This is a genomic window from Oryzomicrobium sp., from assembly GCF_021287045.1.
Taxonomy (GTDB): domain Bacteria; phylum Pseudomonadota; class Gammaproteobacteria; order Burkholderiales; family Rhodocyclaceae; genus Oryzomicrobium.
This window is the reverse complement of sequence record NZ_JAJTBG010000008.1, coordinates 55,956-113,626: the sequence shown is the minus strand read 5'-3', so window position 1 is coordinate 113,626 and position 57,671 is coordinate 55,956. Positions and strand designations below refer to the sequence as shown.

Annotated in this window: 48 protein-coding genes and 3 pseudogenes (2 of these 51 cut by a window edge); 20 read left to right on the top strand and 31 right to left on the bottom strand. The window is 62.3% G+C overall.

Going from position 1 to position 57,671, the window contains the following annotated elements:
• Together LWW89_RS10650 and LWW89_RS10645 are read left to right on the top strand one after the other, a co-directional pair.
• On the top strand, window positions 1-1,364 hold the 3' portion of the coding sequence (locus tag LWW89_RS10650) for a transglycosylase domain-containing protein (RefSeq protein ID WP_293263964.1). Its footprint begins 958 nt before the window's first position; the window shows 1,364 of its 2,322 coding nt (coding positions 959-2,322); its start codon lies off the left edge, out of view; the stop codon is at window positions 1,362-1,364.
• A gap of 329 nt (window positions 1,365-1,693) precedes the next feature.
• Window positions 1,694-2,737 carry a hypothetical protein gene (locus LWW89_RS10645; protein ID WP_293263963.1) on the top strand — a complete coding sequence of 348 codons (1,044 nt, stop codon included), beginning with the start codon at window positions 1,694-1,696 and terminating at the stop codon, window positions 2,735-2,737.
• Window positions 2,738-3,125: 388 nt separating this feature from the next.
• Here the strand turns inward: LWW89_RS10645 and LWW89_RS10640 are convergent, their stop codons facing one another.
• From LWW89_RS10640 to LWW89_RS10605, 10 genes and pseudogenes are all read right to left on the bottom strand, one after another.
• Window positions 3,126-4,082, bottom strand: a complete 957-nt coding sequence (locus LWW89_RS10640) for a TnsD family Tn7-like transposition protein (protein ID WP_293263962.1) — start codon at window positions 4,080-4,082, stop codon at window positions 3,126-3,128.
• 21 nt (window positions 4,083-4,103) lie between these two features.
• Window positions 4,104-4,544: pseudogene (locus tag LWW89_RS17565) on the bottom strand (TniQ family protein); the annotation flags it as partial.
• 77 nt (window positions 4,545-4,621) lie between these two features.
• A complete protein-coding gene (locus LWW89_RS10635; protein ID WP_293263961.1) occupies window positions 4,622-5,845 on the bottom strand; it encodes a hypothetical protein in 1,224 nt (407 codons plus the stop codon).
• A gap of 66 nt (window positions 5,846-5,911) precedes the next feature.
• Window positions 5,912-6,394: pseudogene (locus LWW89_RS17560) on the bottom strand (TniQ family protein); the annotation flags it as partial.
• A 25-nt stretch (window positions 6,395-6,419) separates the two neighbouring features.
• Window positions 6,420-7,922 carry an ATP-binding protein gene (locus tag LWW89_RS10630; RefSeq protein WP_293263960.1) on the bottom strand — a complete coding sequence of 501 codons (1,503 nt, stop codon included), beginning with the start codon at window positions 7,920-7,922 and terminating at the stop codon, window positions 6,420-6,422.
• 3 nt (window positions 7,923-7,925) lie between these two features.
• Complete coding sequence (locus LWW89_RS10625; protein ID WP_293263959.1) at window positions 7,926-10,298, bottom strand: hypothetical protein; 2,373 nt, start codon at window positions 10,296-10,298, stop codon at window positions 7,926-7,928.
• Window positions 10,295-11,341: a TnsA endonuclease N-terminal domain-containing protein gene (locus LWW89_RS10620; protein WP_293263958.1), complete on the bottom strand. Its 1,047-nt coding sequence runs from the start codon at window positions 11,339-11,341 to the stop codon at window positions 10,295-10,297. Before LWW89_RS10620 ends, LWW89_RS10625 begins: the two co-directional genes overlap by 4 nt.
• 223 nt (window positions 11,342-11,564) lie before the next feature.
• Window positions 11,565-11,978: a transcriptional regulator gene (locus LWW89_RS10615; protein ID WP_293264153.1), complete on the bottom strand. Its 414-nt coding sequence runs from the start codon at window positions 11,976-11,978 to the stop codon at window positions 11,565-11,567.
• 136 nt (window positions 11,979-12,114) lie between these two features.
• Window positions 12,115-13,515 (bottom strand): heavy metal sensor histidine kinase, encoded by a 1,401-nt coding sequence (locus LWW89_RS10610; protein ID WP_293263957.1) that lies wholly within the window; start codon window positions 13,513-13,515, stop codon window positions 12,115-12,117.
• Window positions 13,512-14,189, bottom strand: coding sequence for a heavy metal response regulator transcription factor (locus LWW89_RS10605; RefSeq protein WP_293263956.1), 678 nt, complete (start codon window positions 14,187-14,189; stop codon window positions 13,512-13,514). Before LWW89_RS10605 ends, LWW89_RS10610 begins: the two co-directional genes overlap by 4 nt.
• Before the next feature lie 149 nt (window positions 14,190-14,338).
• On the opposite strand from LWW89_RS10605, the pseudogene LWW89_RS17555 reads away from it, so the two are divergent.
• From LWW89_RS17555 to LWW89_RS10560, 10 genes and pseudogenes are all read left to right on the top strand, one after another.
• Window positions 14,339-14,803, top strand: a pseudogene (locus LWW89_RS17555) (cytochrome c); the annotation flags it as partial.
• Window positions 14,804-15,077: 274 nt separating this feature from the next.
• Window positions 15,078-15,413, top strand: coding sequence for a copper-binding protein (locus LWW89_RS10600; protein WP_054620182.1), 336 nt, complete (start codon window positions 15,078-15,080; stop codon window positions 15,411-15,413).
• A 35-nt stretch (window positions 15,414-15,448) separates the two neighbouring features.
• A complete protein-coding gene (locus tag LWW89_RS10595; RefSeq protein ID WP_293263955.1) occupies window positions 15,449-16,717 on the top strand; it encodes a TolC family protein in 1,269 nt (422 codons plus the stop codon).
• Window positions 16,714-18,321 (top strand): efflux RND transporter periplasmic adaptor subunit, encoded by a 1,608-nt coding sequence (locus tag LWW89_RS10590; protein WP_293263954.1) that lies wholly within the window; start codon window positions 16,714-16,716, stop codon window positions 18,319-18,321. Before LWW89_RS10595 ends, LWW89_RS10590 begins: the two co-directional genes overlap by 4 nt.
• A 12-nt stretch (window positions 18,322-18,333) precedes the next feature.
• Window positions 18,334-21,459: an efflux RND transporter permease subunit gene (locus LWW89_RS10585; protein WP_293263953.1), complete on the top strand. Its 3,126-nt coding sequence runs from the start codon at window positions 18,334-18,336 to the stop codon at window positions 21,457-21,459.
• Complete coding sequence (locus tag LWW89_RS10580; protein ID WP_293263952.1) at window positions 21,456-21,863, top strand: cytochrome c; 408 nt, start codon at window positions 21,456-21,458, stop codon at window positions 21,861-21,863. Before LWW89_RS10585 ends, LWW89_RS10580 begins: the two co-directional genes overlap by 4 nt.
• 9 nt (window positions 21,864-21,872) lie before the next feature.
• Entirely contained in the window at window positions 21,873-24,200 is a 2,328-nt protein-coding gene (locus LWW89_RS10575; protein WP_293263951.1) for a heavy metal translocating P-type ATPase, read from the top strand.
• A 148-nt stretch (window positions 24,201-24,348) separates the two neighbouring features.
• Window positions 24,349-24,609 carry a hypothetical protein gene (locus tag LWW89_RS10570; RefSeq protein WP_293263950.1) on the top strand — a complete coding sequence of 87 codons (261 nt, stop codon included), beginning with the start codon at window positions 24,349-24,351 and terminating at the stop codon, window positions 24,607-24,609.
• Window positions 24,610-24,690: 81 nt separating this feature from the next.
• Entirely contained in the window at window positions 24,691-24,942 is a 252-nt protein-coding gene (locus LWW89_RS10565; protein ID WP_293263949.1) for a DUF2933 domain-containing protein, read from the top strand.
• Window positions 24,932-25,588, top strand: coding sequence for an isoprenylcysteine carboxylmethyltransferase family protein (locus tag LWW89_RS10560; RefSeq protein ID WP_293263948.1), 657 nt, complete (start codon window positions 24,932-24,934; stop codon window positions 25,586-25,588). Before LWW89_RS10565 ends, LWW89_RS10560 begins: the two co-directional genes overlap by 11 nt.
• A gap of 66 nt (window positions 25,589-25,654) precedes the next feature.
• Here LWW89_RS10560 and LWW89_RS10555 read toward each other — a convergent pair whose 3' ends face one another.
• The 4 genes from LWW89_RS10555 to LWW89_RS10540 all read right to left on the bottom strand — a co-directional run bounded on the left by LWW89_RS10555 (window position 25,655) and on the right by LWW89_RS10540 (window position 29,649).
• Window positions 25,655-26,047, bottom strand: a complete 393-nt coding sequence (locus LWW89_RS10555; RefSeq protein ID WP_293263947.1) for a CzcE family metal-binding protein — start codon at window positions 26,045-26,047, stop codon at window positions 25,655-25,657.
• A gap of 328 nt (window positions 26,048-26,375) precedes the next feature.
• Entirely contained in the window at window positions 26,376-27,548 is a 1,173-nt protein-coding gene (locus tag LWW89_RS10550; RefSeq protein ID WP_293263946.1) for a chromate transporter, read from the bottom strand.
• A gap of 33 nt (window positions 27,549-27,581) precedes the next feature.
• Window positions 27,582-28,523 carry a chromate resistance protein ChrB domain-containing protein gene (locus LWW89_RS10545; protein WP_293263945.1) on the bottom strand — a complete coding sequence of 314 codons (942 nt, stop codon included), beginning with the start codon at window positions 28,521-28,523 and terminating at the stop codon, window positions 27,582-27,584.
• Window positions 28,524-28,590: 67 nt separating this feature from the next.
• A complete protein-coding gene (locus tag LWW89_RS10540) occupies window positions 28,591-29,649 on the bottom strand; it encodes a DMT family transporter (RefSeq protein WP_293263944.1) in 1,059 nt (352 codons plus the stop codon).
• A 164-nt stretch (window positions 29,650-29,813) separates the two neighbouring features.
• Here LWW89_RS10540 and LWW89_RS10535 point away from each other — a divergent pair, with 164 nt between their 5' ends.
• Together LWW89_RS10535 and LWW89_RS10530 are read left to right on the top strand one after the other, a co-directional pair.
• Entirely contained in the window at window positions 29,814-30,359 is a 546-nt protein-coding gene (locus LWW89_RS10535) for a S8 family serine peptidase (protein WP_293263943.1), read from the top strand.
• The gene (locus LWW89_RS10530; protein WP_293263942.1) at window positions 30,356-30,820 is read left to right on the top strand and encodes a hypothetical protein; all 465 of its coding nucleotides are present in this window, start codon (window positions 30,356-30,358) and stop codon (window positions 30,818-30,820) included. Before LWW89_RS10535 ends, LWW89_RS10530 begins: the two co-directional genes overlap by 4 nt.
• 384 nt (window positions 30,821-31,204) lie before the next feature.
• Here the strand turns inward: LWW89_RS10530 and LWW89_RS10525 are convergent, their stop codons facing one another.
• The 4 genes from LWW89_RS10525 to LWW89_RS10510 all read right to left on the bottom strand — a co-directional run bounded on the left by LWW89_RS10525 (window position 31,205) and on the right by LWW89_RS10510 (window position 37,834).
• Window positions 31,205-33,706 (bottom strand): S8 family peptidase, encoded by a 2,502-nt coding sequence (locus LWW89_RS10525; RefSeq protein WP_293263941.1) that lies wholly within the window; start codon window positions 33,704-33,706, stop codon window positions 31,205-31,207.
• A gap of 13 nt (window positions 33,707-33,719) precedes the next feature.
• Window positions 33,720-34,739: an ATP-binding protein gene (locus LWW89_RS10520; protein WP_293263940.1), complete on the bottom strand. Its 1,020-nt coding sequence runs from the start codon at window positions 34,737-34,739 to the stop codon at window positions 33,720-33,722.
• A 423-nt stretch (window positions 34,740-35,162) separates the two neighbouring features.
• Entirely contained in the window at window positions 35,163-36,365 is a 1,203-nt protein-coding gene (locus LWW89_RS10515; RefSeq protein WP_293263939.1) for an ammonium transporter, read from the bottom strand.
• Between the two features lie 233 nt (window positions 36,366-36,598).
• Window positions 36,599-37,834, bottom strand: coding sequence for a murein transglycosylase A (locus LWW89_RS10510; protein WP_293263938.1), 1,236 nt, complete (start codon window positions 37,832-37,834; stop codon window positions 36,599-36,601).
• Between the two features lie 80 nt (window positions 37,835-37,914).
• Here LWW89_RS10510 and LWW89_RS10505 point away from each other — a divergent pair, with 80 nt between their 5' ends.
• Both LWW89_RS10505 and LWW89_RS10500 read left to right on the top strand, forming a co-directional pair.
• A complete protein-coding gene (locus LWW89_RS10505; protein ID WP_293263937.1) occupies window positions 37,915-38,937 on the top strand; it encodes an ATP-binding protein in 1,023 nt (340 codons plus the stop codon).
• Entirely contained in the window at window positions 38,934-39,941 is a 1,008-nt protein-coding gene (locus tag LWW89_RS10500; protein ID WP_365781437.1) for a Nudix family hydrolase, read from the top strand. Before LWW89_RS10505 ends, LWW89_RS10500 begins: the two co-directional genes overlap by 4 nt.
• 161 nt (window positions 39,942-40,102) lie before the next feature.
• On the opposite strand, the gene LWW89_RS10495 is transcribed toward LWW89_RS10500, so the two are convergent.
• The 13 genes from LWW89_RS10495 to glnA form a co-directional block, all read right to left on the bottom strand.
• A complete protein-coding gene (locus tag LWW89_RS10495; RefSeq protein WP_293263936.1) occupies window positions 40,103-40,651 on the bottom strand; it encodes a GNAT family N-acetyltransferase in 549 nt (182 codons plus the stop codon).
• Window positions 40,652-40,684: 33 nt separating this feature from the next.
• Window positions 40,685-41,377 carry an MgtC/SapB family protein gene (locus LWW89_RS10490; protein ID WP_293263935.1) on the bottom strand — a complete coding sequence of 231 codons (693 nt, stop codon included), beginning with the start codon at window positions 41,375-41,377 and terminating at the stop codon, window positions 40,685-40,687.
• A 164-nt stretch (window positions 41,378-41,541) separates the two neighbouring features.
• The gene (locus LWW89_RS10485) at window positions 41,542-41,742 is read right to left on the bottom strand and encodes a DNA gyrase inhibitor YacG (protein ID WP_293263934.1); all 201 of its coding nucleotides are present in this window, start codon (window positions 41,740-41,742) and stop codon (window positions 41,542-41,544) included.
• A gap of 10 nt (window positions 41,743-41,752) precedes the next feature.
• Window positions 41,753-43,384: a methyl-accepting chemotaxis protein gene (locus tag LWW89_RS10480; protein ID WP_293263933.1), complete on the bottom strand. Its 1,632-nt coding sequence runs from the start codon at window positions 43,382-43,384 to the stop codon at window positions 41,753-41,755.
• Between the two features lie 356 nt (window positions 43,385-43,740).
• Entirely contained in the window at window positions 43,741-44,496 is a 756-nt protein-coding gene (zapD, locus tag LWW89_RS10475; RefSeq protein ID WP_293263932.1) for a cell division protein ZapD, read from the bottom strand.
• A gap of 141 nt (window positions 44,497-44,637) precedes the next feature.
• Window positions 44,638-45,297: a dephospho-CoA kinase gene (coaE, locus tag LWW89_RS10470; protein WP_293263931.1), complete on the bottom strand. Its 660-nt coding sequence runs from the start codon at window positions 45,295-45,297 to the stop codon at window positions 44,638-44,640.
• A gap of 4 nt (window positions 45,298-45,301) precedes the next feature.
• On the bottom strand, window positions 45,302-46,135 hold the full coding sequence (locus tag LWW89_RS10465; protein WP_293263930.1) for an SPOR domain-containing protein: 834 nt from the start codon (window positions 46,133-46,135) through the stop codon (window positions 45,302-45,304).
• A gap of 24 nt (window positions 46,136-46,159) precedes the next feature.
• Window positions 46,160-47,533, bottom strand: coding sequence for a TrpB-like pyridoxal phosphate-dependent enzyme (locus LWW89_RS10460; RefSeq protein WP_293263929.1), 1,374 nt, complete (start codon window positions 47,531-47,533; stop codon window positions 46,160-46,162).
• A gap of 69 nt (window positions 47,534-47,602) precedes the next feature.
• On the bottom strand, window positions 47,603-49,288 hold the full coding sequence (locus tag LWW89_RS10455; protein ID WP_293263928.1) for a biotin--[acetyl-CoA-carboxylase] ligase: 1,686 nt from the start codon (window positions 49,286-49,288) through the stop codon (window positions 47,603-47,605).
• A gap of 89 nt (window positions 49,289-49,377) precedes the next feature.
• Window positions 49,378-50,808, bottom strand: a complete 1,431-nt coding sequence (gene ntrC / locus LWW89_RS10450; protein ID WP_293263927.1) for a nitrogen regulation protein NR(I) — start codon at window positions 50,806-50,808, stop codon at window positions 49,378-49,380.
• Window positions 50,809-50,883: 75 nt separating this feature from the next.
• Window positions 50,884-51,924 (bottom strand): nitrogen regulation protein NR(II), encoded by a 1,041-nt coding sequence (gene glnL, locus LWW89_RS10445; protein ID WP_293264149.1) that lies wholly within the window; start codon window positions 51,922-51,924, stop codon window positions 50,884-50,886.
• Window positions 51,925-52,057: 133 nt separating this feature from the next.
• On the bottom strand, window positions 52,058-52,525 hold the full coding sequence (locus tag LWW89_RS10440) for a DUF4124 domain-containing protein (RefSeq protein WP_293263926.1): 468 nt from the start codon (window positions 52,523-52,525) through the stop codon (window positions 52,058-52,060).
• 173 nt (window positions 52,526-52,698) lie between these two features.
• Window positions 52,699-54,111: a type I glutamate--ammonia ligase gene (gene glnA, locus LWW89_RS10435; protein ID WP_293263925.1), complete on the bottom strand. Its 1,413-nt coding sequence runs from the start codon at window positions 54,109-54,111 to the stop codon at window positions 52,699-52,701.
• Between the two features lie 486 nt (window positions 54,112-54,597).
• Between glnA and LWW89_RS10430 the strand changes: the two genes are divergently transcribed.
• The 4 genes in view from LWW89_RS10430 to clsB are tightly spaced (at most 28 nt apart) and all read left to right on the top strand, a layout consistent with a single transcriptional unit that may run on beyond the window.
• Window positions 54,598-55,050, top strand: coding sequence for a rhodanese-like domain-containing protein (locus tag LWW89_RS10430; RefSeq protein WP_293263924.1), 453 nt, complete (start codon window positions 54,598-54,600; stop codon window positions 55,048-55,050).
• 28 nt (window positions 55,051-55,078) lie between these two features.
• Window positions 55,079-56,188 (top strand): quinolinate synthase NadA, encoded by a 1,110-nt coding sequence (gene nadA, locus LWW89_RS10425; protein WP_293263923.1) that lies wholly within the window; start codon window positions 55,079-55,081, stop codon window positions 56,186-56,188.
• A 22-nt stretch (window positions 56,189-56,210) separates the two neighbouring features.
• Entirely contained in the window at window positions 56,211-57,032 is an 822-nt protein-coding gene (locus LWW89_RS10420; protein WP_293263922.1) for an endonuclease/exonuclease/phosphatase family protein, read from the top strand.
• Window positions 57,033-57,037: 5 nt separating this feature from the next.
• Window positions 57,038-57,671: the 5' portion of a cardiolipin synthase ClsB gene (clsB, locus tag LWW89_RS10415; RefSeq protein ID WP_293263921.1), read on the top strand. The gene runs 554 nt beyond the window's last position; only the first 634 of its 1,188 coding nucleotides appear in the window; its start codon is at window positions 57,038-57,040; its stop codon lies beyond the right edge, outside the window.

Sequence of the window (57,671 nt, the reverse complement as noted above, 5' to 3'; positions counted from 1 at the left end):
CCGGGGAGGCCCTGCGCCGCCACCTCAACGCCCTGCGCCGGCAGAACGTGGAAGACGGCGCCGTGGTGGTGCTGGACAACACCAGCGGCGAGGTGCTGGCCTGGATCGGTTCCAGCGGCGACCTGTCCGGCGCCGCCGAGGTGGACGGGGTCACTGCCCTGCGCCAGGCCGGCTCCACCCTCAAGCCCTTCCTCTATGCCCTGGCCTTCGAAACCCGCAGCCTGACCCCGGCGTCCCTGATCGAGGACGCCCCCCTCACCCTGGACACGGGCAACGGCCTGTACGCGCCCCAGAACTACGAACCCCGCTACCAGGGCTGGGTCTCGGCCCGCCACGCCCTGGCCGGCTCCCTCAACGTGCCCGCCGTGCGCACCCTGGTGCGCCTCGGCCCCGAGCCCTTCCGCCGCCGCCTGCTGGCCGCCGGCTTCGCCAGCCTGCGCCAGGACGGGGACTGGTACGGCTACAGCCTGGCCCTGGGGTCGGCCGACGTCTCCCTGCTGATGCTCGCCAACGCCTACCGCAGCCTGGCCAACGGCGGCCAGTGGACGCCGTTGCGCGCCGTCCCCGGCCGGGGCGCCGGGCCCATCCCCTGCCGGCGGGAAGGCTGCGCCGAGGTGTTCACCGGCACTGCCCACGGCGCCTTCACCCCGGCCGCCAGTTTCCTCGTCGGCGATATCTTGTCCGACCGCAACGCCCGGGCCGGCACCTTCGGCCTGGAATCCTGGCTGGCCACGCCCTACTGGAGCGCGGTCAAGACCGGCACCAGCAAGGACATGCGGGACAACTGGTGCGCCGGTTACTCCCGCCGCTACACCGTGGCGGTGTGGGTGGGCAACGCCAGCGGCAGCCCCATGCACGACGTTTCCGGCATCAGCGGCGCCGCGCCGGTATGGCGCGAGATCATGGACTGGCTGCATAGGGGCGATCCCGCCCGGGGCCGGGCCGCCCGGCCCAGCCGCCCGCCCGAGCCCCCCGCCGGACTGCGCCGCCAGCGCATCCGCTTCGTCCCGGCGCGGGAGCCGTCCCGGGACGAATGGTTCATCGCCGGCACGGAACAATCCATCATCCGCCAGGCCGGCGGCCAGGCCCTGGCCCGCATCGCCTACCCGGCCGACGGCACGGTAATGGCCCTCGATCCGGACATCCCCCCCAGCCGTCAGCGCATCGAATTCCGCCTCAGCGCCAGCGCCGACCCGTCCTGGCAATGGACCCTCGACGGCAAACCCTTCGCCCGCGCCACGGCGGCGACCCACTGGCTCCCCCAACCGGGCCGCCACCGCCTGAGTCTGATCGATGCCCGGGGCGGGGCCATCGATGAGGTGGTTTTTGAGGTGCGCTCGTTGAAGGGGAGGGGACGCCGTTGAGGGCCACAAGAACGAAGCCCGGCCAGGGCCGGGCTTCATATCGTTTTTGGGAGCGGGAGGGTGCGCCGTCGCCGGTGATCGCGAGGAATACAGTCTGTCAGGGCTTTATATGCTATGAGTTTTTAGCACTTGTTTCTCGGTGTGTGTCGTCCACTGTTCAGTAAAAATAAGTGATCCATAAATATTTCTAGAAAAGCTGCGGGTATTAAATGAGGCTCGTGCTACGAGTGCTCATACGTAAACGCGGTAATCCTTGGTAAGTTGTGGACGAGTTAACATGGCTCCTAATGTGGCTATGTTTTTGCTAAAGTGAAATGGAGAGGTAAATTTTGAAAGCGCCGGGAAAAATACTTATTGCCCAACCCTACATGTATTTTGATGCCAATGGGGAGCGGCAGCTTCCAGCGCCAGAGGAAGTATTGGAAAGAGCAAAAAATGGTGAGTCTACTGTTTTGATACTCGATTCAAATTTGTGTATTAAGCTTTCAAATTACACAAGGGGGGCTGTTGATCAGCGGAATGATTTTCTGGTTCGCCAGTTTCTTTTGTCTGCAGAGTATGCGCATGTCGATATTGCTCCTTTTTTTGGCTGTATTGAGCTTTCGTCTTCGCCTCGCCAAAAGGATCTGGATCAGGAAAGATTGCGTAGTTTTGCCGAAAATGTGCATGCCGCGATCCATCAGCGTGAAGCTGGAATCGTGGAAGGGGGTAAGCCAATTGTCGTGCGCGGTATTTCGGAGTTTTCTGATTCAATAGATGCACTGTTGCCTATGCTTAATGCAAATTATGCCTGTTTCTTGAAAATTTCATCGTTATTGTCGAAGAGCCGAAAGAGAGATCATGCATTGCGCAACGTTATGGAGTACCTGGAATGGGTTGAGGCTCATCGGCTTCACATCTCATTGGCGACCCAGGCTGCATTAGCTTTGTTTGGCGGCGCTCTTGAAGCGCAGACCCTGCTGCGCGAGGATAAAAGTCGATCAAAGTCCTCAATTGCCTGGGGGGCTGCATGGGACATAACATTTGCGTGGCTGACTCAAAACTACTTTACTCATCGTTTGATAAACGGGCTAAAGCAATATCCAATTTTTGCCACAGATGATGCTGCTGCTGCGTTTGTGGCGGGGAAGTGTACTCATTTCCTTTGTCTATCTAACAATGGGCATCCCTTCCTTTCCTTCAACCAAGCCTCAACGGATTTTCCCCACTTTTCGAAGCAACAGGCTGCATTGCAGGATATTTGTGCCATGGCTTTTTTGAAGCAAAAAGAAAGAATTCTTGATGAATTTGGAGTGCCGGTAGATATCCGGCAGGTTATGCAGGAATTAGAGTCGGAGATTAAATATTTGGAGATGGAATTAGACCGTGGTTGATTGTGTCTGAAAATCCATGGCTCGCACGAAGAGATTTTGGTGGGAAATATTAGTGGCGGTGATTTGGAGTTTTATTGATTTGGAATTAAAAGGTGCGCTTGTCTGTTTTCACTGAGCGCCTAAGATTTCATGAGTACAAAGCCCGGCAATCGCCGGGCTTTGGTCATCTACTGTCCGTTAGAATTTATTGCTGCCTGTTCTCGCTCAATAAATTCTTGAAATCACATAATATCATGTGGTTGCAGTCAGTGTTTCAGATTGTGAGTTCAATTCCCTAAGTTTTTAGACCTTGGGCGAGGATGTAATTGATTAATTTTTCAGGCTTTCAAGAGACTATTGTTTGGTTCGTAGCTACAGGGTGTCGGACGGAGCTTTGATTTCAAGATACTCAAAGTGTGGGAATGGTCTTCGTGAGCCATGCGCGATCATGGCGTTCCAACCACATCAATCCATTCCCCCGTACAGATTTCAATGCCGTGATAGATACCCCTCGCATCGTATTGAACAATTCTAGGGCATGGGCTCTATGGCGATCACGCAGGCACTCAAATCGCCGTACTCTCCAGACATCCCGTAAAGCTTTATTTGATGCTGCAAATGCTCGGATAAGGCTCTTCTTCAAACCTGTTCTCTCCGCGATTTGCCCGTAATCGTCGCCGGCAATCAGCATACTTCTGAGCTGTTCCTTTGTCTGGTCGCTCAGCATTCGAGGCCGGTGGTTGTATGGCACACCGATCGACTCCAGCCACCGACATGCTTGGCATAGGGGTATCCCTGTTGCTTTGGCCGCACGGCTCACCGACCATTTTTCGAACTCAACTAGACGCCGCAAAGCCTCACGGCAATTGCCAACTACGGTATCAGCTCCGTTGGAAATTTTTTCCTGCGCAGCAGTTCGATATGTGTCAATGAAATGTTCTACCGAGTCAAATAGGAACGCGATCAGAACAGCATGTTTTACTGGGTGGTGCAGCCCGGGGAAACGTCTGGTCAACAAACCAATGACCCCCGCGTCATTTTGGTCAGCATCGGCCAGAAAGTTGAAAGCCGGTATGGTTGCGAGCTCGCGGTAACCCGCTGTTAGATGCCGCATCATCACCAACGTGCGGAGCGATCCATCAAAGGCGGCCCATCCGCGATCTTGCGCGGCTTGCCGATATGCGATTCTTAGGCGTTCATCATCAAAGGCGACTGAGATCTGGGCTATGCTCGCACTTATCGAAGCGATACGTGCCAGCTTTTCGATCGAAGCAGCCCTGAGTCTTGGCAGGTGTTCCCACTCGCCACTGGAATGATCCTCCGGCAGAGTCCAATCTCGAAGTTGGCGTGGCTGCGAGTGGCCCACCAGGTGTCGGAGCGGGGTGTCGTGGCGCCGGCAAATCCAGACGGATGGCCACTGATGCTCCATAAGCCACCGAGAAAATCCCAATTCATCCAAGTCGTGTTGTATACACTTGGGACATGCTTTTAGCGGATGAGACGCACCGACACGACTGGCCATCAATCCAAGCAGGTGCTTTGGCTCCGTCATTCGCAGATCGCAAAGAGCTTCTAACGCTCGCTGGTAGCGTGGCGAGGAAATGAATGGCGCATAATATCCCAGCAGCGTTCGTTCCAATGCCAACGCTTCCGGAGTGCCTAGGCAGCTGCGAGTCCTCTTGCAAAGCTCCGACAGATTCTTTGGGAAATCATGCTTTAGTGAGGGACGATGAGTTCCGAATAGCTGGGCGTATGAATGTCCTGTCATCGCGTTCCCGCTTAGCCGGTGGTACCGCGCACACCAAGAATACAAAGTCTCACCTTCCATCAACGAGGGAAGGTTGATTGGTAGATCATCGAATAGGCCAGTGTTGGCGTTCAGGAATTCCGCCATAGTCGGTGTCGTCATGCCATTCCGGCGAATACTGGCGATGTATAAGAGATCCTTACCCCTGTTTTTTGATAGCCACGTCCTACCTTTTGATACGTTTTCCCAGGACAAGGGCCTAGCCAATCACGAGTTATTCCATTGGCCGCCAGTTGTGTCGTAAAAGGGGCGATGGGAACAATGGCTGATGCAATGAGATAGTTATAAACATCAGTCACCCGGTGATGTTCGAGCCCGGTGGCCTCAGTGATAACGGTCCGGGCAACGGCTTCCCCATGATGTCGAGCCATCGCCCACATGACTCGACGTGCATAGAAGTGCCACTGGGATTCCTGCAATGTCTTGCATGCTGCGCGGGTTTGTGGAAAGGAGATGGCATCTGGCCAAGTGACTGGCCGCATCTCCGTGTTTTTGACCAGTGATGCAAACGAAACTCGAGTTGGTCGCCCGGCCTCGTTAAAGAGGCGAGTGGCTGTCTTTTTAATTTCTTCTGCCCAGTCAGCATCCCTCGAATGCACCTTAGCTGACGACCTTCCTCTTTTTTGAGCAGACTTAGAGCTATGCCTGTCGATGGCCTTCTTTAGTATCTCTATGCCATTTTTTGATCCAGCAACGGTAATTCGTTTCATAGCTCCGTAGTGTTGGCGCCACAAATCCTTGATAGACAAGTCTTCGGCTATTGCAGTCATCGCTAATCGTTCGACAAGGGTATTCAGTCCGTCCGTATTGCGATTCACTGGGATTGCAGAGTGCAAGCCGGTAGAGGGGGGCTGAATGAATGTGGTGCCAGCAACTTGGGGCTGGATCGACGTCAGCTTTGCCAGAAATGTTTCTGCGTCCTGAAATAGGTAGTTTGAGAGCAATAGGAGCCGACTCAGAGGGATTTCAATGGCCACTCCTGTTACTCCGAGAAAGCTAAGCAATCGCTTGGTCTTCCCATTTGCGTACGCGCGGTCCAGTTGCGCCAGGAGCGTCGGCGTGTAGTGCGATTCCATGGCAGTTTGAAGACTACGCCGGTCGACTTGTTCCTTGCCGCGGCGGAACCCCATCTCGAGCGCTCTTTCGCGCAGAAGCCTGGGCAGGGTATTGACGACCAGTCCTTGCGGTATGTGGGCCAACACGAAGCTCGCAAACCTCGCGATGTCCTTTTCCGTACTGGATGCGACGTAATCAGACTCCCCTGGCTCGGCAAGCTCGAAACGGTATCCGCAATAGCAGCCCTGCCAGGGGGAGAGCGTCATATCTTTCGGCGATTCGATCGGGCAGCCGCATTCTGGGCAGTGATCTAGCAATATTTGACCGTGCTTCCAACAGGCGCTCACGGCCGGAATTTGGTGTGATCGATGGAGGTAGGCTGTATCGAATTGACTTACATCTTCTTTCACACATTGAAGGCAAATTCGGGTTGATCCCGATTCACCTGCGCTCCGTCGACCGTAATCTATTGAATTCCTATTTGTCGTGCCCGAAGCGAAGAGTCTGCTAATGGGGAGTAAAGTGCCTTCGCAGAGTAGTTTCTCTAGATTGACATGCGGGTCACCGGGAAGCCTTTGTGCCAGTGCTTCGATTCGCGGAATGGACAGGTTGGACATCGCAAACGGCGATGTACTGAACAGCTCTGAGTAAGTTTCCCGACTAGTGGCATTCCCTCGCTCGATGTGGAATCTTGTGATGCGTGACGCCAAGGATTCATCGGGCAGTGATGCGGGGAAAAACGGCAGAATTGGTCTTTTGCTACGGAGTATCGTGGCCGCAGAAGCGGATTGGTTACCGACGTAGGCTGGACGCATGTGGGCTCCCTTCTATGAGGGTGATTCAGGCAACATTTCGGAATGTGTCAAAACCATTGATCAGGAATTTCTTTAGTCCGTCATTGCGAAGGTCGTCGTCGCCGCACTCGGCTTTCGCCATGGCTTGTTTTTTGTTGGTCTTGGCTCGTTTTGCAACAACCTGTTTTGCGATACCCTGCTCTCGGGCATGGGGGTTCCTCGTTCGCCGAACTGGATTCAGGGACTCTGATTCAGGTTCGGTAGGCTGAAACGACTTGCCACCGTAGTACTCGACAGTTGTCTCTGGGGATACACTCTTCGGCCTGGCCGGCACCAATCCCCATTTGCGGGCATAGTGCTCACAGCGAACGTCCTCAAAATCCAGCAGACGCATCGGATCTCGATTGGCGAACCCTTCGATGAGATCGCGATCCTTTTGAGAGAAATCAGCGCCTTCATAAGCCTGCTCGAGATGTTCCAGGGTGAGGGCTCGATCATTCAAGTCAAGAGCAAGCCGTTGCGCGGAATGGCATATCCTGCATGCGTAATCACGGAAGCCGCCGCTATATTTGAAGAGGATTTCGCCCCCTTCATCGCTGAAAGTCATCGGCTCGGGAAGCACGTAGTAACGCCACACGCCCGGCGCAATGCATTTGTGCCAATCAAATTCATTCAGCCCGATGGGTTCGAAGTCAAACGATCCGGCCGAACTCGTGCGCCGAACATCCTGAGAATAGCGATCCAATGCCCCGAGACCGTAGGGATTGCCCATCAGGACTATCGGTATCCCGAAGTTCAGTAGACGGAGAAAGAACAGTGCAGCTAGGCCGCCATGCGCCATTCTGGAGAAATTGCGCTGTTGAAGTTCGTCAATCACCAGGACTCCGACTGCATGGATTCTGAGAATGATGCCGACGTGGACGGCGAGTTTCTCGTTACTCAGGCGGATTAGAGATGGTTGCGTCGAATAGCTGGTCCCGATTGCTTCATCGATTGCGCAGAGAATATTGAGCAAGAGCCCACCAAGTGTGCCGTCATGTGACATGGGGACATACAACCATACGAGTTGTACTAAGTGCGACCAGCCTGCATCCTTATTTTCCGGGTGCACGAAGCACTGCGGCAGCAGTCGAAGCGAATTCTTAATTTCGTAGCTTTTCCCCGTTCCCGTCTCTCCGGATACACGGATGCATTGGGCGTAGGCGTCAAACGATGGAAGCTCGGATAGCTGTTTTCCGCGACATCCGGCCACTGCTATCGTCTCCTTCCGCACGCTCAATTCCCGTGGGTCTCTCGATAAATAACCCCGACGAATCATGCGGAATAGCCTGGTTGTTAATTCCAAGGTGGCCGTTGTCGGCTCGAACAGTCGTTCTTGCATAAGATCGAGCAAGACGTGACGCTCGCTGTTGCTTAGGGTCGCCACATCGATTCCATCGAGCGGTGAATACCGGATGCGCGGCAAGATATCGTCAACCTGGAGCGCAGCTGTCAAGGGGGACAAGAACGGATGGTTCTCATCGGTGAACTGTCCGAGTCCTATCGCCATGGTTCAGTGCCCCGTATCCTGAAACTTTGTCAGTCGCTCACTCAGCGCATTTTTTAGTTTTGATGCTGAACTGATCGAAACGACGTTGCTCGCAGCCTGCCCGACGGCATTGGGCTGACTCTCCCGCCATTCCGTGGCTGGTGCAGCAGCCAGGGTTGCCGCTCGTCTTGTAGCCTCGTCGAGTTGTGCCCATTTTTCCTGTCGCTGGTTTTCGCGCACACGCTCCCGCGAAGCTTTGGCTCCTGGTCGAGGGGCTTCTGCTTCGGTTGTCTGCCGTCTTGCCCGGGCGTCCTCGATCTCGGCTAACCTGATCATTCTTTGGTCAGACATCGCCTGGTCGTCCTCGGACTTTGTTTCGACTCGATTCAATCGATTTGCTTCGTTGCTTGCGATTAAGTCCGCGACGTAATACTCACGCGCCACGATCACGTCGCGAGAGATATTGGGAATCGTATGAATTCCCTGAGCATCAACAAGAAGAATCTCAGAAAGATCGTTTGGGTCGACTCTCACTTCTACGTGCCGGGGCTCATTGGGTGCGAAGTTGTGATACAGACACGACTGCTCGATGTAATCACTACTGAAGAGCGCATCGTTGAGCAGTTCAACACGATTGCCGGAACCTGGTCGATGAAGAACCAGTCCGTTCCGCTGGACGCTCGCTGTGTAAGTAGGCAGGAGATTAGAGCGCAGATACAGTGCATTGACCGGCCGCTTACTGACGTATCCTTCCCTCTCCGCCCATCGATAGATTTCAATCCGGGTTGGATTGAAAGCTTGCCCTGCCAGCGCACGCTTCATTTCGGTTGGAACCAGATGCGGTACCCGCTGTTTGGTATTGGCCCAATGCATCCATTGCCACAACAAACGTTCGTAACCGAACAAAGACAGAAGTGCCTTGCGGATTGGTAGCGTCTCGCCGCGTTTCGGCCTCCGACCGTAGGTTGTTCCGGGCAGCTTGTGATCGATTCCAGCGTGTCGGGCGTGATGGCCGCCTTCTGAAGGTGAGTTTCTGTCGGCGCGTCCACTTTCGATGAACTCGATCGAGACGCGAACTTTCTTCGCACATGCTTCTATGCCTCCTATTGCGCGAAGTTCGCCGTTGTCGGATAGCAGGCGAGTGAAAAGAAAGCTCGGGAAATCGTCTGGGGGAATGTCGGTTAAACCAAGCCGATTGAGGATCTTCTCCTTGCTGAGTGCCGCACGCAGGATAGTCAGGTTGGCGTCTGCCGTGCAGGGGCCTCCAATGACGTTATGTGCGCCGCACCAAAGGCCGAACAAGGCTTCTCGAACGAAGAGACCACGAGGTACGCCGATCGGACGGGTGCTATCGAAGCAAGCCACCAGGTTCACGTCGATCGGTGAGGCATCGATCGATCCGACCTGTCCGACTGCATGGATACCGTCGCGTGCCGAACCCACTAGCGGGCGGAAGTTTTTTGCCCACTCACCTTCCCCCATCATCCGGACTAAAGTCGTCTCACGGTCCGAGCTATCCGGTCCATGGTAGAAAAACTCGCGTTCGGTGGGGCGTTGGTGTGCCGGTAGTAGGAGCGGAAGCTGACGGCCATTCTCATGCTTGTAACCATCGCTGTAGAAGGTCGAACTGAAAGCAATGAATTGTTCTTTTTTTGATACCCCTGGCCGGGCGAATATGAAGTAGCCATCACGAATGTTTTGGCGGTCCTGCTCATCGCAGATTCTTCCCGCCAACTTGCTCTCTCCGACTCTTTTTGCCTGGTTGGGGGCGCCCAGGCGGACGCCGTTCTTTCCGTAGCGTGACTTACCCTTGCCCCCACTGTTGGGAGTATTGGGAAGCAAGGCGTCCTTATTCTGGCCAAAAGCGTAGTAGCGATGTAACGCGTCGTAAATTTGGTTAGCACCGACCTGGGCTTCTCGTGCTCGAGCAGGAACGTGCGCATCCAATTCGGCAAGACTCGGCACTGTCCCCGCCTCTGCCATTGCGACCAGCGGCTCAATCAGGTGCCATTTCACCTCCCGCTTTTGGATCTCTGGGGTGAGGAGCTCTTCGCCTGCTGTTACCCATCGTTTTCTCGGGCAAGAGGCCAGCAGCTCCGCATCGGATTTTCCCCACCACGGCGGGATTGTGGGTCCCTCGGACTCGTGCACCTTCCGTTCATCTAGCAGGCCGTACAAAGTATCCAGACGTATGTATTGGAATCCCTTTGCGTAGTAGTTTGGCTGCTTCTTTCCAATCTCCCGCGGCGGAGGTGGCTCCGGAATTTTGATGATTACGAGAGGAAGATCCGGGCTGTCCTTGGCCCCCAATTTGTCTACAACACGATACAGGCCGCGGGAAATATGGGGGGAGTCCTGTAGTACCCTAAAAATGAAGCCTACGCTGACGGACTTCATTTTGAGCTCCCTTCGAATAGTGAGCGCCGCAGATGTTCGCGTAGCGTCCGACCACTCCTACGTGCAGGGTAGGAGGTCAACAGCGGGGTAGAAAGATCGATGTCGATCGCCTGAGTCCAGGCGCAGTGACGAAAAACCGTCCAACCTTCTTCCAGAGATAGCTGTTGGCTCTCTGAGGCAAGAGCAACAGCATCAGAAACTGACAGATTCGGAGCTGATGCGAATTCCCGAGAAAATCCGTGAACGCATGCAGCGAGGTGTGGGGCATCGGTTAGAGTGGCGCGCTCCATGCACCATTCCAGTTGTCCCGCCATCAAAATCGGGACAAAGCGCGAACTGATGATGAGGTAGCGGATTCCATTGCGTTCGGCATAGCGCCTCTCAAGCTCCAAGCGTTCGAGTGTTCGCCACTTGACCGCTTGATTCGGATCCTCAATCGGCTTGCAAGAGATTGCAATCAGATCAAATCCGCTGTTGTCTCGGATGGTGACGAGAAAGTCGATTGTGGCGACGTAGGGGATATCGGAGCCAGGGAAGTGACCGTGTTCGATTCCTGCTTCCGTCGCAATGTCGAGGAGGCCGCTACAGTACCCGAGCTGGAGCCCTTCTGTTCCTGGAGCGCCATATAAAGGGTGAGGATGAGCAATTGGCCAAAGGGGGTACTGCTCCCGGAGATCATGAATTCCCAACCACAGGAGTAAGAGCGCGATCTGATACTCGCCACGGGAAAAGAAATATCCGGGGCGATGTAGCGGGTGCAGGTGTGCTGCAACTTGATTGGATTCACGAGACGAATTCTTGCGACGGAGGGTCAGCCATGGCTGATAGTCAGCACCGTGCCCCATGCCGTATCCATGCTGGATACGCTTAATGAGCTTGTCCCACGTCATTACACATCGGCGCTTTTTCAACGTGCTGCTTGGCGAGTCGGTGCTGAGCCAGTGCTGCAGCCCTTCCTTGTCAGATAGACTTTGGGGGGCAGCGCTTCGATGCTTATCAACCAATTTGCTGATATCCCACTCGACCTGCTCAGCAAGTTCCATTTGCACGCCTCCGAGTGTCCAGTTCGTCTGTTCATGTTGCGACGAACGTCCAGTTTCGGACGTGGCTACGTCCTTAAAACGGCTTAACACCTAGCGTAAACAAGCCTGAGAACGAAACAGCGTTGATGCTCTCAGTTAGTGCAGAGTCGCTCCGAGAGCGACCATGATGTAGCTTTGCTACTATCAAAAAAAAACGGGACAGGCTCGCAATGCCTGTCCCGTTTTAATTTTTCCCTTTTCGGCTTTTGTCGCTCGCTCGCCGACGAAGGCGCCCTATGGGAACGGGCTCAACGGTGATCGCCTGTGTGAAATTCAGGGCGGCTCGAATCAATTCGATCTGCGCCGGATGCAGCCGATCAATCTGCTGCCTCAATTCATTCACCATCCAGAAGACGCTTTCCGGGGCGTCAGCGGGAATCACGATGCGACGTTGAGACGCGTCGTGCGCCTCACGGAGCCGATTCTTCCAGGACTCATCCAGATCGAGTGCGCGTACTACGCGTTCAAGAAAAACTTCGGGCGGGGGCCCCTTGATCCCGATTTCCAAAGCCGAGATGTAGGTTTGTTCATAGCCGAGCAGTTCTGCAACTTCGGACTGGCGCAATCTTTTCATCGTGCGCAGTTCTCGTAGTGTCATTGCAAATGGACTCATCAACCTACCTTGGTCGTAGCAACATATGACTGTAGGTAGAGTAGAAAATTTATTGACAATGTCAAACGTGCAGGCTGGTGCATATGAACCACAAGACGAGCTAGGTCGTGGCTGGACACGGTCATAGCTTCGTGTGAGATGAGAACGTTAGATCAAACCTGGTGAGGCCATTCACTGACACCACTGTGGCATTCCCGCCGTGGGCGTGCATGATCGACTGCGTTATTGCTAACCCGAGACCTGTTCCATCCCCTGTGCGTTGCCTTGCCGCATCTCCCCGATAGAAGCGATCGAACAAGCGGGTGAGTTGCTCAGAAGGAATGGTGGGTCCGGTGTTCTCAACAGATAGTGTCACTCCATCCATCCTCTGTCCGATGCGAACTACCACCTTCCCTCGCTCGGGGGTATGGCGGATTGCATTGGATAGCAGGTTGCTAATTGCCCTTCTGAGCATCAACGGATCACCGACGATGCCTCCACCTCCTTCGAGGGAAAGTTCGATGTCCTTTTCTTCAGCAAGGATGCTGTAGAACTCCAACAGAGCTTGGACCTCGACCGCTAAATCTACTTCCTTGCGGTTGGGTGCAATCAAGTCGTTATCGGATTTCGCGAGGAAAAGCATGTCCGCGATCATGCGTGAAAGGCGCTCTAACTCTTCCGAATTGGATGCAAGAACATCCTGATATTTGCTGAGCGTTCTGGCCTTACTCAACGTCACCTGGGTCTGCGTAAGCAGGTTGCTGACAGGGGTGCGGAGCTCGTGGGCAAGATCGGATGAAAAGTCTGAGAGCCGGCGGAAAGAGCTTTCCAATCGGGCCAGCATGGCATTCAGGGTTTCTGCCACCTCTGCCAGTTCGAGTGGAAAGTCATTTGCCGCAAGCCGCTGATTCAGGCGGTCGGCGGTAATGGCAGCCGCACTACGCCGGATATCCTGAAGGGGGGCCAATCCTCTCCATGCGGCCAACCAACCCAAAAAGCCGGTAAGCAATGCAGCCAACCCCATGACGGTCCAAAGCGTAGTTCGGAATGACTCCATGAAGTGCTCATGCATGCGCAGCGAGGTGGCTACTACAGCGATGATGGGGGGGGCATCCGCAATGCTGGTCTGGATATCCGCCGAAATGCCCCGGTATGACATGTTCGCCTCATCCACCCACAGGTAGGGTTGTTGGCGTGCACGTTGCTCAGGGGTCAAGAGTGCATCAGGTAGCATGGTGCTACCGGTTAGATAGAGCGGCTTCTTCTCCCCTAGGTAGAGAGCCACCTCAAGACCGGAGTGCCCATTCAGCGCGTCATTGAGCTTGTGTGGAAGCTCGTTGAGCTCTTCCTGGGTTTGGATGCCACTTAGCGCATGTTTGAGAAACTCTAATTTCCCAGTAAGAACCTCCGTATCCATCTCCTCGAAGTGTTTCTCCACCAGGGTGCCAATGAGCAATCCTAGAAGCAGGAGAACGATCGTTGAGACGGTGGCAAAGAGCAGCGTCAGGCGAAAGGTGAGAGATTTTGGCGCGAGGAAGATCACTCGACGCTCTCCAGAACGTAGCCCATGCCGCGCACTGTCCGGATCAGTTTCAGAGGGAAATCGTCATCCACCTTGGCCCGGAGGCGCCGTACAGCAACCTCGATCACGTTGGTGTCGCTGTCGAAATTCATGTCCCACACCTGGGAGGCGATCAGAGATCGACTTAGTACTTCCCCCTGACGGCGCAGCAGCAATTCAAGGAGTGCAAATTCCTTGGCCGTCAGATCGATCTTCTGCCCACCGCGGACCACGCGTCGGCGTATCAAATCCAATTCCAGATCGGCGGCTTTGAGTATTTCCGCCTCCCTGTTCTTACTCCCACGCCGGAGCAGGGTTCGAACCCGGGCCAGCAGTTCAGAGAAGGCAAAAGGCTTCACCAAGTAGTCATCAGCACCTAGCTCCAGACCCTTGACCCGGTCGGCGACCTCATCGCGGGCAGTCAGGAACAATACCGGCATTTCCTTGTTTGCACGGCGGGCCCCTTGCAAGACCTGCCATCCGTCAATCCCAGGCAGCATGACGTCAAGAATGATTAAGTCATACGTCCCCGTCAGCGCCAGGTGCAAACCATCAAGACCGTCGCGTGCCAAGTCCACGATAAACCCGGCCTCCACCAGACCTTGGCGGAGATAGTCACCGGTCTTCAACTCGTCTTCGACCACTAGCACTTTCATAGCCGCACTGCCTTCACTGAACCCAAAGCCTCATTGTCCGTTTTCATATCCGCGCTAGGGACTAGATTACGTAAATGTAATCCTGTGGTCAGTTCTCCGTTAATCCCCCTACGGACAATACGCAGGCTTAGGTGGCATGAGGGGTTGCGATGCGGCAGGTGATCGTGGGGATAGTGCTGGGGCTGGGATTGGTATTGGCAGCAGTTATCGGCGTCGTATGGAGTGGGAGGCTCAACGTGTCAGCTGACGAACCGCACTCATATCCTGTGCTTCGTTTTATTACCTGGGCCCGTGAGCGCTCCATCGCAAAGCATGCTGCCGACATCGGCCTGCCTGAGGATTTGTCGGACCATGAGCGCATACGGCGTGGTGCCGGTAACTATGATGCGATGTGTGTGGAGTGTCACCTTCGACCGGGGATGGCATCCAGTGAAATCCGCCGGGGTTTATCCCCCCGGCCTCCGGAGTTGGGCTCGCTTGCTCAGGTCGCAACTGGTGATTCCGGAGTTCGGCGCCAGTTTTGGATCATCAAACACGGCATCGTGGGATCGGCGATGCCCGCCTGGTCTAAGGGAGGTATTGGTGATGAGTCGATCTGGGATCTCGTGGCGTTCCTCAACGCCTTGCCCACACTCAGCCCCTTCCAGTATCGGCAGCTGGTCTCTGCCAGTGATGGGCACACCCACTCAGGTGCAGATGTGCATCAGCATGCCCCCCTCGCCCCAGAGGATCATGGCCGCCATGAACACCCCCACCCCGACGCTCATCACGCGCATTAGGGCCAATCCAAGGAACGCGAAGATTACAGAAATGTAATCCGTGCGTCAGCCTGTTGTTTGGATGCCACCTCCAGAATTCGTGGACCCTTTTCTCCTCCTGGAGTTGTCCATGAAGCGCCTCTTCGCTACCTCCCTTTTCGCATTGGCGTCGGTCGCCGCATTTAACCCCGCGCTTGCAGCTGAGCATGGCGATCACGGGATGATGCATTCCCAAGGTACGGGACAAACCCTGGCTGACGCCACGGTGAAGAAGGTCGACCAGGCCGCAGGAAAGATTACTTTGTCTCATGGCCCGCTACCCAACGGTATGCCGGCGATGACCATGTCGTTCCGTCTGAAAGATCCATCCTGGGCCAATAAGGTGAAAGAAGGGCAAAAAGTCCGCTTCGCCTCAGCTCAGATCGATGGCGCCATGACAGTTACTCGGCTGGAACCTGCTAACTGATGTTCTCGCTTTGCCCGGCGATTCAAGGAAGAAAAATGAAAACCACTGTTCGTCCCCTGGCTCTGGCTGTACTGGTGAGTTTCTGGTGGACTGCCGCCCAGGCAGAAACCCAGCCGCCGGGGGCTAGTGTTGATAGCCTGTTGGCCATCGCGAAGGAACAGAACCCTGAATACGCCGGGTTCCGCTATGAGGCGGAGGCTGCGACAGAGCGGGTGGTGCCGGCAGGGGCCCTGCCGGATCCCAAGCTGAGGACCGAGCTTCGGGATATCACCCGGATGGGGGAGCAAAATGCCACGCTTGCGCCGACCCGGGTTGGCAGTACCCGGTACCTCCTGATGCAGGATGTCCCCTGGTTCGGTAAGCGCGATCTGAAGCGGGAAATTGCCGAGCTTGAGGCACAAGGAGCCCAAGGGCGTGCGCTCGGTAGCTGGACGGAAATATCGACTAAGGTCAAAACGCTATACGCCCAGTTGTACTACCTCAGCCGCAACGAGCGACTGACTCGGGAAATCTTGGATTTGATGGTTCGTCTGGAGAAAGTAGCCCAGGTTCGTTATGCCGGAGGACTTGCGGCCCAGCAGGATGTCGTCCGGGCTCAGGTCGAACAGACGGGCATGCGCAACGAACTGGTAGCGCTGGCTAGTGAACGCCGCCAGCTTCAAGCTCGCCTCAACGCCCTACTTGGCCGTCCAGCCATCGCTCCGCTGGCCGAGCCGGAGGCCCTGCGCAAGCTTCCCGCACCAGCCAAGCTCGAATACGCCGCCCTGGAAGATCGGGTACGGGGGAGAAATCCTTTGCTCTACGCCGCGAATTCACAGGTTCAGGCGGCCGAAAAAACCCGAGAGTTAACCTACAAGAACCGCTACCCGGACTTCACCTTGGGGGTGTCTCCCATCCAATATCAGAACGCGGTCAAGGAATGGGAGGTCATGGTCGAACTCAACATCCCCCTGCAGCAATCCTCCCGACGTGCCCAGGAGCGAGAGGCAGAAGCCATGCTGACCGCGGCCAAGCTGAAACGGGACGCCACTGCCAACCAGGTGCTGGCCGACTTGGTTGAAAACCTATCGGGTATCGACGCAGCCCGCCAAACGGAAACCCTGGTCAACGACAGCCTGTTGCCGCAAGCCCAGCTGACCTATCAAGCCGCACTTGCCGGCTACGAGACAGGGAAAGTCGATTTCGCCACGCTCCTCGACGCACAGCGTCAGATTCGCGTGGCGAAACAGAATCAGATCAAGGCCCAGGCTGACGGCCAAGTCCGCCTGGCAGAAATCGAGCGTCTTTTGGGAGAGGGGTTATGAAGCAAGGGGGCAAGCTGGCCGCCGGCGTGCTTACTGTTGCCGTATTGGCTGCTGCGACAGGCTATTGGGTTGGTGCACGCAACATGACTGGCCACGAAATCACCGCCGTCGGCCAAGCCGGGGGGGCTGCCGGAGAATCCAAATCACGCAAGGTCCTCTATTACCGCAATCCCATGGGGCTGCCAGATACCTCGCCTGTGCCGAAAAAAGACCCCATGGGGATGGACTACATCCCGGTCTATGAAGGTGAGCAGGATGAGGAACCCTCCGGTGCCAACCAGATACGGATCAGTACGGAGAAGATCCAGAAGCTAGGCGTGCGCACTGAACCGGCGACATTGCGCACCCTGGAACGCTTGATCCGGGCGGCCGGACGCATCGAGCCGGATGAGCGGCGTCTTTATGCCATAACCCCAAAATTCGAAGGTTATGTCGAGCGCCTCCATGTCAGCACGACGGGGCAGCCCGTCGCCAAAGGCCAGCCCCTGTTCGAGGTCTACAGCCCTGAGCTCGTCTCTGCACAACGGGAATACGCCATTGCCGCACAAGGTGTCCAGGCACTGAAGGAGGCAAGTGCGGAGACGCAGGCTGGGATGAAACAGCTGGCGGAATCGAGCTTGCTGCGCCTTCACAACTGGGATGTCTCGGAAGAGCAGATCAAGGCCCTGACCAAATCCGGCGAGGTTCGACGGACGCTTACTTTTCGTGCGCCAGTCAGCGGAATCGTGACGGAAAAGAAAGCTGTGCAAGGCATGCGTTTCATGCCGGGCGAGGCTCTCTATCAGGTCGCCGATCTGTCGTCGGTCTGGGTCGTAGCCGACGTGTTCGAGCAGGATATCGGACAAATCACGCAAGGTGCAAAAGCGAAGGTCCGGATTAATTCCTATCCGGACAAAACCTTCGAAGGCTCCATTACCTACGTTTATCCCACTCTCAAGGCGGAAACCCGCACAGTACCGGTACGGATCGAGTTGCCCAACCCGGGCATCTTGCTCAAGCCCGGCATGTTCGCGCAGGTTGAATTGCCGGCTGCTGGCAACTCAGCCAAAACAGCGGTGGTGACAGTCCCACTCTCTGCCGTGATCGACAGTGGTGTGCGCCAGATCGTCCTGGTTGAAGCCAAGGAAGGGCGTTTTGAACCACGCGAGGTCAAGCTTGGCAATCGTGGTAACGATTTTGTCGAGGTTCGCGAAGGCGTGAAGGAAGGGGAACGCGTTGTCGTTGCCGCCAACTTCCTGATCGATGCAGAAAGCAACCTGAAGGCGGCGGTCGGCAACTTCAGTCACGCGGGCCATGGCGATGCAGGCAAATCCCAAGGTGCTTCATCAACGGGCCATCACGCTACGGGCACCGTCGAAGAGATCGATATGAAGGCTGGAACGGCCAGTGTTAGCCACGGTCCGGTCGAGTCGCTCAAGTGGCCAGCCATGACCATGGAGTTCAAAGTGGCCAATGACGCTCTGCTCCAAACGCTACGTCCTGGCGCAAACATCACCTTCGAGTTTGTCGAGCGAGGGCCAGGCGAATGGGTCATCACCTCAGCCAAGCCGGCAGGCAGCAATACGGTTGGAGCTGCTCCCGCCTCTGCCCATCGCGGCCACTGACGGGAATCCGCCATGCTCGCCAAAATCATCGACTGGTCCGGGCGGAACCGTTTCCTGGTTCTACTCGCGGCGCTCTTCATCGTCATCGCAGGCATTGTTGCCGTCCTGCGCACGCCCCTGGATGCCTTGCCTGATCTATCGGACGTCCAGGTCATCGTCTACACGGAGTATCCAGGCCAGGCGCCACAGGTGGTAGAGGACCAGGTCACCTATCCCCTGACGACAGCCATGCTGTCGGTACCGAAGTCCAAGGTGGTGCGGGGCTTCTCCTTCTTTGGCGCCTCCTTTGTCTACATCATTTTCGAGGACGGCACCGATATCTACTGGGCCCGATCCCGGGTGCTCGAGTACCTGAATTTCGCCTCAGGCCGCATGCCCAAGGGAGTCACACCACAGATTGGTCCCGATGCTACGGGGGTAGGCTGGGTCTACCAGTACGCCCTGCTGGCTAAGGACAAGAATCTGGCTGAATTGCGTACCCTGCAAGACTGGTACGTCCGCTACCAACTCACCAAAGCGCACGGTGTGGCCGAGGTGGCCTCCATTGGCGGCTTTGTACAGACCTACCAGGTCACCGTGGATCCGGTGAAATTACGCGCCTATGGCATTCCCCTGGCCAAGGTGACCCAGGTCATTCGCGACTCGAATCGTGACGTCGGCGGACGTGTCGTTGAAATGGCCGAGACCGAGTACATGGTCCGTGGCAAAGGCTACCTGCGCGGTGCCAGTGACATTGAGAACCTTGTCGTCAAAAGCGATAAGGGCACCCCCGTCTTGATTCGGGATATCGCTCGGGTTGAACTGGCCCCGGACGAGCGGCGCGGCCTGACCGAACTCAACGGTGAAGGCGAAGTAGTGTCTGGGATCGCCATGGCGCGCTACGGCCAGAATGCTCTGGAGGTGATCCACAACCTCAAGGAGAAAATCGGTGAAATCTCCTCTGGGTTGCCCGACGGCGTCAGCATCCAGACGGTCTACGACCGCTCCGACCTTATCCATCGCGCCATCGAGACCCTGAAGCACACTCTGCTTGAGGAAAGCCTGATCGTCGCACTGGTATGCATAGTTTTCCTGTTGCACGTCCGCAGTGCCCTGGTGGCCATCCTGATGCTCCCGGTGGGCGTGCTGATTGCCTTCATCGCCATGCGCCTGCTGGGCATGAATTCCAACCTGATGAGCCTGGGGGGGATCGCCATCGCTATCGGTGCCATGGTCGATGCGGCCATCGTCATGATCGAGAACGCGCACAAGCACCTGGAGCGCCTCAAGGAAGGGGAGTCACGCACCGAGGCGATGATTTCGGCATGCAAGGAAGTGGGCCCCGCCTTGTTCTTCTCGCTGCTGATCATCACTGTCTCATTCCTGCCGGTGTTCACCCTGGAATCCCAGGAGGGTCGGCTGTTCTCGCCGCTGGCCTATACCAAGACCTTCGCCATGGCCGGCGCGGCCTTCCTCTCGGTCACCCTGGTGCCTGTCCTGATGATGCTGTTCATCCGTGGGCGGATCATGCCGGAGGCCAAGAATCCGGTGAACCGCTTCCTGATCTGGCTGTACCGGCCGATCATCGCCGGGGTGATGCAGTGGAAGAAAACCACCATCGCTGTGGCTGTAGGAATCCTGGCATTGTCGATCTATCCGGCGTCCCGCCTGGGCTCTGAGTTCATGCCGACCTTAAATGAGGGCTCGCTCCTTTATATGCCGGCCTCCCTGCCGGGGATGTCGATCACAAAAGCCGCCGAGTTGCTGCAGACTCAGAACAAGCTTATCAAGAGCTTCCCTGAAGTCGAATCGGTCTACGGCAAGGCTGGACGGGCAAGTACCGCCACTGATCCGGCGCCGACGGAGATGTTCGAGACCGTGATCAACCTGAAGCCGGAATCGGAATGGCGTAAGGGCATGACCACCGACAAGCTCATCGCGGAAATGGACAAAGCGCTCCAATTCCCCGGCGTCTCCAACGCCTGGACCATGCCGATCAAAGCGCGGATCGATATGCTGTCCACCGGTATCCGCACACCCATTGGCATCAAGGTGTTCGGTAAAGATCTTGCCGAGATGGAGCGTCTGGCTAAGGAAATCGAGGCAGTAGTAAAGACGGTCCCGGGGACTAGCTCCGCGTTTGCCGAGCGGATCACCGGTGGGTACTACCTGAACATCGAACCGGACCGGGAGCAACTGGCCCGTTACGGCCTCGGTGTCGGTGAATTGCAGGACGTGATCGGCACTGCGCTTGGTGGGGAAATGGTCACCACGACGGTTGAAGGCCGGGAGCGTTTCGGGGTGAATGTTCGCTACCCGCGGGAATTACGCTCCGATCCTCAGCAGATCGCCCGGGAAGTGCTGGTGCCAACACCGGATGGCGCCATGGTGCCGTTGGGGCAACTGGCGCGAGTCGAAGTTGCCCAGGGCGCCCCCGGTATTCGGACTGAGAATGCCCTGCTTTCCGCTTACATCTACGTAGATATTCGGGACCGGGATATCGGTCGCTATGTGGCGGAAGCCAGGCGTGTCGTCAATGAACAGGTCAAGTTTCCCGCTGGCTACTACGCGACCTGGAGCGGCCAATTTGAATCCATGGAGCGCGCCATCGAGAAGATGAAGATCGTGGTGCCGGTCACTCTCTTGATCATATTCCTGCTCCTCTACCTCAACTTCAAACGCCTCACCGAAACCCTAATCGTCATGCTGTCTGTGCCCTTCGCCTTAGTTGGCGGAGTCTGGCTGATGTGGCTGCTTGGCTACAACCTGTCAGTGGCTGTTGCCGTGGGCTTCATCGCCCTGGCGGGGGTTGCCGCTGAAACCGGTGTGGTGATGCTGATTTACCTGGACCACGCCTGGGAAGGGATCAAGGAGCGGAGCCGTCTGGCTGGCCGCACGCCAAGTGTTGCCGATCTCTACGAGGCTGTTATGGAAGGTGCCGTGGAGCGGGTCCGCCCTAAGATGATGACGGTCGTCGCCATCATGGCAGGCTTGCTCCCGATCATGTGGAGCACCGGCACGGGGTCCGAGGTCATGAGCCGCATTGCAGCCCCCATGGTTGGGGGGATGATTTCTTCCACTGTACTGACCCTGGCCGTCATTCCGGCGCTGTATGCCCTCATTAAGCAGTGGCGCTTGAATCGAGGTATTGAGCAATGACACAGCAGCAACATTCCTCCCACCGGCTACGCTGCTTCGGGCTCGGCCTTATCCTGATGTCGATGCTGGGACAAGGTGCCTGGGCTCAGTCGTACGCCGTGCCCAAACCTAGTCCGGGGTTGATGCCGAACCCCGGAGTGGGGAAAGGACTTTATGGAAAATTCTGCGCCAGTTGCCATGGCGTCGATTTGCAGGGGTCCGCTAAGGGCCCACCGTTCCTGCACAAAATCTACGAGCCCGCGCACCACAGCGACGCAGCGTTCCAACTGGCGGCGAAGAATGGCGTCCGTGCCCATCACTGGGCATTTGGTGACATGGCGCCGATTCCTCTAGTTTCTCCTGATGAGGTGGCCCATATCACCGCCTATGTTCGCGTGGAGCAACGCAAGGTAGGTATCCAGTAAGGAGCAGTCATGAGCGCAGACCATGTACACCACGAGGGGCATCATCATTCACCCCTTCCGTCGAAAGCGGTGATTGATCCGGTTTGCGGCATGACGGTGAAGCCGGAATCGCCTCATGAGTCCTGGTTGGACGGCACGTTGCACCGCTTTTGCAGCAGCAAGTGCAAGGACAAGTTCGATGCGGACCCCGGGCATTATCTCCACCCGATGCCAGATGTGGCGGTAGAGAATCTTCCGGCAGGAACCGAGTACGTCTGCCCGATGCACCCGGAGGTCCGCCAGCCTGGACCGGGCACTTGCCCGAAGTGCGGTATGACCTTAGAGCCAGTCCTTCCCAACCTTGAGGCAGGAGAAGACAACGCCGAATACCATGACTTCCGTCGGCGCTTTTGGGCCACCTTGCCTCTAACCATCATCGTGGTGGTGCTCGCCATGGCCGGGCACCGCCTCGAAATGCTCCCGGTCACCCTAAGGACCTGGGCAGAACTGATCCTCAGTCTCCCCATCGTCCTGTGGGCAGGTAGCCCATTCTTCGTCCGTGGTTGGCAGTCCGTTATTCAGCGCAGCCCGAACATGTGGACCTTGATTGGCCTGGGTACCGGCGCCGCCTTCCTCTACAGCGTGGTGGCCACCTTTGCTCCGGGCATTTTCCCAGAATCATTCCGTGCTCATGGCCGGATTGGCGTTTATTTCGAAGCAGCCGCGGTGATCATCTCCCTCACCCTGCTGGGCCAAATGCTGGAATTGCGGGCTCGCTCGCAGACCTCTGCGGCCATCAAGTCCTTGCTCGGCCTCGCGCCGAAGACGGCGCGGCGGATCAATTCTGATGGCGGAGAAGAAGACATCCCACTCACGCATGTTCATGTTGGGGATCTCCTGCGTATCCGTCCAGGGGAGAAGGTGCCGGTGGATGGGGTAGTTACCGAAGGCTCCAGCGCCATCGACGAATCGATGCTGACAGGGGAGCCTCTGCCCGTCACCAAACGCCCAGGGGACAAGGTTATCGGCGCCACCATCAACACCTCGGGCAGCCTAGTGATGCGCTCGGAAAAAATCGGCGCCCAAACCATGCTGGCCCAGATCGTCCAGATGGTCGCCCAGGCCCAGCGTTCCAAGGCTCCCATGCAGCGCCTGGCCGACGTGGTGGCGGGCTACTTTGTTGTTGTGGTGGTACTGATCGCCCTAGCGAGCTTCTTGGCCTGGGGGTTGTTGGGCGGTCCGCAGGGCTGGGTGTTCGGCCTGATCAACGGGGTGGCCGTGCTGATCATTGCCTGCCCCTGCGCCTTGGGATTGGCCACTCCTATGTCGATCATGGTATCCACGGGAAAAGCCGCCACCCAGGGGGTACTGTTTCGTGACGCCGCCGCCATCGAGCGTCTGCGTGACATCGACACCCTGATCGTGGACAAGACCGGCACCCTGACCGAAGGGCGCCCTGCCTTCCAGACCGCCATCCCAGTCCCGGGCATCGACCGGGATGATGTGCTCCGCCTTGCTGCCAGCCTGGATCAAGGTAGTGAGCATCCCCTGGCTGATGCCATCGTGCGAGCGGCACGAGAGCAGGGGCTCGTCCTCGACAAGGTCGAGGGATTCGAATCCGCGTCGGGAATCGGCGTCCGGGGGGTGGTCGCCGGCAAGCGCTTGGCACTGGGGAATGGTGCCTTGATGGCACAGGACGGCGTGGTGGTCGAATCGTTGCGGGACGAGGCGGAAGCCCTTCGGCGCTCGGGTGCGAGCGTCATGCACCTGGCCGCCGACGGTGCGCTGATGGGGCTGCTTGCCGTTGCCGACCCGGTCAAGTCCAGCACGCCGGAGGCGCTGGCCGTCTTGCGCCAGAGCGGCCTGCGGGTCGTCATGGCAACGGGAGACGGCCTTACCACTGCCCGCGCCGTTGGCGATCAATTGGGCATTGACGAGGTTCACGGCGAAGTGAAGCCTGCAGACAAGCTGGCGCTGGTTGAGCGCCTCCAGGCAGAGGGCCGAGTGGTGGCGATGGCCGGTGATGGCATCAACGACGCTCCGGCCTTGGCCAAGGCTGATGTTGGGATTGCAATGGGAACCGGGACAGATGTGGCGATGAACAGCGCCCAGGTCACCCTGGTGAAGGGGGATTTGCGCGGCATCGCTCGTGCACGCCAACTGTCGGCGGCGACAGTGCGCAACATGCGACAAAACCTGGCATTCGCCTTTCTCTATAACGCGCTGGGGGTGCCTATCGCGGCTGGCATTCTGTTCCCCTCATTTGGTTTGGTGCTTTCTCCCATCATCGCCGCGGCTGCGATGAGCCTTTCTTCGGTGAGCGTCGTGGGAAACGCGTTACGTCTGCGAGGTGTCTGATTATTTCGGTACCCGAACGGTACCGAATCCGGCTGACAGAAATGTAATCGTTGCGTCATGTTTGTGGCGGTCAGACGGAACCATGCTTCGTGGGTCTGCCCCTCTTTTTATAGAAGGTCAGAGCTCAACTTACCTTAGGAGATCTGTCATGAAACTGTCTGCCACTCTTGCTACTGCTACCTTTCTTGCTACCTCCGCCATCGCCTTGGGAGCACACGCCGCCGAAGGCGACAAACCCATGGGAACCGACGCGCCCATGATGTCCCCAGACAAGGGAATGGACATGAAGCACCACTCCCATGTCGAAGATAAGACGGGTGTGCCGCAGAAGCCGGTCGCCAAACCTGGGGAGCAAAAACGCAAGATGCCGGCGAAAGACAAGCACTACCACCCGCGCGACGGCAAGTAATGCCTCGAGAGGGGGCTCGGTATAGCGAAGCCCCCTCGCCTAATGCAGGCGGCCTCCCGCGTTTATATACCAGGAGTATTCATGTCCGGTGAACCCGAGTCTCAGCCCAATGGCGATCAGGAGCGCGGCCATCGGGGGGTCGTATGGGTCTGGTGGGCCTTTGCGGCTATTGCTGCCTTTTACCTATTTACGGAACACCGCGCCCATCTTTTCGGCATCTTGCCCTATCTGCTCTTTCTGGCCTGTCCGCTGATGCACTTCTTCATGCATCGCCACCATGGACACCACCCACAAGACTCTCAGAGATCGAAGAGAGGCAATCATGAGCACTGATACGGGAGACTATGGCTTGTGGGCCCTAGTGGCATTGAATTCGGCGTTTTTCATCCTTTTTGCCGCCAGCTTCTTTAAGCCACGCACGAGCCAGGATTGGCGCACGTTTAGCTTGTTTTCGGCCTTTATCGTGGCGCTCTTTACCGAGATGTACGGTTTCCCGCTGACCATCTATCTGCTGTCAGGTTGGCTGTCCAAGCACTTTCCAGGCATCGATCCATTTTCACATGATGCCGGTCACCTTCTCGAACTGATGTTTGGGTGGAAGTCCAACCCTCACTGGGGACCTTTCCATCTCCTGTCGACAATTTTTATCTTCGGTGGATTCTGGCTACTCGCTAAGGCCTGGCCAGTGCTTTACAGCGCACAGCGTCACCATCGCATGGCCAATCAGGGCCCCTATGCCCGGGTTCGGCACCCTCAATATTTGGCTTTTATTATCATTATGGTGGGTTTTCTCTTGCAATGGCCTACCCTTCTGACACTCATCCTGTTCCCGATTCTGGTCATCACATATACGCGGTTGGCGAAAAAGGAAGAGCATGAAGCGTTGAAAGAATTCGGAGAGGAATATAGGAGTTACATGCAATCCACTCCAGCTTGGTTTCCAAGAAAAGGGGCGTCTCCTCCTGTCGGAATGCAATAAATAAAGATAAAACAATGGGCCTCGTTGGGGCCCATTGTTTTATACAGGATTAGTTTTTTAAACCCCTTAGCCGCCTTGGTAGGCAGGGTTTTCAGCCACATAGACCGTAACGCTCTCTGCGCCAGAGATGATTTTTGAAAGCGGGAAGACTTGAAGTCCAAGCGTGTCGAAGAACCAGGTCACAGATTTCTCGCCGACCCTGATTTCAACCGTCTCCAAGCGGGTTGCATTCAGGTATTTCGTGTCATCCGTGACAGTCACAACTCGGTTTGCAGGTGCGGAAACGGAGTAGCCCTCGGGTTGTTGCTGGTTCGCCGGGGCTTGGGCGCTCTGCTCGCCGACATGAGATAGCCAATGGAATGTACCAGCCTCAGAGCTATCTTCATGAGCAAGAGCATTGGTAGTGCCCCCAATGGCGAAGATGGCAGCAACCAAATATTTTGTAGTCTGAGTTTTCATGGGGATCTCCATATGAAGTAAGCGTGTGTATGTGAAATGGAATCAACTTGTCACGCACAAATCATAGAAACCGGAGCCCCACAAAAATATTGCTTAAAAATTACAGTTTGGAAAAAAAACAATTGAATCCTAACAGTGGTGTAAGGATCGGCTTAAACATTCCGTCTTGGCGCAGAGTTGAAAATGACTTGAATTTCTCGCTTAGGTTTACGGCATAGCCATGAATCCACGCGATACAAATTACTGAGCAACGATCTGCGCTACTTTACAAAGCTGGCGACTACCGGTGGAGACAACGAAGACCGCTCAATGAGTGCCCTTCGTCTTGTCAATGGTGCATCAGCGGATACAGGGCCAGTCCGATGGTGGCGGCCGCCACGACGATGACCGGCTCCTGGAGCTTCTTGAACTTCCACAGCAGGGCCGTGGTGCCGATGGCCAGTAGGGCCGTGGGGATGTCGGTGATCGAGCGCTGGGCGATAACGATCACCGATCCCGTAATGGCGCCGACTGCTGCCGCCGTGATGCCATCGACGAAGGCGACGATGGCGGGCAGCTTCCCGTACTTCTTGAAATAGGGCGCCGGGATGACGGTGAACAGGTAGCACGGCAGGAAGGTTCCCAAGGCTGCCACGCAGGCCCCGGGTAGTCCCGCTACTAGGTAGCCGATGAAGCCGACGGTGATGACCACCGGGCCGGGAGTGATCATGGCCACCGCCACGGCATCGACGAACTGCTTGTCGTTGAGCCAGTGGTACTCGGTCACCACCCCGCCATAAAGGAAGGGCACGATGGCCAGCCCCGAGCCGAAGACAAAGGCGCCGGCCTTGGCGAAGAAAAGACCGATTTGGGTTAGCAGGCCGGGGTCGAAGGACGAGGCGAGCCCTGCGGCAGGCGGCAACTGCCCGGAGAGCGCCGCTGCAACGCCTCCCTTCTTGAGCCACTCAGGTGGAGCGCGCCAAAACCAGACGAGGAGACCGGCGGCGATGAACAGCCAGGCGATCTCCGACTCGGTGATGACCGTGACGGCCCCCAGGGTGAGATAGATCGCCCACAGCAATTTGTCCTTGCCGATGCTCTTGTTGGTCAGTTTGTAGGCACTGATGGCGATGATGCCGATCACGGAGGCACCGACACCGTAGAACACGGCTTGCATCCATTGCAGGCCACCGAAGGCGACATAGGCCCAGCCCAAGGCGACCACCATCAGGAACGAAGGCACGACAAAGGCGATACCGACGAGCGTCGCGCCGAGAATGCGGTAATGCACGTAGCCGAGATAGATCGCAAGTTGTGCCGCGAGCGGGCCCGGTGCCATCTGAGCCAGCGCCAGGCCTTCCTTGTAGTCTGAGTCACTGATCCAGCCACGACGCTCGACAAGATCGCGGTGCATGTAGCCGACCAAGGCTACGGGCCCCCCGAAGCCAAGTGCGCCCAAGCGTAGGAAGTACAGGACGCACTGCCACAGGGTGTAGTTCGGGCTGTTGGTCTGAGTGTTCATGGCAACCTCACGGAATGGCTCCGGCACAACGCCTTACTTCCCGAGGGAAAAATAGGCATGGAGGGAATCGAGCACGGGGCTGATCTCCTCCAGGAGACGGTCGTCGTCGGTATGGCGTTGGCGCGCACCTTCAAGGATGGCCTCGAATCCCTGGCCTTCGGGCGTCATGCCATCCCCGACATCAAGTCCATGCACCAAGGCCCCAAGGCGGAGCAGTCCGCGGTCGGTATCAAGGCCAAAGCTCACCAGTAGGGTCTCGAAGCTGACGAGGTTGCCAACATGGGTGAAGGCTGCCCCGTCGAAGTCAAAACCGAGGGCATCCGGCGGGCAGTCCTTGGTGTCCTTTAGCCAGACAAAGCGGGCGTCACGATCAATGAAGCGGCGGATCAGCCAGGCTGAGGCAATACGGTCCACCCACAATCGGGAACGCGTGGCCCATAGACGCCCCTGGTAGTTGGATAACGAGAGCCGCGGTACGAGCCCCTCGGCGGCCTCGGGCTCGTCGGGGGCGAATTGGCGGGTTAGCCGCCGTTCGGCATCAGCCAGGGCCCGGCGCGCAATGTCGAGCTGGTCATCTGGAAAGAAATCGATGGTGGCGATGGCTTCAAGATCTTTGCGGATCTGGCGCACCTGTCGCCGGGCCTCCGTTTCAGGTGCTTCAGCGAGCCTATCGGAGAATGCGCCAAAGGCGGTGCGCCATTCCCGGTAGGCCTCGCTACGATCAAACAGGGCGCGCCAGGCCAGCTCCATTTCGGGTGACTGGCTTGGGAGATCGACAAGCCACGCACTTCCTTCGGCGGCGATCAACTCGTCTCGCAGAGAGGCCAGTACGGGGCGCAAAGATTCCTGGGCGGGCAAGAGGTAGACCCCATCCCGCAAATTGACGGCACCGATGCCCTTGAGTTGGCGCCAGAAGCGCAGACGCAGGCTGCCGGCTTGGCCAGGAAGTGTTGCAATGAAAAGTAGCCAATCCATTTCTGTAACACGCAATTCATCATGTGAACTACATGCTACAAAAACGAAATAGTTATTTCAAGGAAGATTAGTGCTCATGCCGATGATGCAGGTCCGGTAGATGGGCGTGTACGTGAGTCAACGGCGTGTGCCGGTGCTTGTGGGTGTGGGGTTCCGGTCCCTCGCTGCCATCATGATGATGCTGATGATGAGCATCGTGCGTGTGGGCATGCATGTGGGTCAGGGGGCTGTGCGTATGGGCATGGCTGTGTTTTTCAGTCAGCACGAGCCATGTGGCGACGAGCATGAGCACTACGGCTCCCAGGAGCGTCAAGGTCAGGGGCTCGCCGAGCAGTAGAACGGACAGAACGGCGCCAATGAACGGTGCAGTACCGAAATGAGCGGCTGTGCGCGCACTACCCAGATGACGGAGCGCTAGGATGTAGCACAGCAGGCTAGCGCCATAGCTGAGACTTCCCAGCAGCAGTGCTCCACATGCGTACCCCATCGGGAACCAGGGGGCGCCCGTCAATTGGCCGAGTGCGAGATTGACGCTGCCGGCCACCAAACCTTTGACCATGGCGATCAGCACTGGATCACCACCGGAGATTGGGCGGGTCAGGTTGTTGTCGAGGCCCCATAACCCGCAGGCGGCAATGATCGCGAGGGCATGCAACGACAGTCCGAAGCTGGCCCCAGGCTCATAGGCCAGGAGCGCACCGGCGGCAATCATCAGGGCCGATGCGATCCAGACGCGGGCATCGATGGCTTCATGAAATGCGAATGCGGCAATCAGCGTAGTGAGCATTCCCTCTGTCGAAAGCAACAAGGAGGCATCAGAGGCAAAAACGCCGGAAAGCCCCCAGAGCAGGAGGACTGGAGCGGCAATGCCCCCGCTGATCACTGCACCGGCCAGCCAAGGTAAGTCAGTGCAAGTTAGAGGTGATTCCTGTGCACCTATTCTACTGTTGCGACGAATTAGCCAGACCAGGAAAAGCCCTAGGCCGCTGCCCAAATACAACAGACCCGCGAGCGAGAGTGGCTTGATGTTGGCGAGCAATAACTTTGAAATCGGTGCGCTGGCGCCGAACAGTGCGGCGGCCAACAGGGCGAGAAAGGCGAAGCGTTGAAGGCTGCGGTCGATCATGTCTGTGGGGCGGGTGGAAGTGGGTGATCCCGTTATGAGCGAGTTGCCAAGGTTTACTGTGGCAGCTTTCACGCCACTGGGTGACAGGTTTGATGCGAATACTCACTGAGGTCCATGTCTGGACATCCCTCATTGACTCGTTGCTCAGCGATGGTGAAACGCTCATGACTGTGGCGGCCGGCAATAATGGCGAGCGTGACAAGGATCTCGGCTTTGACCGGATTCAGGTGCCGGCAGACAGCGTCAATGCGCTGACCGTCGGCGCATCCGACAGAACCACGAGTGAATGGGCCCGCGCAAACTACAGTGCCAGAGGGCCCGGCCGTAGCCCGGGACGGCGCAAACCCGACGTTTTGGCGTTCGGGGGGAGTGGCAGCGAATACTTCCACGTCGCCGTGTCGGACGTTGCGCCGCGGATTGCGCCCAATCTGGGAACTAGCTTCGCATCTCCTCTGGCCCTCAGATCTGCTGCAGGTGTCAGCGCCTTCTTGGGAGACGACGTCCACCCGCTGACGATCAAGGCATTGCTGATCCACAGCTGCGAAGCGCGGGATGGCTTGCATCCGCATGATATCGGTTGGGGCCTGGTCCCGAGTGACCTGACCGAAATCATCACCTGCGGCGAGGGAGTCGCCCGGATCATTTATCAGGGAAAGCTCAACCCGGGAAAATACCTTAGAGCCCCGGTACCGTGCCTCCCGACCAAATGACCGGCAGGGTGGAACTAACAGCAACCTTTTGCTACGCAAGCCCGGTCGATCCCCAGGACTTTAGCGCTTATACCAAGGCTGGACTGGACATTAAGTTTCGGCCCCATGTCGACAAGAAGGCCAACAAGAACGCCAAGAACCCCAAAATGGATTCATTCTTCCCAGCCAGCGAATGGCGGACGGAGCAAGAGCAACGGAATGATTTGGCAAAGTGGGAAACCGTTCTCCATGGGAAGCAGAACTACAACGGCTCTAGCCTCAAGGGATCGACCTTTGATATCCATTACAACGCCAGAGCTGGCGCCGGAAATGCCTACCGAGGCGACGCCACACTGATCCCCTATGCGTTGGTGCTGACGTTGAAGGCCCCCAAGCACCTCAACATCTACGAGGACATTCTGGCTGCGCATGGTCCTCTCCAGGCTTTGGAATCCAGACTGGCAATTCCTGTCCGGGTGTAAGGCTGTCACGAACCCATGGGACTTTTGCTGCAAAAGTGGCTCGGGAGAACTGTTGGCTATCGGGCGCTGGCGCCGACACCAGCTCTCCCTGATTTACTTGCAACATTTCTCATCACAACCTTTGGTTATGCCTTCCCAATCCACCCAAGCTAAGCAGGTCGTTCCGAGTCGTCGTTGTCCGGCCGCATCTCGGCCGAAACTGCCGTCAGACCCTCTCAATGAAAATGGCAGGTTATGACTTCAGACCGGCCATTGGTATCTTCGAAGGTACAACTATCTAGATAGGCTGGCTTCCGACCTAAAGCAGCATTTCGCCGAAAAGGGAAGCTGACTCTCGCGCATAGAGACGCTGCCAGGTATGAGAAGAGTTCAGCAACCTGTAGCTCAGATCGGGATCTCGATTGCGACCGGTGCCGCAATCTGCTGTGCGACTCTCGCATAGAGGTCCTGCTGGATCTCAGGCGCCTCGATCGACACAACGAGGCTGTACCTGGCCGCCCGGTCGAACCGCCCGTGGCTCGGGCGATTTCGCCACCATCCCAGCGCAGGAAAGACTGCCAACTGTCCACGGTTGGCGAGCGCAGCGGCGGTTCCTCTCCAGCTATCGCTTACGAGTGAGCCGCGAGCACGCGTGCGCTCACCGATGGTCCAGCCGACGTCGGCGCCACCGGCCGCGGGAAGCACTTGCTCTGCGGCTACCGCTTGGGCATTGATGCGGCGCCGAAAGGAAGCCTCGGTTTCCAAGGGGCGCCGCACCGCGAATCGCAACGCGTGCGACTGGTACGCATACTTGTCGATGCCGCCGCGCTCGCCAGGGTTCGGCTCAATGAAGTACGAGAGCGTGACCCGAAGCGTCACTTGCGCGTCGCCCAGCTCCTGAAGCAGCTCGGTCGGCCAGGGCAGGTCGTGCAGATGCATATCGCGGGTACGGACCGTCGAGCCCACCTTCTGGTACGGCTGCAACTGGTCCTGGACGATCAACGTGAGCGAGTTGCTCGCGCTATACAATGCCCGCTCCAAACTGGGAACGCCGTAGCCGCAATGCCGGAGCAGCTGTCGCATATTGGCCTGGTTGCGAAGCCCGTTCGGGGTGTAAGCGTTGAGCATCGGCTGCGTCCATCGCGCCGAGTGGACCATCAGCGCTCGAATGGTCTCTGGCCAAAAGTTGGGATACGCGGCCTGAATCCGAGCGGCCATGCCCGCAGCCAGGGCAGTGGATGCACTGGTCGCCCAACTCAACGTGAAAAGGCGGTCGTGGGGTTGGTAATTGGTTGTCAGAAGCGACAGGCTATCCATCTGGCTTGTGAAGCCAGTCCCATCGACCGCCGCATTGCCGCCTTCCATCACGATGTCGGGTTTGAACGGCCAGCCTGGCTGCCAGGTCGACGATGTTGTCGTGTATGGGCTCAGCCCACCGGCTGCCGCGATCGGGACATACTCGTGGCCGAAGGCCTCAGAGATCGTCGTGAGCTCAGAGTACGCACCCACCGTGAGCGCATTCCAAGCCTGCCCGGGATCGTGCACTAGGTTCGTCGAGAGGCTGGCCGGGTAGTCACCCCAGGCATTGGGATCCTGCGTGTTCCCCGCGCAGATCACAAATAGGCGCGGGGTCTCCCCCTGACCCTCGCAGTCGAAGGCGAGACGGTCGACCTCAGCAGACCACGACGAAGGGCGCCCTCGATCACGGCCGTCAGTGGACGACACTGCCATCGCGAACACGCGGCGGCGGTCCTGAGCTGTAATTTCAACACGTGCTACGGCTTCCGCCGTTATCGCGCCGTAGGACTGACCGTCGTTGTCGCCTGGTCCCTGTAGGATCTTCACTGATTCAAGGCGATGCGGCACGGACAGCGCACCATTGTCCGAAAGCGCCGGTGTCAGGTCACCGAACAATGCCAAACCCGCAAGTTCGGTGCCATGACCATTGGTATCATCGTGTCCCCAACCAGGCTCCACGGTGTGGCGATCACCGTCGGCGACCATCGGAGCCAGCAGGGGGTGCCCATGATTGACGCCGGTATCCAGCAAAGTGACGTACGAGTTACCCGCATGCTGCAACATGAGACGGTCTTGCAGGTTCCCGGTCCACTCAGCTTCTTCTTCCTGCGGTAGTGCAGCGAAGAACTCAGCGGTCGTCTTTGCTCGACGCAGCTCGGCTACCATGTTGAGTACCAACGAGGATTGAAGCAACTGCGCCTTGCTACCGTACATCTGCACGACCGAACGCTCCGGAAAGTGCAGCGCTCGCTCCCGTATAAGTAGCCCCGCCAGTTCACCTACCTTGCGGAAGTCTTCGATGACTTGCGGCCGGTTGTCACCGGCGGGAAGCCACGCTTCCCACCAGATTGCCTCGGCGTCGTTGGCCGGCAGTGCCCCGGCGCTGTCTGTCCACAGGGAGTCGAACGTGGCGACACGCACCGAGCGGATCGCATCAATCAACGACTGGTTGTCGAGAGAACGACCGCCAGCACCGGTTCGGTGTTCGGCGTAGGCTTCGATCAGCCTTTCAAAGTGCGTCAGCTTTCCCTGGGGCACGAAAACGGTAGCCAGCACCTGGTTACCTTGCTTCCGTACGTTCATGAGTTCAATGCCCTGACGATCGCGGGCCAAGCTCTCGGCTGCCAACTCAACCCCCTGTTGGCTCTCGAACTCGATCAGGATGCCGATTGCTGTCTGTACTTTTGCGGCCTTCTGCTCGGCCACCAGCTGCAGCTGAGCCGCCTCTACCTGTGCAAACTGGGTGTGCAACTCCTGCGCATGTTGCACACGGGGCTGATGCGGTACTGCGGCTTTGACGACGACAGCCTTCTTAGCGGTGTACCCCTCAGTGGAGCGCGTGTCCTGCGGAAAGAGATGCGGGCGCCGCTGATGGTTCTCTGTGGCCATGCAAAATGATGGCTTACTCTTTGCAGCCAGCCGTGCGGCGGCGCACTGCCTGGCGCTGCTGCAACAGGGCGCGCAGCGCTTCGGTCGGGATAATCTCCTGATCGTGCATCACGGCCTCTTTGATCGCATCGTCGATCGCCCGCGCGATCTCCGCATGGCTTAAGCCGGCTGCATCTGTTGCCAGGTCTGCGAGGTCCTTCTTCGACTTGACGTAGACAGCTAGGCGTAGCCGCAGCAGCGCCTGCACCTCCACCTTAGACGGCGCGTGGTACTCGACCACGTCGTCGAAGCGCCTGAAGAGTGCTTCGTCCAGAATGTCCGGGTGGTTGGTCGCTGCGACAATCACGCTGTTGGAATCGTCCTGCTCAATCATGAGCAGGAAGCTGTTCAAGATCCGGCGGATTTCGCCCACATCGTTCGCCATTCCACGCTGGCTGCCAATCGCATCAAACTCGTCGAAGAAGTAGACGCCTCGAGTGGACACCACAGCGTCGAAGACTTGACGAAGCTTTGCTGCTGTCTCCCCCATGTACTTCGTGATGAGCGAGTCCAGACGAACCACGAACAGCGGGATGCCTAGTTCGCCGGCGAGTGCCGAGGCGGTCATCGTCTTGCCGGTACCCGACGGGCCGACGAGCAGCAGCTTGCGCCGCGGGTACAGGCCGTGGCTGCGCAACTTCGACAGATGTCTTTGCTCTTTGAGCACGCGTTGGAGGCTCTGCTGCAACGACTCGGACAGCACCATGTCGCTCAACCGGCGCGAGGGGTAGGAGACGTTAAGCAGCCCTGCAAGCTCGCCTTTCGGCCTTGCAATCGGGATTGCGCCATCCCCGCTGCTGGCGTTGCGGCGGGCCTTTGCGGCATCGATCAGTTCGCGCAACTCTTCGGCCAACTTTCCGTGACCTTGCTTCGCCTCATGGGCGGCCATCTGCATGGCCACCGAGTAAAAGTGGCGATCGTCGCCCTCCGCGTGAGAACGCAGCAATGCTTTGAGTTGATTGCCGTTCGCCATAATCGCGCCATTGTCTCGCATTCTGCAGGCCTGCTCAATCGCAGTCGCCAAAGTTGTTGCTGTTTCAGCCCAACCATCGACCGTTCCCGCTGCATTGCTGTCGTTGGGTCTCGAGAACGCCACTTCAGCTTTGGGTCGGGAGTTCGCGTGCGTCGCTCGGGAAAGCTGACGTTCAGGGCATCCAGGCTGCCAACGACAGCAATTTTCCCGACACCGGCCTTACATCCTCGCCATCCCCAACGACCGCAATGGCCGAAGACCGGAAGCTCCAGAAACACAAAGCCCGGCATTCGCCGGGCTTTGATCATTTACTGTCCGACAGACTTTGTTTATTGCAATCAGTCTGCTGTTGCGGTGAGATAGCTATCTCGTTGTTTTCCTTATGTTTCAAGATTTTTCATTTCATTTCAAGAAACTATTGTCCGGAAACACTGCCACAAAGAATCACCACAAACTTTCCCGTTCCGGGGTAGCAGTAATCTTGTGGATCGACAGGTCGGCACCGTTGTACTCGTCTTCCGGGTCGAGGCGTAGGCCGAGGGTGGCGCGCAGGGTGCCGTACACGAGGGCGGAGCCGGCCAGGGCGACGGCGATGGCGAGGAGGGTCATCAGCAGTTGGGGCAGGAAGGCCACGCCGCCGACGCCGCCCAGGGCGGGGGCCCCGAAGATGCCGCAGGCCAGGCCGCCCCAGGCGCCGCACAGGCCGTGCAGGGGCCACACGCCGAGCACGTCGTCGATCTTCCAGCGGTTCTGGGTGAGGGTGAACATGTAGACGAACAGGGCGCCGGCGACCAGGCCGGTGACCAGCGCACCCATCGGGTGCATCACGTCGGAACCGGCGCACACCGCCACCAGGCCGGCCAGGGGGCCGTTATGGACGAAGCCCGGGTCGTTCTTGCCTAACACCAGGGCGGCCAGGGTGCCGCCGACCATGGCCATCAGGGAATTGATCGCCACCAGGCCGGAAATCTTGTCCAGGGTCTGGGCGCTCATGACGTTGAAGCCGAACCAGCCCACCGCCAGGATCCAGGCGCCCAGGGCGAGGAAGGGGATGGAGGAGGGCGGGTGGGCCGAGATAGCGCCGTCCTTGCTGTAGCGGCCGCGCCGGGCGCCGAGCAGCAGCACGGCGGGCAGGGCCAGCCAGCCGCCCATGGCGTGCACCACCACCGAGCCGGCGAAGTCGTGGAACTCGGCGCCGAAGCTGGCTTTCAGCCAGTCCTGGATGCCGAAGGCCTGGTTCCAGGCGATGCCTTCGAAGAAGGGGTAGACGAAGCCCACCAGGCAGAAGGTGGCGGCCAGCTGGGGGTTGAACTTGGCCCGCTCGGCGATGCCGCCGGAGATGATGGCGGGAATGGCGGCGGCGAAGGTGAGCAGGAAGAAGAACTTGGTCAGCCCGAAACCGTGGTCCAGGGTGAGGGTCTCGGCGCCCTGGAAGAAATGCACCCCGTAGGCGATGCCGTAGCCGACGAAGAAGTAGGCGATGGTCGATACGGCGAAGTCGGCCAGGATTTTGACCAGGGCGTTGACCTGGTTCTTCTTGCGCACGGTGCCCAGTTCGAGAAAGGCGAAGCCGGCGTGCATGGCGAGCACCATGATGGCGCCCAGCAAAATGAAAAGGGTGTCCGATGCGGACTGATGGTTCTCCATGGTGCCTCCCATAAAACGGATGCACCGCCTCTGCAATTGTTGTTCCAGGCCGGGGGCGCAGCAAAACCCGTTTATGATCAGCGGCTTGGGTTTTTGACGCCGGGCTGACGTCCCTTAAATGGTGCGCCAGGCAGGGTTTCGACCCAAATCGGTGCGCCTTGCACCGATTTGGGCGGCGGCGCGGGAGGCCGTGCGCCGCCGCCTACGCCTGCCTGCGTCCACCTGCGCCTGTGTCAGCGAGGGCCGGCTCCCGGGGGCAGCAGCACCCACATTCGGCCCTTCTGCTTCATCCGCCCGGCCAGGCTGCCGGCGTCCGGGCCGAAGCCCCAGAAGAAGTCGGCGCGCACCACGCCCTTGATGGCGCCGCCGGTGTCCTGGGCGAGCATCAGGCGGTTGAGGGGGCGCTCCTCGTTGGGCCAGCTGGTGGCGAGGAAGACCGGGGCGCCCAAGGGCGTGGTGCGCGGGTCCACCGCCAGGCTGCGGGCATCGCTCAGGGGCACGCCCAGGGCGCCGATGGGGCCGCCGTCGGCGTTCTTCAGCTCGCGGAAGAACACGTAGCTGGGGTTCTCGTTGAGCAGGGCCTGGACCTTGGTCGGATTGGCCCGGGCCCAGCCCTGGATGCCCTGCATGCTGGCCTGCTCCGGCTTCAGCTCGCCCCGCTCGATCAGCACCCGGCCGATGGACTGGTAGGGGTGGCCGTTCTGGTCGGCGTAGCCGACGCGCAGCAGGGAGCCGTCCGGCAGCTTGACCCGGCCCGATCCCTGGATTTGCAGGAAGAACAGCTCGATCGGGTCGTCCACCCAGGCGATGGCCTTCTCGCCCATCTTGGCTTCCCGGGGCGCCAGCTCGGCGCGGGACCAGTAGGGCACCACCTTGTTGCCTTGCAGCCGGCCGCGCAGGCGCAGGTTCTTCAACTCGGGGAAAACATCGGAAAGCTCGATGGTGAGCAGGTCGGCAGGCACCGGCAGCACTGGGTGCTGGTTCGGGCTGATCCGTTGCCGGCTGCCGTTGAGCATGGGTTCGTAGTAGCCGGTGATCAGGCCGTTGTCGGCGCCGTCGGGGTTGACCAGCCGCCACGGGGTGAAGCGGGATTCGAAGAAGCGCCGCGCGGTGGCGCTATCCGGCGTGCCCAGGGTGGCCGCTTCTTCGCAGGCGCCGCGCCACAGGGGCCAGTCGCGGCGCGACTTCATGCCCTTGCAGGAGTTGAGGAGGCCAGGCCAGGCCGCCGCCAGGTCGTCGTCCTGCCAGCCCGGCAGATCGTCGAAGCGGGCCGGTTGCAGGGGCGGGGCGGCGGGAGGCGCCGGAACGGCGGCCTTTTCGCCGGGGCACACCGGGCAGGGGACCGGCGCCTGGGTGGCGCAGCCGGCAAGGAGCAGGGCGGCCAGTGCGCCGGCGGCCGCCAGGACGGCACCGCCGCGGCGGGCGCCCGGGCGTTGGAGGGGGGCGGGGATTCGGCTAATGTGTCGCATTCGTGAAGTATACCCCCGTCGAAAATGCCGTCCCGGCGGGCCCGACCAACCCGATTCCATTCGATAGCACACCTGACACCATGGCCCGAGTGACCGCTGCCGCCAAGAAATCAGCCCTTCCCGCCGCCCCCGCCGCGGCTCCCGTCGATCCCCTGCTGGCCTTCCTGGCCCGGGCCGAAAGCGTCCTGGCCCGGCTGGAACCCCTGCTGCCGCCGGTGCCCGCCGAGCCCGACTGGTCCGCCCCGGCCTTTCGCTGGGTCAAGACCGGCGGCCTGGGCCACACCGGCCGGCTGGAAGCGGTGAAGCGCCTGGCGCCGATGCGCCTGGCCGACCTGCGCGACATCGACGAACAGAAGGCCCGGGTGGTCGCCAACACCCGCCAGTTCCTCGCCGGCAAGCCCGCCAACAACGTGTTGATGACCGGCACCCGGGGCTGCGGCAAGTCGTCCCTGGTGCGCGCCCTGCTCAACGAATACGCCGGACGCGGCCTGCGCGGCATCGAGGTGGACAAGGCCGATCTGGTGGATCTGCCCGCCATCGTCGCCCAGGTGGCGCATCGTCCCGAGAAGTTCCTGGTGTTCTGCGACGACCTGTCCTTCGAGACCGGCGAGGTGGCCTACAAGGCGTTGAAGTCGGTGCTCGACGGCTCCCTGGCCGACGTGCCGGCCAACGTGCTGATCTACGCCACCTCCAACCGCCGCCACCTGATGCCCGAGTATTTCTCGGAGAACGCCGAGACCAAGGTGGTGGACGGCGAGATCCATCCCGGCGAGGCGGTGGAGGAAAAGGTTTCCCTGTCCGAGCGCTTCGGCCTGTGGGTGTCCTTCTACCCCTTCGACCAGGACGCCTACCTGAACATCGTCAACCACTGGCTGGGCTACTTCGGCCTGACCCCGGCGGAAATCGCCGCCGCCGAGCGGGACGCTCTCAACTGGGCCCTGGGCCGCGGTTCCCGCTCCGGCCGGGTGGGCTGGCAGTTCGCCAAGGACTACGCCGCCCACCGCAAGGTCGCCGCCGCCAAGCCGGCAGCCAAGCCCGCCCCAAAAACCGCTGCGAAAGCGCCCGCCAAGCCCGCCCCCCGTGCCGCTGGGGGGCGCAAGTGAGCGACGGCGCCGCAACCGCCGCCAGCACCGACGCCGCTGCGCCGCGCCCGGTCACCCACGTGGCGGCGGCGGTGCTGCTGCGCCAGGGGCCGGCCGGCACCGAGTTCCTGCTCGCCCGGCGTCCCGAGGGTAAGGTCTACGCCGGCTGGTGGGAGTTTCCCGGCGGCAAGGTGGAACGGGGCGAAACCGACGCCCAGTGCCTGGTGCGGGAGTTGCAGGAGGAGATGGCCATCACCGTCACCGCGGCCACCCCCTGGATCACCCGCCGCTTCGAATACCCCCACGCCTCGGTGCGCCTCAAGTTTTTCAAGGTGACCGCCTGGGAGGGGGGCGCCGCCGACGGCGACATCCACGCCGTCGAGCACGACGCGGTGGCCTGGACGCCCCTGGGCGCCCCGACTGCGGTGGCGCCGGTGCTGCCCGCCAACGGGCCGATCCTGGAGGCCCTGGGGCTGCCCGAGGTCTACGCCGTCACCAACGCCGGCGCGCGCGGCGTGGCGGCGGAGCTGGCCCGCCTCGATGCGGCCCTGGCCGGCGGCCTGCGCCTGGTCCAGGTGCGCGAGAAGGATGGCGCTCTGGACGCGGCGGCGCGGCGCGATTTCGCTGCCGCCGTGGTGGCCCGGGTCCATGCCGCCGGCGGCCGGGTGCTGGTCAACGACGATGTGCAACTGGCCCGGTCGGTGGGCGCCGACGGGGTGCATCTGTCCTCGTCCGCCCTGCGTGCCGCGGCCGCCCGGCCGGACATGCCCCTGGTGGCCGCATCCTGCCACGACGCGGCGGAGCTGGACGCTGCCATCGCCCTGGGTTGCCAGTTCGCCGTGCTGGGGCCGGTGGCCCCCACCGCCAGCCACCCGGGGACGGCGCCCCTGGGCTGGGCGCGTTTTGCCGAACTGGTGGCGGAGAGCCCGATCCCGGTCTATGGGCTGGGCGGCTTGAGCGCCGCCGACCTGCCGGCGGCCCGGGCCGCCAACGCCCACGGCGTGGCCGCCCTGCGCGGCTGGTGAGGCGCCGATCGGAAGGAAGAAGGGCCGCGATGTCGCGGCCCTTTTCTTTTGCCTGCCCGCGCTGCCGCCCGCAGGGGCGCAGGCACCGCGCTTTGCGGTTGCAAGCTCCAATGGATGCGAGGTGCCGCCTACCGGCTTCAGGCCGTCGCTTCGGCCTGCCACTACCGGCGCGGCAGGCGGTACAGGCAGTGGCGCAGCAGCGGATGGCCGGTGGGCAGGGCGGGGTGGTCGAAGTCCCCCGCGTCGTCCCGGGCCATGCCCAGCCGCGCCATCAGCGCCTGGGAGCGGACGTTGGCCAGGGTGGTGAAGGCCACGATCTCGTCCAGGCCAAGTTCCCCAAAGCCGAACCCCAGGGCGGCCCGGGCGCCTTCGCTGGCCAGGCCCTGGCCCCACCACGCCCGGGCCAGCCGCCAGCTGATCTCGACGCAGGGGGAAAAGGGCAGGGTGGCCGCCGGCACGTGCAGCCCGATCAGGCCGATGCAGGTGCCCGCGGCCTTGGCCTCCACGGCCCACGGGCCCCAGCCCCGCTCGGCGATCAGGTCGGTGCAGCGGTCCACCATGGCGTCGCTCTCGGTCCGGGTCAGGGGGGCGGGAAAGCAGGCCATCACCTCGGGGTCGGCGCACAGGGCGGCAAAGGGCGCCCGGTCGGCATCCCGCCACTGGCGCAGGATCAGGCGGTCGGTTTCGAGGACGGCAGGAAGCATGGTCATTTGGGCTGAACGGGGTTGCGGGCGCGGCCGGTCTCAGTCGCCGGTGGGCGAGATGCGGAAGGCGCGCACCAGGGGCTGGCGGCGCAGGGTGTCGGCGAGGTGCGAGGTGTTGGCCGGGTCGGTGGTGCGGATGACCATGCGGTATTCGAAGGATTGGCCGTCGTCGGACACCCGGTAGCTCATGTTGGCGATGGTGAATCCATGGGCTTCGAGCATGGCGCGTACGTCGCCCTCGGTCATGGCCGCGTCCCGGTCGAAGCGCAGGGCGTGGTGGGCGTAGGCGTGGGACGGCATGCGCGCCTCGATCCAGCGGAAGGCGGAGAGGACGCCCAGGGTGAGCAGGGTGGCGAGCACGGCGGGGAAGTAGAAGCCCACGCCGATGAGAATGCCCACGGCGGCGGTGATCCAGATCGAGGCGGCGGTGGTCAGGCCGCGCACGCTCAGGCCCTCCTTGAAGATCACCCCGGCGCCGAGGAAGCCGATGCCGGTCATGATGCCCTGGGCCATGCGGGTCGGGTCGGTGCGCACCGTGTCCAGGGGCACGCCGGGCAGCCACTTCCACTGGTAGAGGGTGACCAGCATCAGCAGGCTGGAGGCGAGGCACACCAGGGTGTGGGTGCGGAAACCGGCGGGGCGGGCGTGGTAGCTGCGCTCCAGGCCGATGATGCCGCCGGCCCCCAGGGCGCCGACCAGATGCAGGGCGATTTCGGGGATGTCTGCGTCCATGGGGCGAATCCTCCTCACGGGTGGGCCGGCGCGGCGCCGGCCGGGGTGGTGGTTGGGGCGGTGGGGCTGCTGGCCCTGCCCCAAAAAGCTACGGGCCGCTGCCAGAGCGGCCCGTGCTGCGCTGCTGCGCCCGGCCCCGGGGATGGGGCGGGCGGTGCCGAATATCAGGCGGGCGGTTCTTCCAGGCCCGCGTCGTTTTCGGCGACCGGAACCCGGTAGCTTTCGGTGGCCCAGGCGCCCAGGTCGATCAGCTTGCAGCGCTCGGAGCAGAAGGGGCGCCAGGGGTTGTCCGGCGACCATTCCTGCTCCTTGCCGCAGCTGGGGCAGGGAACCTTGGGACGGGCGGTGGCGGTGGTCGTGCTCATGCCCGCCATCTTACGCCAGCTTGAAGCGGGCCACCGAGGCGCGCAGGCCGTCGGCCAGGGCTTCCAGGGACTGGGCGGTCTGGGCGGTTTCCTTGACCGAGCGGTTGTTGTCCTCGGCCATCTGGGCGATGCGCTCCACATTGCCGGCCACGTCGTTGGCGGCGCTGCTCTGCTCCTTGAGAGCCGAGGAGATTTCCTGGACGTGGGCCAGCACCGCCTCGGAGCCTTCGCGGATGCGGGCGATGGCCGAGCCGGCCTCGGCGGCCAGGTCGCGGCCCTCGGTCACCTGATCCAGGCTGGCCTGCATGTTGGCCACCGCCTGGCGGGTGCCCTGCTGGATCTGGCCGATCATGTCGGCGATTTCCCGGGTCGAGGTGGCGGTGCGCTCGGCCAGCTTGCGCACCTCGTCGGCCACCACGGCGAAGCCGCGCCCGGCCTCGCCGGCTCGGGCCGCCTCGATGGCGGCGTTGAGGGCCAGCAGGTTGGTCTGCTCGGCGATTTCCTGGATGACGCCGACGATGGACGAAATCTCGCCGGAGCGGCGCTCCAGCTCGACGATGTCCTGGGCGGCGGCGGTGACTGTGTCGGCGATCTGCTGGATGCGGCCGACGGTGCGTTCGATCACCTCGCTGCCGGTCTGGGCAATGCTGCCCGACTCCTGGGCGATGGTGGCGGATTCGCCGGCGCTGCTGGCCACGTGGTTCACGCTCACGGTGAGCTGCTCCATGCCCGCGGCCATGGCCGACGAGGCCTCGCTCTGGTTTACCGAGGACTGCTCCAGCTCGCCGGCGGCGGCGTTGATCTGGTGGGCCGAGCTGGCCACCGTGGCGGCGTTGGCGGCGATGTCGGTGAGCATGGTGCGCAGCCGCTGCTGCATGTCGGCGATGGCTTGCAGCAGGGCGCCGATCTCGTCGTCGCCCTCGCGCCGTACCGCCACGGTCAGGTCGCCCCGGGCGGTGGCCTCGGCCACCTGCACGGCGCGGCGCAGCCGGTTGGCGATGCTGGTGGAAACGGTGATGGCGACGAAGGCGGCGATCAGGGCGGTGAGCAGGCCGCTGCCGACCAGGGTCCAGTTGGTCATCTTGCGCAGCTCGGCCAGCTCGCTGGTCTGGTCGGCCAGGCGGCCCCGCTCCTCGTCGGCGATTTCCTGGAGCAGGGTGCGCATCGCCTCCAGTCGCTCCCGGCCGCGGCCCGAGGCCACCAGGGTTTCCAGGTCGGTGAGCTTGCCGTAGCCGGAGCTGATGTCGTCGCGCATCTCGACCATCGGCGCCACCGCCAGGTTGGACCACTTGATCGCCGACACTTCCAGGCTGGCCAGCCGGTCCTGCTGGGCGGTGTTGCCCTCGGTGAGCTTCTTGGTTTCGTCGATCAGGGTCTTGAAGCGTTCCCGGCCGTGGTTGAGCGGGGTCAGGAACTCGGGCTGGCCGGCCAGGGCGTAACCCTGGGCGCCGGCTTCCATGCTGATCAGGGCTTCCTTGATGCCTTCCACGTTCACGATCACGTTGTAGGTGTGCTCGCTCAGTTGGTTGGCGTCCTCGAGGCGCGCCAGGTTGCGCCCGGTGATGGCGATGACGACGATGAAAATGGCGACAATGACGCCGAATCCGAGGAAAAGCTTGGTCTTGACGGCCAATTTACCCATGGGACTGTCCTCCTAAGGGGGGTGGGCGGGCAGATGCTTGGTGATTTTCGTGCGCCCGGGGTACGGGCGCCCTGCCTGCGAATGGCCGATGGTAAAAGCCTTTCCACCTTTTTTCCAGAGGTAGCGGCTAGTGGAAATCCCTGATATTCCGAAAGAATTTAACCGTATGAAGAAAAGGGATAAGCCGGTGGTGGTGGAGAAATACCCCGCAAGCGGCGCCGTCGTGCCGCTGGCCTATGCGTGCCGGATGGGGGCGCGGCACCACCGGCGGGAGGCTGACGGCAGGCGGCCCGGGGCCGTATAAACGAAAAGCCCCGCGTGGGGCGGGGCTTGGGGCGATCGGCGGGATGAGACGCTCAGAGGTTGCAGAAGGTCATCTCGAAATCCACGTCCTGATCGGTGTGGCGCGGGCGCAGGCTGCCGTCCGGGCAGGCGAAGCGGACATTGAGGGCGTACTTGTTGGCGCTGATCTCGGGGATCACCGCCATCTCGTGGGCGAGGCGCAGGCGCACCATCTGGGCCGAGCTGCCGCCGAGCATGAGCTGGAAGGCGCCGGACTTGGCGACGAAGTGGTCGGGCCGGCCCGAGGCGCGCAGCAGGCGCAGCACGATGGTGAGGGCGTCGCGCAGGGGCAGGAAGGGGCGGGTCCAGCCTTCCAGGGCGGCGCGGCGGGTTTCCGCCGGGTGGTGCAGCCAGAAGTGGTAGGAGGGCACGTCGAACTCGCATACTCCGCCGGGGATGGCGGCGCGGCTCTTGATGCCCATCAGCCATTCGTTGTCGCGCAGGTGCTGGCCGATGCGGCCGGTCATGGCGAGCAGGGCGGCGGAGGCCTGCTCGATTTCGTAGAGGGCGCCGGACAGGGCCTCTTCGGAGATTTCCGGGTTGTTGCGGAAGGCCAGCAGGGTCTGGCGTTGCCGTTCCAGTTCCTGGATCAGGTCGAGCTTGAGATCGGCCCGGGACGCGGTTTCCAGGATGTCGAACAGGGTGACTAGGGCGACGTGGTGCTCCTGGTGGCCCTGGTGGGCGATGAAGTGGCTCGTCTTCTCGAACAGGTCTTCCAGGCGCAGCAGGGTGCGGATCCGCTCGTTGAAGGGGTATTCGTAGGTGATCACGACCGGAAGGGAGCCTGGAATGAGATGGCGCTGGACTATGCCGAAGGGTTCGGAACGGAGGGCGCGGCCCGGCGGAAAATCAGCGCCGATGCGGCATCCAGGGAAAAAGTCCCTGAATTCTGGCCCAGTTGCGGGGAAATCTCAACACGTTCCATGAAGTCGGCCCCGGTTGTCGCCGGCCAGAGCCGCGGCCAGGCGGCGGTAGTCCCGGTCCAGGGCGTCGATCCGGGGTTCGAGGGCCTCCAGGGCGCCGTCGTTGACGATCACGTCGTCGGCGGCGGCCAGCCGCTCGGCCCGGCTGGCCTGGGCGGCCAGGATGGCGCGGACCTCGGCCTCGGCCAGGCCGTTGCGCGCCATGACCCGGGCGATCTGGACCGCTTCCGGGCAATCCACCACCAGGATGCGCTGGCAGCGTTCCCGGTAGGTGCCCGATTCCACCAGCAGGGGCACCACCAGCAGCACGTAGGGATGGTCCGCAGTGGTCTTGGCCTGACGGTCGCTCTCGGCCCGGATGAGGGGGTGAAGGATGGCTTCGAGGCGCTGCCGGGCGGCCGGGTCGGCGAAAGCCAGGCGGCGCATCGCCGGCCGGTCCAGGGCGCCGTCGGCGCGCACCACCCCAGAGCCGAAGGCAGCGCCGATGGCGGCCATGGCCGCGCCGCCGGGGCCGGTCAGGGCGTGGGCGATGGCGTCGGTATCCACCACCGCTGCGCCCCTGGCGGCGAAGCGCTCGGCCACGGCGCTCTTGCCGCTGCCGATGCCGCCGGTGAGGCCGACGACGAAGGGGGAGGGCGCGCTGGCCATGGCCTCAGCCGCAGCTGGCTGTCTGGGCATTGGGCAGGGCCTTGGCGGCGCTGGACTTGGCCGCCCCCACCGCATCCTGGTCGCCCCGGGCCTGGAGGGTGACGACTTCGCCCTTGCCCGAGCGCGGGCCGACCTTGGCGCTGCGCACTCCCTGGCCCTTGAGGGCGTCCAGGCGATCCCGGGCGCCGCCCTCCGAGGAGAACACCCCCAGGGAGATGGCGAAGTGGTTGGCGCCGCTTTCCTGTACGACGAAAAAGTCGGTGACGCCCATCTGCTTCAGCTCGCCGGCCTTGCGGTCCACGTCGGCCTTGGTCGGCAGGGGCGGGATGAACACCCACCATTGGCTGACCTCGGCCGGCTGGCTGCGCCGGGCGAGCTTGAGGTGCCGGTCCTTGAAGAGGGCGGTCAGCTTGTCCGCCTCGGCGCCGCTCAGGCCGGACCAGGCCAGGCAGATGTCGGGCTTGGCCGCCGCCCGGGGATCGGCTTTGGCGTCGGGCTTGGGGGCGGTCTTGGGGTCCGCTTTGGCGGGCGGATCGGCCTTGGCCGGTTTGGCCGGGGCGGGCTCCGCCGCCGCGGCCGGCGCCTTGGTGCCGTCGCCGCCATCGGCCTTGGCCTCGCCCGCCGGGGGGGCGCCCCCTTCGTCCGCCTTGTCGGCCGGAGCGTCCTTGGCCGGGGCCGCCGCCGGGGGCGGGGTATCGCCCCGGGCGACGATGCGCAGCTTGTCCGCGGCCACCGGGCGCGGGGCCTGGGTGTCGGAAGAGCCGCCGGCGAAGAAGCCCTGGGCGAAGGCCAGGAACAGCAAGTTGGCGAGGATCAGCAGGAAGACGACGATGGGCACGGTGGGCACCTTGGCAACGGGGGATCAGCCGACCTTGGGCAGGTGTTCCAGGGAGGCGCGGATGGCGTCGGCCGGGTAGGCATAGTCCTCCAGCTTGCCGCTGAAGTAGCGGTCGTAGGAGGTCATGTCGAAGTGGCCGTGGCCGGTGAGGTTGAACAGGATCACCTTTTCCTCGCCGCTGGCCTTGGCCGCCAGGGCCTCGTCGATGGCGGCGCGGATGGCGTGGCAGGATTCCGGGGCGGGGATGATGCCCTCGCTGCGGGCGAACTGCACGCCGGCGTCGAAGGTGGCCAACTGGGGCACCGCCAGGGCCTCCACCAGGCCGGCCTCGGTGAGCTGGGACACCAGGGGCGAGGCGCCGTGGTAGCGCAGGCCGCCGGCGTGGATGCCCGGGGGCATGAAGTCGTGGCCCAGGGTGTACATCTTCATCAGCGGGGTGAAGCCGGAGGCGTCGCCGAAGTCGTAGGCGTAGGCGCCCTGGGTCAGGGTCGGGCAGGAGGTGGGTTCCACCGCCACGCAGCGCAGGTTGGCCGCGCGCTTCTCGCCGGCGGCCTTGTCGGCCAGGAAGGGGAAGGCGATGCCGCCGAAGGAGGAGCCGCCGCCGCAGGGGCCGACGATCACATCCGGGTAGAGGCCGAGCTTGTCGAACTGCTTCTTGGCTTCCAGGCCGATGATGGTCTGGTGCAGCAGTACGTGGTTGAGCACCGAGCCCAGGGTGTAGTTGGTGTCGGCGCGGCCGGCGGCCTCTTCCACCGCCTCGGAGATGGCCAGGCCCAGGGAGCCCTGGTTGTCCGGGTCCTTGGCCAGCGCGTCGCGGCCGGTCTGGGTCAGCTCGGAAGGGCTGGCGAACACCTCGGCGCCCCAGGTCTGCATCATCAGGCGCCGGTAGGGCTTCTGCCCGTAGCTGACCTTGACCATGTACACCCGCACTTCCAGGCCGAACATCTGGCCGGCGAAGGCGATGGACGAGCCCCACTGGCCGGCGCCGGTCTCGGTGGTCAGGCGCTTGATGCCGGCTTGCTTGTTGTAGAAGGCCTGGGGCACGGCGGAGTTAGGCTTGTGGGAGCCGGCCGGGGAGACGCCCTCGTACTTGTAGAAGATCTTGGCCGGGGTGCCCAGGGCCGCTTCCAGGCGGTGGGCGCGCACCAGGGGGGCGGGCCGCCACAGGCGGTAGATGTCGCGGACTTCCTCGGGAATCTCGATCCAGCGCTCGGCGCTCATCTCCTGCTCGATGATGGCATCGGGGAAGATGGCCTGCATCTGCTCGGGCTTGACCACCTCGCCGTCCGGGCCCAGGGGCGGGGCCGGGGGCGTGGGCAGGTCGGCGGCGACGTTGTACCAGTGGGTCGGCATTTCCGCCGGGTCGAGGTAGATGCGGCTCGGATCGAGGCTGCTCATCGAAGGGTCTCCCTGTGTTGTTGGTGTCGTGATGCGGATGCGTTGCGGCCGATACGGTAGCGCAAGGGCTTACGCGGGTCGAGCCGGGGGGGCGGCGTGGCCGGGCGGGCTGGCGGCGGTGTGGGTGGCTTCGGCCACGTGGGCCAGGCCGTCCAGCACCAGGCCGTGGGCGAGCACCGCCGGCAGGTGGTCGAGCAGGGGCGCCAGCCGGTCGGCGTCGCCGCCGGCCAGCAGCACCGGGCTGCCCGGGGGCAGCTGGCGGGCCATGCGCTCGATGGCCCCGGCCTGGGCCGCCAGGCAGCCGGTGGCGATGGCGTCCTCGGTGAGGCGCGGCAGGGGCGTGTAGTGGCCGCCCTCGCCGGGCAGCTGGGCGGTGCCCTGGCCCAGGGCGCGGCGCATCAGGGCGTAGCCGGGCAGGATCATGCCGCCGGCGAAGACGCCTTCGCCCGGGCCGGCCTCCAGCACGTCCACCGTGGTGGCGGTGCCGGCGCAGACCACCAGGCAGGCGCGCCGCTCCCGGTGCCAGGCGCCGATCAGGGCGGCCCAGCGGTCGGCCCCCAGGCGCTCCGGCTGCTGGTAGCGGTTGCGCACGCCGTGGGCGTGGGCACTCGGCGACAGCCAGCGCAGGGGGATGTTGGCCCGGTCGAGCAGGGCCTGGATGGGGGCGATCTGAGCGTCGCCGGCTACCTTGCAGCCCAGGGCCGAGGCGATGGCCGGGTGCTTGCGCAGCACCTCGGCCAGGGCGTCGCCGGCCTCGCGCCAGGGCCAGGCGCCGTAGGCCAGCCAGTGGCCGTTTTCGCGCAGGCCCCACTTGAGGCGGCTGTTGCCGGCGTCGAGGATCAGCAGGGGGCCGTGGCGGGAAGGGGCCACCGGGCGCAGGGACAGGTCGCCCACCAGGTGGCGTTCCGGCCCGGCGCCGGTTTCCAGGGTCAGGGCGCCGCTGTCGTCAACGCCGAGGCAGAGGCCTTCCTGGCGGCTGTGGTCGCCGGTCAGGCAGACGCGCTGGCGCTGGTAGGCATGGCGCGCTTCCCAGTGCGGGCGCAGGGCGGCGAAGCCTTCCCGGGCGAAGGTGTCGAGCACGCCGGCCAGTTCGCCGAGCAGGGCGGCGAGCACGGTGTGGCGGTCGGGCGGGGGCAGGGCGGCGGCGGCACAGGCCATGGCCAGGGAGGCGGCCGGCTGGCCCGGGTCGGGCGGGGCGTCCAGGTTGAGGCCGATGCCGATGATGGCGGAGGCGCCGCCCCGTTCCAGGCTGGTTTCCACCAGGATGCCGCCGAGCTTGGCCAGGGAGCCGTCGCCGGGCAGTTCGAGCAGCAGGTCGTTGGGCCATTTCAGGCACACCCCGGGGATCGCCAGGGTTTCCACGGCCCGGGCCACCGCCAGGCCCACCGCCAGGGGCAGACCGGAGAGGCGCTCGGGGCGGCCGGCTTCGCCGGCGAAGCGCCACAGCAGGGAAAAGGTCAGGCTGGCGCCGGGGCGGGACAGCCAGGTGCGGCCGCGCCGGCCGCGGCCGGCGGTCTGGGCGTCGGCCACCACCACGGTGCCCGAGGGGGCCTGGGGGCGGCGGGCCAGCTCCAGGTTGGTGGAATCGCACTCGGCCAGGGCGTCCACGTCGAAGCGCCCGGCCATCGGGCCGAGACAGGCCTTGAGGCGGGCGAGGTCGATGAGGGGCGTTGGGCGGGCCGGAGTGTCCAGGGGGGGCGGCGTCGGCGCGGTAACCGACGGGTCGGGCTGAACGGGCGGGAGGTGCTGGCTCACGGAGGCGGGGACCGGCGGGCGGCGAAAACGGTTAATCCATAATTATCACCGATTTGCCCCCCGCCATCCCGCGCCCGTGGCGCGGCGGGTCATTCGTTTGCGCCGACGCTTTCCCGGGGGGCGTCCAGACCCAGCTCCTGGATCTTGCGGGTGATGGTGTTGCGGCCGATGCCCAGGGCGGTGGCCGCCTCGATGCGCCGTCCGGCGGTGTGGGCCAGGGCCCGGTTGATCAGGATGCGCTCGAAGATGCGGGTGAGGCGGTCGTGCACCTCGCCGCTGTGGCGGGTCAGCTCCCGGTCCACTTCGGCGGCCAGGGCCGTTTCCCAGTCGCTGTAGGTGCTGCCGCCGCCGTTGCTGGCCTGGGCCTCGCGGATTTCCGGGGGTAGATCGGTGACTTCCACGGTCTGGCCCGGGGCCATCACCGTCAGCCAGTGGCAGAGGTTTTCCAGCTGGCGCACGTTGCCCGGGAAGTCCAGGCCCATCAGGTGCTTGAGGGCGCCGTCGGACAGGCGCTTGGCCTCCACCCCCAGATCCTGGGCGCTCTTGGCCAGGAAGTGGCGGGCCAGCAGGGGAATGTCCTCGCGCCGCTCGCGCAGGGCCGGCAGGCGGACGCGGATGACGTTGAGGCGGTGGAACAGGTCTTCCCGGAACAAGCCTTCCTTGACCCGGGTTTCCAGGTTCTGGTGGGTGGCGGCGATGACCCGCACGTTGGCCTTGAGCGGCTGGTGGCCACCGACCCGGTAGTAGTGGCCGTCGGACAGCACCCGCAGCAGGCGGGTTTGCAGCTCCGGGGGCATGTCGCCGATTTCGTCGAGGAACAGGGTGCCGCCGGCGGCTTCCTCGAAGCGGCCGCGGCGCTGGGCGGTGGCCCCGGTGAAGGCGCCGCGTTCGTGGCCGAACAGCTCGGATTCGAGCAGGTCCTTGGGGATGGCCGCGGTGTTGAGGGCGATGAACGGCTTGTCGGCCCGGGGGCTGTGGCGGTGCAGGGCGCGGGCCACCAGTTCCTTGCCGGCGCCGGACTCGCCGGTGATCAGCACCGTGGCGTGGGAATGGGACAGGCGGCCGATGGCGCGGAAGACTTCCTGCATCGATGGGGCGGTGCCGAGAATCTCCGGCGTGAGGCTGGGTTCCTCGGCCGCACCATTCTGGTGCATCGACTCGTCCACGGCCCGGCGGATCAGCTCGATGGCCTGATCCACGTCGAAGGGCTTGGGCAGGTATTCGAAGGCGCCGCCCTGGAAGGCCGCCACCGCCGACTCCAGGTCCGAGTAGGCGGTCATGATGATCACCGGCAGGCCGGGCCAGGCCGACTTGATGCGGGTGAGCAGGTCCAGGCCCGAGGCGCCGGGCATGCGGATGTCGGAGAGCAGCACCTGGGGCGGCTCGCAGCCCCGGTCCAGCTCGGCCAGCACCTCGTTGGCCGAGGCGAAGCTGCGGAAGGCGATGGATTCCCGGGCCAGGGCCTTTTCCAGCACCCAGCGGATGGAGCGGTCGTCATCGACGATCCAGACAGGTTTCATGAAGTCTTCCCTGAGTTGTGTTGGCGTTGCCCAACGATGATGCAAGGAGCTTGCCAGGCCCCGGGCCGGCTTCGGTCAGGCCTCTTCCACCGGCAGGCACAGGGTGAAGCAGGTCCGCCCCGGCCGGCTGTCGCACTCGATGGTGCCCTGATGTTGCTGGATGAAACTCTGGGCCAGGGTCAGCCCCAGCCCCGATCCGCCCTCCCGGCCCGAGACCAGGGGGTAGAACATCTTTTCGCGGATGGCGTCCGGGATGCCCGGGCCGTTGTCCTCGATCTGCACCTCGATGGCCAGACGGTAGCGCTTCTTGGCCAGGGTCACCTGGCGCACCGCCCTGGTGCGCAGCACGATCTCGCCCTGGCCGTCCATGGCCTGGGCGGCGTTGCGGGCGATGTTGAGGTGGGCCTGGATAAGCTGTTCCCGGTCGGCCACCAGCTCGGGCAGGCTGGTGTCGTAGTCGCGCCGCACGGTGAGCCCCCCCGGGTATTCGGCCAGCAGCAGGCTGCGCACCCTTTCCAGGATTTCGTGGATGTTGGTGGGGCCGGGCTGCATCGGCCGGTGGGGCGAGAGCAGGCGCTGCATCAGGTCCTGGAGGCGGTCCGCCTCCTTGATGATGACCTGGGTGTATTCCTTGAGGGCCGGAGCGTTGGGGAGGTCCACCAGCTCCCGTTCGAGCAACTGGGCGGCACCGCGGATGCCGCCCAGGGGGTTCTTGATCTCGTGGGCCAGGTTGCGGATCAGCTCCCGGTTGGCGAGCTGCTGCTCGATCAGGCGCTCTTCGCGGTGGGCCTTGAGTTGCTGGTCGATGGGGCGCAGTTCCAGCAGCAGGCGGGCGGCGGGCAGGTTGGGCGGGGGCTCCACCGGCGTGACGGTGCAGTCCACGTGGAGGATTTCGCGGCCGTCGCGCCGCAGCTCGATGTTCTGGCCGGTGTAGCCCCAGTTGTTGGCGATGGCGTTGCCCAGGGCCGCTTGCAGGCCGACGCCGAATTGTACGGTGGCGTTGAGGGGCCGCCCGAACAGGGAGCGCAGGGAGCAGGCCAGCAGGTTTTCCGCCGCCGGGTTGACGTAGCAGACCCGACAGTCCGCGTCGAGGACGAGGACCGCGGCGGAGAGCATGTCCAGGCCGGGGAAGGAGGGCAAGGTCGTGGGCTGGGCGGCGGGGCCGGAGGCGTTGGCGGCGTTGGAAGGCGGCGTGGCGTTCATGGCTCGGAACGGAGCAAGGAGCGGGCCACGTCGGAGAATCGGAAACTCAGCGCAGGTTAGCCAGCTCCTTGCGGATGGCCTCGATGTTGCGCTCGTGCAACTGGGCCTTGTCCTTGTAGGGCTGGAGGCGGTCGAGCACCTTCTGGTAGTTGCGCTCGTCGCCGTTGCGCACCGCTTCCTGGTCGGCCAGTTCCTTGCGCGCCTCTTCCAGGCTCTTCTGCTCGCTGGCCAGTTCCTGTTCGAGGATGCGGCGGCGGTCGCCGTCGCGGGCCTTCTGGGTGGCGTCGTCCACCCGGGGGAAGCCGGACGGGCTGGGGGCCCGGGGCGCCGGGGCGGCCTTAGGCGGGGGCATGGACGATACCGGGTCGGTGGCGACCTTCTTGCAGTTCTTGCCCTGCTGCACGTTGGAGATGACGGTGTTCCCCTCGGTATCGGTGCAGCGGAAGATCTGGGCCTGGGCACCGCCGGCTGCCAGCAGCAGGGCGGCAGAAACGAGCAGGGACGCGGTTTTCATGGGGGCCTCGTTGCGCATGGGGCAAGTGTAGGGGCGTTGCCGGATGCGGGCAACCGTGAGCATGGGGCTGTCGATGGTAGGCCATGCAAATCGGGCCGTCATCGGGCGGGAATGACCAAAGAAAAAAGGGACGGGTTGCCCCGTCCCTTTCGCTACTGCGGTCGCGCGACCTCTTAGATGGAGTAGTACAGCTCGAACTCCAGGGGGTGCACAGCCATGCGCAGCTTGGTCACTTCTTCCATCTTCAGGGCGATGTAGGCATCGATCCAGTCGTTGGAGAACACGCCGCCGCGGGTCAGGAACTCGCGGTCCTGGTCCAGGGCTTCCAGAGCCTGGTCCAGGCTGTGGCAGACGGTCGGGATCTTGGCGTCTTCTTCCGGCGGCAGATCGTACAGGTTCTTGTCCGCGGGCTCGCCCGGGTGGATCTTGTTCTGGATGCCGTCCAGGCCGGCCATCAGCAGCGCGGCGAAGCACAGGTAGGGGTTGGCGCCCGGGTCCGGGAAGCGGGTTTCGATGCGGCGGGCCTTGGTGGAAGCCACGTGGGGCACGCGGATCGAGGCGGAGCGGTTCTTGGCGGAGTAGGCCAGCTTCACCGGGGCTTCGAAGTGGGGCACCAGGCGCTTGTAGGAGTTGATCAGCGGGTTGGTGATCGCGTTCAGGGCGCGGGCGTGCTTGATGATGCCGCCGATGTAGTACAGGGCCATTTCGGACAGGCCGGCGTAGCCGTTGCCGGCGAACAGGTTCTGGCCGTCCTTCCAGATGGACTGGTGCACGTGCATGCCGGAACCGTTGTCGCCAACGATGGGCTTGGGCATGAAGGTGGCGGTCTTGCCGTACTGGTAGGCCACGTTGTGGATCACGTACTTCTGGATCTGGGTCCAGTCGGCGCGCTTGACCAGGGTGGAGAACTTGGTGCCGATCTCGCACTGGCCGGCGGTGGCCACTTCGTGGTGGTGCACTTCCACGGGCACGCCCAGGGATTCCAGGGCCAGGCACATGGCGGCGCGGATGTCGTTGAGACGGTCGACCGGGGGAACCGGGAAGTAGCCGCCCTTCACCGCGGGACGGTGGCCGGCGTTGCCGCCTTCGGACTTGTCGTCGGAGGACCAGGGGGCCTCTTCGGAGGAAATCTTGCTGTAGGTGCCGGACATGTCGGTCTTCCACTCGATCGAGTCGAAGATGAAGAATTCGGGTTCCGGACCGAAGAAGGCGGTGTCGCCGATGCCGGAGGACTTCAGGTAGGCCTCGGCGCGCTTGGCGATGGAGCGGGGGTCGCGGTCGTAGCCCTTGCCGTCGGCGGGTTCCACCACGTCACAGGTCAGGACCAGGGTGGGCTCGTCGAAGAAGGGGTCGATGTAGGCGGTGTCGGCGTCCGGCATCAGCAGCATGTCGGAGGCCTGGATGCCCTTCCAACCGGCGATGGAGGAGCCGTCGAAGGCGTGGCCTTCCTCGAACTTGCTCTCATCGAAGTGGCTGATGGGCACGCCGACGTGCTGTTCCTTGCCACGGGTATCGGTAAAGCGGAAATCGACGAACTTGACGTCGTTTTCCTTGACCATCTTGATCACGTCCTGGGGGGTCGTCATGTGCAACATCTCCTAAGCAAGGTGCCGGTGCCCGGCAGAATTCAGGATTGCGGTAATTCGTTTGCGGACCGGATTGAGCAGGTTCCATGCCAGTCCGGCCGATAAACCCACGCCATTGTGCCATAACGGAATCCTGCTGCCGGGAGTAGCTGACCGTGCACAAAATCGGTGCGCCATTCGTCGTTTATGCACCAAATTGGTGCGCAAACGGCAAGGGGCCGGATTCTGCCGTAAATTTGCACCAAATCGTATCGCGGAGGCCCGGCCCTCAGGCATCCTCCAATCTCGTCTACGCGCCTTCGCTTCACCTTCGCCTGGCCGCGCCACCCCGTTCCTCCATCCCGGCGACGCCGGGGGCGGGCGCCTGATTTATACTTGCAACCCCTTGTCCGGCCGCACCGCTTCCCCATCTGATCGGGACCCGCGCACCGCCGCGCAGGCGGCTCGACAATCCATCCACATCCACTGAGCACCGCGAGGTTTGCCATGGGGCGTTTGAACGAATTGCTGGCGTTGGCCAAGGCCCGCGCCGAGGACCAGAACCTGCCCTACGCCGGGGCCCTGACCCCGGCGGAAGCCTACGAGGTGTGGAAGCTCGCTCCCGGCGCCGTGCTCGTGGACGTGCGCACCAAGGCCGAGTGGGACTGGGTCGGGCGCGTGCCCGGCGCGGTGGAGATCGAGTGGAACCTGTACCCGGACGGGGGGCGCAACCCCCACTTCCTGGAGCGCCTCAAGCGCGAGGTGGACCGGGAGGCCCTGGTGCTGTTTCTGTGCCGCAGCGGCGGGCGTTCCAACGCCGCGGCCACGGCGGCGGCCCAGGCCGGCTACACCAGCGCCTGCAACATCCTGGAAGGGTTCGAGGGCGACAAGAGCGCCGACGGCCGGCGCAACACCGTAGGCGGCTGGCGCTTCGCCGGCCTGCCCTGGGTCCAGAGCTGATTCACGACTGCAAGAAGTGACCGATTCGATGCAAACCATTGCCTTCAACCCCTCCTTCGACCGTTACAACACCCTGTCCGACGCCGAGTGCGAAGAGCGCATCCGCGCCGCCCGGGCCACGCTGGGCAAGAAGGCGGTGCTGCTCTGCCACCACTACCAGCGGGCCGACGTGTACCAGCACGCCGACCTGACCGGTGATTCCCTCAAGCTGTCGCGCCTGGCCGCCCAGGCCGAGAGCGACTACATCGTCTTCTGCGGCGTGCACTTCATGGCCGAGGTGGCGGACATCATGTCCAAGCCCAACCAGATCGCCATCCTGCCCGACCTGGCCGCCGGCTGTTCCATGGCCGACATGGCCAACCTGGCCAAGGTCACCCGGGCTTGGCGCGAGCTGGGCGAAGTGCTCGGCGAGGACCCGGCCAACCAGGTCACCCCGGTCACCTACATCAATTCGGCGGCCGACCTGAAAGCCTTCTGCGGCGAGCGCGGCGGTATCGTGTGCACCTCGTCGAACGCCCGTACCATCGCCGAATGGGCCTTCGCCCGCCGGCCCAAGGTGCTGTTCTTCCCTGATCAGCACCTGGGCCGCTGGACCGGTCACCAGCTGGGCATGCCGCTCACCGACATGGTGGTGTGGGACCCGGACCTGGAATACGGCGGCCTCACCCCGGAGCAGATCAAGAACGCCAAGATCCTGCTGTGGAAGGGCCACTGCTCGGTGCACCAGATGTTCCAGAAGAGCCACATCGACGCCTTCCGCGCCAAGCACCCGGACGGCATCGTCATCGCCCACCCGGAGTGCAACTTCGAGGTGTGCGCCGCCTCCGACCACGTCGGCTCCACCGAGCACATCGTCAAGACCATCAAGGAAGCGCCCAAGGGCACCCGCTGGCTGGTGGGCACCGAGCTCAACCTGGTGGAGCGCCTGGCCCGGGAAGTGGCGCCGGACGACAAGATCGTCCAGTTCATGGCCACCACCATCTGCATGTGCTCGACCATGCAGCGCATCGACCCCCAGCACCTGGCCTGGACCCTGGAAAACCTGGTGGCAGGCAAGGTGGTTAACCGCATTTCGGTGCCGGCCCACGAGGCTGAACTGGCCCGCCTGGCCCTGGACCGCATGCTGGCGGTGTCCTGAGCCGCCGGCCCGCAGCGCTGCGATGAACGCCCACCGGCCGAATCCCTATGTTGCCGCGCCGGCCGCCGGCCGGGCCGCCCGCGCGCCCCTGCCGCCGATCTCGATCGCCACCTACAACATCCACAAGGGCTTCTCCCAGTTCAACCGGCGCCTGATGGTCCATGAACTGCGCCAGGAGCTGCGCGGCCTGGCGCCGGACATCCTGTTCCTGCAAGAAGTGCAGGGCCAGCACCGCCACCACGAGGAGCGCCACGATGGCTGGCCCGAGGCGCCCCAGCACGAGTTCCTGGCCGAGGACGTGTGGCAGGAGTCGGCCTACGGGCGCAACGTGGTGTACGACCACGGCCACCACGGCAACGCCGTGCTGTCCCGCTTCCCCATCGTGCACGCCCACAACCAGGACGTGACCCACCACCGCTTCGAGCGCCGTGGCCTGCTTCACTGCGAGATCGCCGTGCCCACCTGGGACGGGCGTTCGCTGCACTGCGTGTGCGTGCATCTGTCCCTGCTCGGCCACTCGCGGCGCCACCAGCTCGACCTGCTGGCCGGGCGCATCGAGGAGCTGGTGCCCCGGGACGCCCCCCTGATCATCGCCGGCGACTTCAACGACTGGCGCAACCGGGCCGACGGCCTGCTGGCCCAGCGCCTCGGCCTGCGCGAGGCCTTCTCCCGCGCCCAGGGCAAGCCTTCGCGCAGCTTCCCGGCGGCCCTGCCCCTGTTCCGCCTCGACCGCATCTACGTGCGCGGCTTCGCCGTTGCCGACGCCCAGGTCCATTCCGGCCGTCCCTGGTCGCGTATTTCCGACCACGCCTTGCTGGCGGCGCGTCTCCTGCCCCACGGGTAGCCCCGGTGCCGACCGAGTTTCAACCCGACAACCGGCTGAAGCTCCTCAAATGCGGGGTGGAATACTTCCCCGCGCTGATTGCCGCCATCGACGCGGCGCAGCACGAAATCTTCCTCGAAACCTACATCTTCGCCGACGACGACGTTGGCCTGGCCGTGGCCGCCGCCCTGTCCCGGGCGGCGCGGCGCGGGGTGGCGGTGCAGGTGCTGGTGGACGGCTTCGGCGGCGGCGAATTCCCCCGCACCCTGGCTCCGGGCATGGTCGCCGACGGCGTCCACGTCCTCGTCTACCGACCCGAGATCGCCAGCCTGCGCGGCCGCTTCCGCCTCAAGCGCCACCGCCTGCGCCGCCTGCACCGCAAGCTGGCCGTGATCGATGGCACCACCGCCTTCGTCGGCGGCATCAACCTCGAGAGCGATTTCAACGTGCCCGGCCATACGGCGCCGCGCTACGACTTCGCGGTGGCGGTGGACGGCCCCCTGGTGGAGGCGGTGCGCCATACCATGGTCCGGGTGTGGGAGATCGTCGTCTGGGCCAATTTCCGCCACCGCTACCGGGTCGGCCGGCTGTGCGCCGACCCGCCCTGCGGCGGCGACGATCCGCCCGCGGGGCGGCAGCGCGCCGCCCTGTTGATCCGGG

Bases quoted from the DNA above. Each gene is read 5' to 3' on its own strand.
- LWW89_RS10635 (WP_293263961.1), bottom strand. From the start codon at position 5,845: ATGACGCTCTCCCCCTGGCAGGGCTGCTATTGCGGATACCGTTTCGAG.
- LWW89_RS10630 (WP_293263960.1), bottom strand. From the start codon at position 7,922: ATGGCGATAGGACTCGGACAGTTCACCGATGAGAACCATCCGTTCTTG.
- LWW89_RS10625 (WP_293263959.1), bottom strand. From the start codon at position 10,298: ATGAAGTCCGTCAGCGTAGGCTTCATTTTTAGGGTACTACAGGACTCC.
- LWW89_RS10620 (WP_293263958.1), bottom strand. From the start codon at position 11,341: ATGGAACTTGCTGAGCAGGTCGAGTGGGATATCAGCAAATTGGTTGAT.
- LWW89_RS10615 (WP_293264153.1), bottom strand. From the start codon at position 11,978: ATGACACTACGAGAACTGCGCACGATGAAAAGATTGCGCCAGTCCGAA.
- LWW89_RS10605 (WP_293263956.1), bottom strand. From the start codon at position 14,189: ATGAAAGTGCTAGTGGTCGAAGACGAGTTGAAGACCGGTGACTATCTC.
- LWW89_RS10600 (WP_054620182.1), top strand. From the start codon at position 15,078: ATGAAGCGCCTCTTCGCTACCTCCCTTTTCGCATTGGCGTCGGTCGCC.
- LWW89_RS10595 (WP_293263955.1), top strand. From the start codon at position 15,449: ATGAAAACCACTGTTCGTCCCCTGGCTCTGGCTGTACTGGTGAGTTTC.
- LWW89_RS10590 (WP_293263954.1), top strand. From the start codon at position 16,714: ATGAAGCAAGGGGGCAAGCTGGCCGCCGGCGTGCTTACTGTTGCCGTA.
- LWW89_RS10585 (WP_293263953.1), top strand. From the start codon at position 18,334: ATGCTCGCCAAAATCATCGACTGGTCCGGGCGGAACCGTTTCCTGGTT.
- LWW89_RS10580 (WP_293263952.1), top strand. From the start codon at position 21,456: ATGACACAGCAGCAACATTCCTCCCACCGGCTACGCTGCTTCGGGCTC.
- LWW89_RS10575 (WP_293263951.1), top strand. From the start codon at position 21,873: ATGAGCGCAGACCATGTACACCACGAGGGGCATCATCATTCACCCCTT.
- LWW89_RS10570 (WP_293263950.1), top strand. From the start codon at position 24,349: ATGAAACTGTCTGCCACTCTTGCTACTGCTACCTTTCTTGCTACCTCC.
- LWW89_RS10565 (WP_293263949.1), top strand. From the start codon at position 24,691: ATGTCCGGTGAACCCGAGTCTCAGCCCAATGGCGATCAGGAGCGCGGC.
- LWW89_RS10560 (WP_293263948.1), top strand. From the start codon at position 24,932: ATGAGCACTGATACGGGAGACTATGGCTTGTGGGCCCTAGTGGCATTG.
- LWW89_RS10555 (WP_293263947.1), bottom strand. From the start codon at position 26,047: ATGAAAACTCAGACTACAAAATATTTGGTTGCTGCCATCTTCGCCATT.
- LWW89_RS10550 (WP_293263946.1), bottom strand. From the start codon at position 27,548: ATGAACACTCAGACCAACAGCCCGAACTACACCCTGTGGCAGTGCGTC.
- LWW89_RS10545 (WP_293263945.1), bottom strand. From the start codon at position 28,523: ATGGATTGGCTACTTTTCATTGCAACACTTCCTGGCCAAGCCGGCAGC.
- LWW89_RS10540 (WP_293263944.1), bottom strand. From the start codon at position 29,649: ATGATCGACCGCAGCCTTCAACGCTTCGCCTTTCTCGCCCTGTTGGCC.
- LWW89_RS10535 (WP_293263943.1), top strand. From the start codon at position 29,814: ATGACTGTGGCGGCCGGCAATAATGGCGAGCGTGACAAGGATCTCGGC.
- LWW89_RS10530 (WP_293263942.1), top strand. From the start codon at position 30,356: ATGACCGGCAGGGTGGAACTAACAGCAACCTTTTGCTACGCAAGCCCG.
- LWW89_RS10525 (WP_293263941.1), bottom strand. From the start codon at position 33,706: ATGGCCACAGAGAACCATCAGCGGCGCCCGCATCTCTTTCCGCAGGAC.
- LWW89_RS10520 (WP_293263940.1), bottom strand. From the start codon at position 34,739: ATGCGAGACAATGGCGCGATTATGGCGAACGGCAATCAACTCAAAGCA.
- LWW89_RS10515 (WP_293263939.1), bottom strand. From the start codon at position 36,365: ATGGAGAACCATCAGTCCGCATCGGACACCCTTTTCATTTTGCTGGGC.
- LWW89_RS10510 (WP_293263938.1), bottom strand. From the start codon at position 37,834: ATGCGACACATTAGCCGAATCCCCGCCCCCCTCCAACGCCCGGGCGCC.
- LWW89_RS10505 (WP_293263937.1), top strand. From the start codon at position 37,915: ATGGCCCGAGTGACCGCTGCCGCCAAGAAATCAGCCCTTCCCGCCGCC.
- LWW89_RS10495 (WP_293263936.1), bottom strand. From the start codon at position 40,651: ATGACCATGCTTCCTGCCGTCCTCGAAACCGACCGCCTGATCCTGCGC.
- LWW89_RS10490 (WP_293263935.1), bottom strand. From the start codon at position 41,377: ATGGACGCAGACATCCCCGAAATCGCCCTGCATCTGGTCGGCGCCCTG.
- LWW89_RS10485 (WP_293263934.1), bottom strand. From the start codon at position 41,742: ATGAGCACGACCACCGCCACCGCCCGTCCCAAGGTTCCCTGCCCCAGC.
- LWW89_RS10480 (WP_293263933.1), bottom strand. From the start codon at position 43,384: ATGGGTAAATTGGCCGTCAAGACCAAGCTTTTCCTCGGATTCGGCGTC.
- coaE (WP_293263931.1), bottom strand. From the start codon at position 45,297: ATGGCCAGCGCGCCCTCCCCCTTCGTCGTCGGCCTCACCGGCGGCATC.
- LWW89_RS10460 (WP_293263929.1), bottom strand. From the start codon at position 47,533: ATGAGCAGCCTCGATCCGAGCCGCATCTACCTCGACCCGGCGGAAATG.
- ntrC (WP_293263927.1), bottom strand. From the start codon at position 50,808: ATGAAACCTGTCTGGATCGTCGATGACGACCGCTCCATCCGCTGGGTG.
- glnL (WP_293264149.1), bottom strand. From the start codon at position 51,924: ATGCTCTCCGCCGCGGTCCTCGTCCTCGACGCGGACTGTCGGGTCTGC.
- LWW89_RS10440 (WP_293263926.1), bottom strand. From the start codon at position 52,525: ATGAAAACCGCGTCCCTGCTCGTTTCTGCCGCCCTGCTGCTGGCAGCC.
- glnA (WP_293263925.1), bottom strand. From the start codon at position 54,111: ATGACGACCCCCCAGGACGTGATCAAGATGGTCAAGGAAAACGACGTC.
- LWW89_RS10430 (WP_293263924.1), top strand. From the start codon at position 54,598: ATGGGGCGTTTGAACGAATTGCTGGCGTTGGCCAAGGCCCGCGCCGAG.
- nadA (WP_293263923.1), top strand. From the start codon at position 55,079: ATGCAAACCATTGCCTTCAACCCCTCCTTCGACCGTTACAACACCCTG.
- LWW89_RS10420 (WP_293263922.1), top strand. From the start codon at position 56,211: ATGAACGCCCACCGGCCGAATCCCTATGTTGCCGCGCCGGCCGCCGGC.